This window comes from uncultured Clostridium sp. (assembly GCF_947072515.1).
Taxonomy (GTDB): domain Bacteria; phylum Bacillota; class Clostridia; order Clostridiales; family Clostridiaceae; genus Clostridium.
The window spans coordinates 1-57671 of sequence record NZ_CAMTIG010000013.1 but is presented as its reverse complement, the minus strand read 5'-3'; the positions used below and the strand labels follow the sequence as shown (position 1 = coordinate 57671).

Genomic DNA, 57671 nt, shown 5'->3' with positions numbered 1-57671 from the left:
TTATTTTTTTTGATTCTTTAGATCCAAGGAAAACCCTAGCAGAATTTAGCTGAACTGATGCCATTCCATCCCCTATAAATGTAAAAATATATTTAGGCTTTTTATATTCCTTATTTTGATTACTAGTTACTGCTACATCTTTCCCCCCATTTTCTTGTGAAGTAGCCAATCCACATCCTACAAAACTTCCTAAAGTAGCTCCTACGACTAAAATTATTGCGATTATTTTTTTAAATTTCATTTAAAAATCCCCTTACCCTTTTTATATTTACAAGTCAAAGTTTAATACTTTAATATTAAACTTATATTAACTATAATTTGGGTTTTATTTAAAATATTGTTAAATAATTTTAATAAAAATGAAATTAGATGCTTTATTATGTTTCTATTTAATCTAAAATTATATATATATATAATTTTAGCTAGAGGCTTCACGCGGACAAATAACTTTTTTAATCTCTAAAACTTTAGTAAAATCACTAACTATACGCTTTTGTAGAACATAATATTATATATTTCCTATACATTAAAAAAGAAGAGGTCTAAACTAGACACTCTTCTCCCTCTAAACACCTGTTGCCATTTCTCCTGGATGTAAATCAAACTTACTTAACCATGGATACTCTTTGATTATTTTATAATAGTCACTTACACATGAACTCCAAATTATCTCTAAAACATTTAAATTTATTTCTTTTTCCTTATATTGATCTAATGCTGTTCCTATAGTCCTCACTACCTCTTCTAAGGCCTCTAAGGCTTCTTTCTTTTCTTCTGACTCTTTATACTCTATAAAAGCACTATTATGGATTAATACACATCGCTCCATTATATTCGTAGCTCTTTTTATTACTGCATGCTTATGTCCTAACAAAATACTTCACCTTCTTTACTAAAATGCCCAAGTTACATTTACAAAATTATTATTATCACTAATCATCTTCTTAAAGCACAGGATATTCTGGCTTATAGCCATCATATAAATTAAATTTATTTATCCATAAATACTCTTGAAATATTTCTTCATATTCTTGCTTATAAGTAAGATACTTTTCTTTCATTTCTTCCGTAGTAATATTATTTATTTTATATTCTTCAAGAGATATATCTAATATTTTTACTATAACTTCTAATTTCTCTAAAGCCTCTTGTTTCTCTTCACCTTCATACTCTAAAAATACTCTATTATAAATAAATACAGCTTGTTCTGCTATTCCTTTTGCTTTAGTTATCAATCCATGCTTATATCCTATAAAATGCATATCTACCACTCCTTAAAACTTTTTATTTATAAGTTTTCCTTTAATAATATTAGGAATTATTAAAATACCTGCAAATATAGTTAGTCCCAAATAGGTATATCCAAAAATACTTATTCCCATTTTACTAACCATATATCCTGTAAATAAATTTAAAATACTTGATAATACAGTTGGAATTATTACTAACTGAAATAAAAATGCTGTTGATTGCTGCTTTTTAGGTACAAGAATACTAATAAGTTTATTCTGTGTTGGTAAAACCATTCCTATAATACATCCATGAAAAAGCATTAAAGCTATAAGTATATAGTAATTAGTTTCATTAGCCATTATAGTCCATCTTACCACCGCTAAAATTAAACATATTACTATAATTAAATAACTCTTATCTGCTATTTTAAATTTATGGAAATTAAATAAAAATACAATTTCCATTAATACCATTATAAATGGCAACATAACAACAAACTCATTTGGTGCATGAAGATGTAATAATATAATTGGCATAGCAAAGCTTCCTGTAATGTTTGAAGTTGAAACTAATATAGTTAGTGCTATAAGTTCTAAAATAAATTTCTTATTTTTAAATAAGTTTAATACTGTAAAGAAATCTATTTTTTCTTTCTTTTCTTTTTCAGATACATAAACTTCTGGCAACTTACTTAAAAATACTAAAGTTACTAATATTATAATTCCACCTACAACAAAAGCTCCTTTAACTCCAAAAAAATAAATACTAATTGGTGCTAAAATTCCTGATAATCCAAATCCTATTGCTCCAAAAACTCTAATTTTTCCATAAGGATATCCAGTCTTCTTTACAATATGCATAATATACTCATCATTAATTCCACCTGATGGCTGCGTTAAAAAACTTCCAATTAAATTTATTATAAAAAATATACCAAAACTATTTAACAACACTAGAAGAAAAATCTTAATAGTATTTGCAACAGTTATAAGCTTATTTGTTAATATAAGTTTCTTGTGCTTGTCCATTATCCATCCCCATAAAAATGAAGTTGGTAAAAGTACTATAGGTGTTATACCCACAATTAAAGTTATTTCATTATAAGAATATTTTTTTACAGTACTTAGAAAAATTACAAAGCTGCTAGATATAAATCCTCCACCTAATAATGCTATAAGCATATAACTTGAAAAAATTTTTATTGTCTTTTTATCTTTTGTTTCCATTTTTCACTACCTCTGCTTTAATATATCTATATCTTACCATATCTTCCTTCTATTTATTTTTACAAAAAAACATCATTATCTAAAATAATGATGTCTGAATTTATTTTGATTTTTTAAATATATTTTTAATATTTCTTGTTAACACTTGGAAAAAGGTTAGTGATTTAACTATCTTATCTGCTCCTACATATTGTCTTATTGTACGAAGTACTTTTTTAGGATCTTTTGATGTAAATGAAAATGTTCCATTCTTTTTTGTTTTAATTGCATATCTTGGTATCCATTTTCCACCAAACATTATTGATGCAATCACGCAATCTACTTCATCCCAAGGAATTTGAATAAAATTCTTTTTATTTTTTTTGCTATAAAATTCAAAACCTTTATCCCCAATCATTATTTGTCCATAACTAGATACTCCATTACAAGATGTTCCATCTATAACTAGATCTGCTTTTGTATTAAGTGACTGTATCAATTTTTCTTACCTCTTTTCTCGCTATTCTATATTCCTATTATATCAAATAAAAACCTAGATTAAAATTATGTTTAACCTAGGTTTTTAAATATTACATTAATCCAAGTACATGGAAAATAACACCTGCTGCAAATAATGCTAGTATAAGAATAATAGGAGAAACTCCTTTTTTAAGTAACCACATACAGAAAAGTGTTAATAATAATCCTGCAAGACCAGGGATTAATGAATCTAAATTTCCTTGTAAAGTTATAACTTTATCTGGAGTTAATGATAACCCTTGAGATTGTTGAATTAAAGCTTGTTGTATTCCATGTGCTCCACTTGGAAGTGTGCTCCAATCAATAAATGCTCCCTTAGATAAAGGTACTTTTGAAATTATTGGTGTAAACTTAATTGCTACCCATCTATTAACAAGTGCTCCTAGGATAAACATACCTAAAATAGCTGCACCCTTATTAATATCTTTCAATAAACCACCGGACACATCTTCAGTAATCTTACTACCTGCTTTATAAGCAAATTCTTGTAAATACCAAGTAACAACTGCGATGATAATATTCCAACCGAAGAAGAATATTATTGGTCCTAAAACATTCCCTGCCATTGCAAGAGAAGCACCTAAGGCTGCAAGTATTGGTCTAATAGTAAACCAAAATACTGGATCTCCAACCCCTGCTAAAGGTCCCATCATACCAATCTTAACACCTTGAATTGTTCCATCATCAACTTGTGCTCCATTTGCACGATCTTCTTCAAGTGCTAATACAACCCCAACTATAGGAGGTGAAACGAATGGATTTGTGTTATAAAATTCTAAGTGACGTTTAAGAGCTGCTGCTCTATCCTCTTTTGTCTTATATAATTTTTTAATTGCTGGTACTAATGAATATGCCCAACCACCATTTTGCATTCTTTCATAGTTCCAAGAACCTTGTAAAAGCCATGAACGAAGCCAAACCATGATACGATCTTTTTTTGATAGTTTAATTCTTGAATCATCTTTTTTTGCGTTTTCCATATCTCTTTATCTCCTCTCCTAATAATTATCGATAATATCGCCTACTGGATCTCCAGTATTTGAACCTCCATTACCTGGTCCACCACCTACTTTAGTAAGTGCTAGGTAAATAAGAGCTAAAGAAACACCAATTGCTCCAAGACCCATAAGTGTAAGTTGTGAAATAGTTGCAACTACAAATCCAATTGCAAAGAATGGCCATACTTCTTTTGTTGCCATCATATTTATTACCATTGCATAACCTACTGCTACAACCATTCCTCCACTTATTGCTAACCCATCAGTTAACCATGCTGGCATAGCACTAAGTAGATCTTTAATTGGTCCAGCTCCAATTATTAAAATTAATCCTGCTGGAATTAAAATACGAAGTCCTTGTAGTACTATAGCTACAATGTGCCAAAATTCTACTCCTCTTATACTGCCTTTACTTGCTGCTGAATCCATTAAATGTATAAGTCCAGTAGCAACTGTACGAATAATAATTGTTAATAAAAGTCCTGCAACAGCTAGAGGAACTGCTATTGCTATAGCTGAAGAAACCCCTGCTCTTCCTTGACCACTTAAAACTAAAATAATTGCTGATGCTATAGATGCAAGTGCTGCATCTGGAGCTGTTGCTGCTCCAATGTTTGCCCATCCTAAGGCAATCATTTGTAATGTACCTCCTAATATTAAACAAGGTACTAATTGTCCTGTTACTAGTCCAATTAATGTACATGCTACTACTGGTTGATAAACTTCAAATCTATCTAGAATTCCATCTACACCTGCAATAAATGCAATGATAAGAACTAGTATTACTTGAATAATATTTAAATCCATAATTCCTGTTCCTCCTTAGTATAAATCTTAAAAATCTTACTTCATCTTATTTAATTCTTCTTGTGCTTTTCTCATAACTTCATTTAAATTTGCTTTTCCGTCATTTGGAACTTTACGAACATCAAAGCTTATTCCTAAGCTTTCAAGCTTTTTAAATGTATCAATATCATCTTGATTAAAGGCAAGAACTTTACTTGGTTGAACCTTTCCTACTGAATGTGCCATTGATCCAACATTAACAGTTTTTAGTGGAATTCCAGCTTCAACTGCTTTAAGTACATATTGTGGATTTTCAAAAAGAAGCATTGCTCTTTCTCCTCCAAAATGTTGATCATCTTTTGCAATTTTAATCATTTGCTCTAATGGAATAACATGCACTCTAACTCCTGGAGGTGCTGCTTCTTTGATAAGGTTTCTACGTAACTCATCTTTTGTAACTTCATCTGAAACAATGATAATTCTTGTTGGTTTTACAGCTTTTGTCCAAGCTGTTGCCACTTGCCCATGAAGTAAACGTGAATCGATACGTGCTAAAACGTATTCAAAAGACCCTGGAGAACCTGCATTACCATTTATATTGCTACTTACCTTCTTTTCTTCTACAACTTCTAATTCTTCTGGTTTTGCTTTAATTCCTTCTCTTGAAGCACTTAAAATACTTTTTGCAATCTCATGAGCAGATTCCATTGAAAAACGTGATCCATATGCTTCTATAACCATCGGTAAATTCATACCTGTTACAATAGCCCATGTATCTTTGTGGTCTTCAAACAATGTGTTTGTTTGATTAAATGGAGTTCCTCCCCAAAGATCCACTAAAAATAAAACTTGTTCTGCATCTTCTAATGATGCAACTGCTTCTTCTAGTTTTCTTCTAATGTCATCTGGTCCTTCACTTGGCATTAATGTAACGGCTTTAACGTTTTCTTGTTCACCAAAAATCATTGAAGACGATTGCAAAATACCATTAGCAAAATCCCCGTGACTAGCAAGAATAATTCCTACCATATCTCTTCCTCCTATTTTATAATTCAAATTTTTCTTTAATTAAATTAAATTTATAAATTAAATAAAACTTGCATAACTGAATTTTATCACTTCTTTTTCTTTATTCATATAGTTTGCGTCTATATGTTACATATTATTAACTTTTTGATGCAAAAGTTTTTATTTTATCTTTCTTTTTAAACTTAGAAAAAATAATAAATATATTTAATATATTTTTAATTAATATTTTATTAAATATACTTTGTTAATTAATATTTTTTTTGTAATAAATTACGCCTATTGGGTATTATAGAGATAATTAAACTATTATAAATTTAATTTTTATTTATTAAATATCGTTTACATTTGCATATTTTTTCATTGAATAATTTGGATTTATATAAAAAAATGCTTAGGCTAATTTAGAATTTAACTTAAATATTTTTTTAAAATTCTTTGTCTTTTTTTACATATTTATACACTATTAAGCCATTTTTTTACAATATATTCTTCCAGCTTTAAATCAATTAAAATCTTATTATAAAAAAATAAATGATTTTTCTCTCCAAATATAGTTTAAATTATTGCTATACATACAATTTTATTATATCTATTAATCATAATTTTCTAAAACTAATTATCTCTAAAAATTTTCCATTTTGTCTATATTTTTAGACTATTTACCCTTTAATACTGTATTTAATGTATTTTACCTGTTCATTCTTTGTTTTAAATAATTTTGCTTCATTTTTTCGTAACCTTTTCATTTTTACAAGTATTATCATTAATTTATATTATTTATATTTTACCCTATATAAAGAAATAAAAATTTATTTTAAAGGAGTTTATACAAATGAAAAGTAAAAAAATTTCCCTTTTAGTAGTAAGTGCTGCTATTGCATCTTTTGCAGTATCATTTACACCAGGTATAACTGCATTTGCAGACACATTAAATCATCAATCTAAGCAAACTGCTCCAATTGAAATGTTTGCTAAAACAACAGTTAATTCAACTTATTCAAATGTTAAATATGATTATACAATGGCTAAATATGCTGCTGCAGAAATGAAATCATATGGTCTTAATGGAGGTTCTCAAACAAAAGCTACTTTAGATTCTATGCTACAAGCAATAAATCCTCAATATGCAAGTTCAGTATTTGAATTTCTAAGAGTAGATACTTTTAGAAATGTAAATACTAATAAAGTAACTAACTTTTTAAATGGAAAAGGTGTTTTTAGCGGTCAAGCTGATACCTTTATAAACGCAGCTAAAGAATATAATTTAGATCCTGTTTATTTTATATCACAATCCGGATTAGAAACAGGATGGGGAAGCAGTAACTTTGCTAAAGGAATTACTATAGATCAAATTGCAGTTCCTGTTACTAAAGATGGAAAAACAACATATACAACAAAAAAATTAAACAAACCAACTACTGTTTATAATCTTTTTGGAATAGGTGCTGATAATGGTAATCCAACTTTAATGGCTACAACATATGCCTATAATCATGGATGGACAAGTGTATCAAAAGCTATTTACGGAGCTGCTCAATTCTTATCAGAAAATTATGTTCATAACACGGATATTGCCCAAAATACACCTTATGAACTTAGATTTATAGATGCTCCTAGCCAAGATATATGGCATCAATATTCAACTGATATAGAATATGCTTCTAAAATAGGTAGTATTATAAATGATAATAAAGATTTATATGCATCTAACGATTTATTTGATTTTAATATTCCAAAATTTGAAACTTCAACTACAACACCTAATTCTTCATCAACAAATAAATCAACTACCTCAAAAACAACACCCGTTGTTTCACCTATAAGTAAATCAACTACTTCAAAAGAGACACCTACTGTTTCACCTGCAAGTAAATCGACTACTTCAAAAGAGACACCTGCTGTTTCACCTGTAAGTAAGTCGACTACTTCAAAAACAACACCTGCTGTTTCACCTGCAAGTAAGTCGATTACTCCAAAAACAACACCTACTATTTCACCTGCAAGTAAATCGACTACTTCAGATTCAATAATCTCCACTTCACCTACCCTTGGTAATATAGTTCAATATACTGATGCTATGAGTGAACCAACATGGAATAGCTCTGTTATAACTACAATTCCATTTGGACAAAATATAACCCTTACCGGTTATACAACAACCAATTGGAACGGTTGGGTTAGAGCAACTTATAATAATCAAACTGTATGGATTCCAGCTTCAAGAGTTATATCAAAAGGACAAACCGAATATTCATCTATAGGTACTGGTGTAGTCAATTTTAATGATGGTTCTAATGTTCTAACTGAAAATAATTGGAATTCTAGATTTCTAACATTTATCTCTAGTGGCACTCAAGTTAATATAACAGGTGAATCTAATGGCTGGTATAGAATTGATTATTTAAATATGTCTGGGTGGATTCCAATGAACAGAGTTGATAATTCTGCTGCATATAAAGTGACACCTATTAACAAACAGGGTATTATAGAAATGCCTGGAGGCGCATTTACTTATGCTAAAGATATTCCATCTTGGAATGGGTATATTACAGAAAAACTATTTAATGGAACTCACGTAAACATTATAGGTTCTTATAATGGATGGGATAAAATTTCCGTAGATAATCAAATACTATGGGTTCCAAATAATAGAATTCAATCTAATGGTTTAAATACACCTATTGGCTACGGTATTTCTGAATTCCCTAGTGTTGGATATACTGATGTAATGTCTACTCCTACATGGGATACTAGCTTATCTGGAACACTACAAGATGGAAGTTATTTCAAAATTCTTGCTCAAAAAGATGGATGGTATCAAATAGAGACTTTTGGTTATGATGGTTCTCTTCCTCTTCTTGGATGGTTACCTATGAATAGAGTTGTAACCTCTTTAAATAAAGCTTATATAGGCACAGGATTAACTTCGATGTATTCAGATATAATGAGTAGCGGAACTTGGTATTCTAATGTTACTTCAACATTACCTTCGAATACTTATGTAAATATTATTTCTATAAAAGATGGTTGGTGTCAAATATCTTATAATAATGGAACTGCTTGGATACCCTTATCTAGAGTTAGTTTATTAAATTCTTTAAATAAAAAAACTACAGAAACTGGAATTATAAGCTTTAGTCAAAATCCATATACCGATGTTATGTACGAGGACTCTTGGAATAGTAATTTAGCTGGTACTTTAAATAATGGTGCTAAAGTACAAATTGTTGGACAAAAAAATGGTTGGACAGAAATTAATTATCAATCTACAACAGCTTGGATTCCATCAAATAGAATCCAAACTGGAACTATAAAAACTATTAATTTCAGTTTAGGTTATAGTGATGTAATGAGTGAAGATACATGGTATTCTACAATCGAAACATCTTTAAATAATAATACTACTGTAGTAGTTTTATCTACTACAAATGGTTGGTCTAAAATAGCTTTTGATGGTATAACAGGTTGGATTCCATCAAATAGATTATCTTAAACAATAAAAAACTCGCTTAACGCGAGTTTTTTATTAAACTATATCTATTTATCTTCTAATTTTAAAAGTTCCATTAAAGTTGGTTTAAAGTTAAATTCTTTTACTAATTTTTTTACTTCTTCCATAGCCTTTTCTTTCTTTTCTTTAGATACTCCACCTTTAGACGCTCTTATTAATATATTTTTAGGCGAATGAGCTATATCTATAAACTCTAATATCTGCGTTCTATATCCACATACCTCTAAAAGATTTCCTCTTACTGCATCTGTCATAAGAGCTGCCATCCTTTCTTTTATTATGCCGTATTTTGATATTAATGCTAAATCTTCCGTATTCATTTGAGTATTAAATTCATGTTGGCAACATGGAACTGAAAATATCATCTTCGCATTCCATTTTATAGCATTATAAAGAGCATAATCAGTTGCTGTATCGCAAGCATGTAATGTAATTACCATATCCACTTTATTTTCATATTTATATCCATTAATATCTCCAAGTTCAAATTTTAAATCCTTATAGCCATATCCTTCAGCAATTTTATTGCACTTCTCTATAACATCCTTTTTCAAATCAAGACCTATCATTTTAACTTTTATTCCTTTTATTTTAACAAAGTAATAATATAAAACAAATGTTAAATATGATTTTCCACATCCAAAATCTAGTATAGTTAATTCTTCATAATCATTCTTTTTTATTTCATCATCCACTATTTCAACAAATCTATTTATCTGCTTGTATTTATCATACTTTGAATTTATTACTTTTCCATCCTTAGTAAATACTCCAAGATCTATAAGTGGTTCAATTATCATCCCCTCTTTTAAAATATAATTTTTTTCTTTGTTATGGCTAGATGCTTTAGATAAAATCTTTTTATTATCTCCACCTATCTTGCCTAAAAATACTTTTCCCTTTTTAGATATCTTTAACTCATATGTAACTTCTTTTGCCCAAGCATTTAAATTTTTAAAATTTCCTTCTACAAGTAAAAGAAGTTTTTCTTCTAATTCCTCTTTATCTAAATTCTCATGAAATACTTGCTTATCCGTAAACTTTTCAATTTGGTAGAATACTTTTCCCTTAATCTCTTTTAAAGAAATATTTATTTTATTATATTCAAAATCTTTTTTCATTTTATTACTAATAACTATTTTACCTATATCATCACTTAAAATTTCACTTATAGCTTTTTTTAACTCTTCCATTCTTCCTCCAGTGTTTTATTCCTAAAATTCTATTTTTAAATTCATTTTACTATTAATTATATCATCTTTATCTTTATTTTAAACTCTCTACTTTTAAATTCTACTGGCATTACCGTTGCTTTACCTTAAATAATATATTAAATTATAAAAAAATAGGCTGCTTTAAGCAGTCTATTTTCATCTAAGCACCTTTATATTGAACCCAATCTGTTTCATCTAAAGATACCTTTCTCACTGAAACAACATCTCCATTTTCTCTTACAATAGCTATTGAAGGTTTTAAATAATTTCCATAAAGTATTGTAGATAAATTATTTTGTTCATCACAATAATTTGCAGAATAAGTATACGTATTTCCACCTGAAACATATTTAACATCATTTCCACTGACAATTAATTTATTTCCTTCACTGCAAACCCAAGTTCCTTCAATATGATCCAATACATTTTCATATCTAGTTTCTGGTCCTCCAAAATAAATTATTTTTTCTACCACTTGATTATCATCTCTGTAAGTAATAGATAATAAATTATCATTTACCCATGTTAATTTCATTCTAGTATTAAAGGCTACCTCACCTTCATTGTACATAACTTCTTTTAACTCTGAAAAAATCAAATACTTTCTCTCATATACATATATTTCAGATCCTACTCCTTGATTTACTATTTCTATAATTACATCATCTTTTATATTTTTAGAATTCATAAAAATTCTTTCTGTATTTTTTGCTAAGTTAGCTATACTTAAACCATTTAATATCACTAAAATTATAATTGCTATATAAGAAATATTTCTTATCTTTTTATCTTCATATATAAATATAAGAGGACTTAATATTATCCCAAAGTCTACAAATCCATATATATATGGATTTATTAAAACTAATCCTTTTGTATTATTTAAATAATATAAAAGCATTCTTAATAATATAAATACTACAGCTACCACTATACCTAGTAAATTTCTCTTTTTAATACTAGCCATCTATATAACTCCTTGTCTTACTTTTTGTATTTAAAATATACCACCTATAAAAGAGTATATTCTTGCTTTTATATTACATTATTGTAACTTAATATTTATTTAATATTTCATTTAAATAATGCTACCAACTCTATTTCCATTTTTTTCTTTTTTCAATAATAAAAACCAGTAAAATCTAGAAATATTTTACTGGCTTTTTATTATCTAAATAACTCTATTAATTTTTTTCTATTTCTGTATACAATAAATACAATAACTACTATAGCAATTCCGCCAACTGCTAAACTATATTGATGAAGAATTGTATCAATTAATGCAGTATTATTTCCTAATATAAATCCAAGACCTATTAATAGTGAATTCCATAACACTATTCCTACTGTTGAAAAAAGAATAAATGGTACTGGTTTCATTTTAACAACCCCTGCTATTATTGATATAAATGTTCTTGCTACAGGAACAAGTCTTGATACAAACGTTGCTCCCTTATCATATTTTTCTATCCACTTATATCCTGCTTCTATAGCTTTCCTTGTTCTAGGAATTTTATTTCCTACCCAGTTTAAAACCTTCATTCCAAATATGTATCCTATAATATAAGTAATTATAGAACCTACTAATCCTGCAATTAAGGATACAAATAGTATCTCAAAAAAGCTTATTCCATGCATTGCTCCAATAATTCCTATAAATGGCAATACAATTTCACTTGGAAGTGGAACACTTGCGTATTCTAATAAAACTAATACAAATACACTAATCATTCCATAATTCATAATAAATGTTTTTATTGTTTCTTGTAAATCCATAAACTTTCCTTCGCTTTCAAGTCATTATTATTTATTTTGTGTTGTAGCATTACTTACACTACTTGTTTTCTCCCCAGTTTTGCTTGCTAAAGTACTAGCAGTTCCACTATTTGTTTTAGTTGTTGTATCTGTAGCCTTTGGTGTTTCAGTCGTATTGCTTTGCTTATCTTTAGTAGTGTTATTATCATTAGTAGTTGCACTACCATCAGTTGAAGACCCTGTACCAGGTGTTACTGTACTACCTGTACTTCCTGTTCCTCCTGTATTTCCTGTACTACCACCAGTATTCCCTGTATTATTTGTATCACCTTTATCCCCTGTAGTTCCTTGGTTGCCACTTCCATTATTTGTATTTGTATCCTTAGGAGGTGTTGTTGTTGTATTTCCTTGATTACTATTACTTGAACTTCCTGTATTAGAATCTGTTTTATTATCAGTTCCAGGACTAGGAGGTGTTGTTGTATTATTTTCTTTATGCTCTGTTTCCTTATGTGAATCATTATTTTGAGAAGTATTGTTGTTATTTTCTGGTTTTATAGTTTCATTTACTTCTCCTTGCTTATCTTTTGTATTGGTTTTATCAGAATTTTTATCACTATTATTTATAATATCTTGTGTTTTATTTATTCCTTTATCAATATTATCCTTAACTGCACTTTTATGATTCTTTACAACACTATACCCAATTAAAATTATACCTATTATAATAACTAAAATAATTACTTTTTTTATAATCTTTCCTGGTTTTAAAAAACTTACTGATTTTTTCCCTCTTTTATTCTTTTTAGCGCTTTTTAATTCTTTTGATTTATCTTTGTTCTTCTTGTCTACTACTTCATCTAATTCTTTTGGTCTAACATCAAAAAGTGTATCATCTACTTGCCTATCTTTTAATGATGGTTTTACTTTTTCTGATTCATCATCTTCATCAAATATATGAAAAATATCCATCTTCTTTACGACAGCATCAGTTTTTTCCTCTATGTTCTTTTTTACTTTTTCCTTTTTATCTGATACATCGATTTTTTTTGTTTTATTAGAGTCATCTTTATTTGTGTTATTTTTTTTAGATTTATTTTTTTCACTTCTTTTTGGTAATTTAAATAATGATACTTCTTCTACTTTTTCATTATTCTTTTTTATATCATTACTTTCTTTTATATTATTATCTTCTGTATAGGATTTTTTTCCATCCTCATAAGGTTTTTTTTCATCTTCTAAAGCTTCATTATCTAAAATTTCGCTAATATCTTCTTCATTAGGTTCTTCTATAGGTTCCTCTATTTCTTTTAGAACCTCATCTAAATGCTCTCTACTCATAAGCATTGTTCTTTCTTCTAATGCTTTTTTCTTACATTCATCACAGACTCTCTCTGCTGTATTCCCCATATCTTTTCCACATTCATTACAAAACATCTTTTACCTCACTAAGCGCAATTAAATTGCTAAATTTTATCTACTAATCTTTTGTAAAATTTCATTTCAAATCTATAATACCCTTTTTTTATATTCAAGTCCCTAAGAAAAACTTACAATTGCCTTTTGTTTACAAAAAAATAACATTTTAAAAAGGACAATTAAATCTACATTTAATTGTCCTTCTCTATTTTTATTAATTTTTTTATTTAACTACTGTATATCCGTCTCCATTTTTAGCATTTATTATAAATTGAAAATCATTTAATGTTAAATCATTGAATTTTACATTTTTTAATTGATCCATATGTATATCGTCAGTAGTTACAATATATCTAAAATAACTATTAACACTTTGTCCTGGCTCTAATACAGGCTTATTATTTTCCATTTTTAAACCTTTATCAAATAATCCAACAAAATAATATTGATCATCTTTATCTGTATTTCCTTTTATTATTGCTTTTGTCTCTATGCACATAAGCTTTAATTGATCTTGATATGGATTATAATTACTATCTATAGTTAATGCATTTAAAAGATCTAATGGTTGTATAGCTGCTTTCCCATTATTAGTAAGTTTTAATGGTATTGTTACTTCTATATACGCCTTTCCTCCATTATCAGTTTTATGAGATAATTCTGGATTCCCTATAAATAGAGTTCCATATGCCATATTCCCTTCTTTTCCAATAGTATAAGTTTTATTAAATACATTTTCTAGAGTACCTTTTGTTCCATCATCATTTACCATTCCTTGCTTTTGTGTTGTATCTGGTGTTGGCGTAGGTGTAGGTGATGTTTTATCCTTTCCACAGCCTGTAAGGGCTACTGCTAGTACTCCTGCTACTATAAATAGCTTTAAATATTTTTTCATATAAAATACCTCCGTAAACTTATTAAATAATTTAGTTATCTCTTTTATTATTTTCATTTTTCAAATTAATATTACTATTTATAGATTTTATAACTTACTATTTTTAAAATTTCATATTTTTAAAAATAGTACTTCTATTTGATTTATATATTTAATAATCTTTATCTATACACTAAATTACTAGTAGACATTTTCAACAACAAAACTAACGTTCTCATTTTTATTGACATTTTAATATATATATTTGATAATATTATTTATTAAACTTAATATTATAAGGAGAACAAATGACAAAGCCAACTCATACATCTGGGGGATTTTTATTTTCTCTTATCTTTTTAAATATTTTCATTTCAAAATGTTTAATACGATATGAATTACCCTTTCAGATTCTTTTGATTTTTTTATTTTTTCATTTTTCAAACCTTGGTTCTGTCTTTCCAGATATAGATATGAAAGGTTCTTATATCTCCAAGCGGTATCCATTACTTGCAAGAGCATTTAAGAAAGCCAGACATAGAGGTATTACCCATAGCTTAATTTTTATAGCTATACTTTATATAATATCTTTAACATTAGTTTCTATAAGTCATAAGAATATAGTAGTTTTTACTATTTGTAGTGGTTTTATATTAGGATATACCTCCCACCTTGCTTTAGATCTTTTAACAAGAGAAGGTATAGAACTTTTATTTCCATTTCGATTTAATATTAAACTTTTTCATATTAAGACAGGCTCTAAAGGAGAAGTAGCTTTTCATAAATTTTTAAAACTAATAATCTTTTTATTTTTGATTTATAATATTTATCTACTATCATTAAGATATTTTAATATCAATTTATTGAATATAGTTTTAGATATAGTAAAAAGCTTTAAACATTAAAGAACTATGCTTTTAAAAGCATAGTTCTTTAATATTTTTATTTAAATATATTGTACAATAAATGGTATTAATATACTTCCCAAAATTAAGAGAACTATTCCAATATAAATAATCATCCCAATTTTATTTCCAGCATTTATAGTAACTCCAATCCCCATTCTTTTTTCTACAAAAAGGCTTGGATTATTTTTATTATAATAAATGATTCCCCATTTCCAGCAATCATCATCATCTTTAAATGTTACATTCTTATCTTTTATAGTATAATTATTTCTCTCTTTAATTACCATAATAGTACTTCCAATTGCACCTATTAGCGTAACTATTTGAATAAACCAAATTAATTTAAAAATATCTGTACTAAGTATTTGTAATACTATAAAGTTCATTAATGTAGTAGTTACCATGATTGGAATCATAGTACATCCTAGCATTATACTCAACATCTTTTTACTTTTTAAATTTGCTTTATAAGAATCTTCCTTATTCTTAGGATCTATCTTAAACATTACTTTATATAGAAGAACATCTGCAAAAATATAAGTCAAAATTAATATAATAGTTATAGATAATAATAGAATTATAGTTCCTATACTTTTATTACTAAATCCTATTGCTACTCCTTCAAGATTAAATTTTGTTGGAATTTTTTCTGGTAATTTACTATAATTTATCGAAAATCCTAAAATATTAATTCCTATAAATATTATTCCTATAAAAATATAATATACTTTTCTACAACTATTTATTTTATAATTCTCAAGTGGAATGATTGATACCGGTTTCCTATCTACAACATATGTCTTTTTTATTTCTTTAACTTGCTTGTTAAATCTAGCAACAATAATAAAGTTAACAATTAAATATCCTATTATTCCTATAGTTTGTATAAGTTCATTATTTAAAATTCCACTCACTACTGTAATACTTAAAAATATAATCCATGAAATCAAATTACTTATTCTATAGCTTTTTATCAACCCACTAAAAGGTTCTTTATCTTTATTATCTTCCTCAACTACTGCACCAAATAGTAATCCCTTTTTCCCAGCTCTCGGTAAATAATCATTTAAGAATAGCAAAATAATCATAGTTCCTATTATCACCAATATTTCATAATTCATTTCTATTCACCAACTTTAAATTTATTAAAATTTTTCTCTATTATTTTTAAAACTTTCTTTTTCTCTATTCCCATTAAAAAAGCTTCTGCTAAAAGAAGTTCCATCTTTTCTTCTAAATCTGCCTCATACTCTTCTTTAGGTTTTACATCTATAACTACTCCTGTACGTCTATCTACCCTTACATAGCCTTCTGCTTTTAATAAATTGTATGCTTTATTAATAGTATGTAGGTTTACTTCAATCATAGAAGACATTTGCCTTACTGAAGGAAGACTATCTCCATTTTTAAGCTGTCCTATTGAAATACCTTTTATTATTTCATTCCTTATCTGCATATATATTGGTATTTCACTATCAAATTTAATTTCTATAAACAATGCCTTCACCTCCTAAACTCTTGTTATATAAAGTATATAACAAAAAAAATTGTGATTCAATCTATTTACTTCATAAAAAAATAAAGTTAATCACTTAAGATTAACTTTATTTTATAAATTTTAATATACAATTCCATGTTTTTTAATTATTTTTTACCTTTAGCAAAGTCTATTCTTTCAATCGCTCTATTTAAGGCAAGTTTTGTTCTCATATCTTCTATTTTACTAGCATTTTCTTCATCTAGTTTCTTTTCTGTTTTTTCCTTTGAAGCTTCCGCTCTTTTTACATCTATTTCTTCTCTAGATTCAACAGTATCTGCACAAAGAACTACATTTCCATCTTTAATTTCAAGCATACCACCTGAAGTAAAAAATTCAATTTCTCCACCTTCTGATTTAGTAATAGTTAATTTGCAAGGAACAGTTGGTGTTAGCATATTTTCATGCTCTGCAAGTATTGAAAATTCACCAACTGAGTTTTTTAGACTTAGCATTTCTGCTTTATCTTGATATATTTTCTTATGTGGTGTTATAACTAATAGATCGAATCCGTCCATTTTAAATCACCTACTCTGCCATACTTTTAGCTTTTTCTATAGCTTCATCTATTGTACCAACAAATAAGAATGCTGATTCTGGAAGGTCATCATGTTTACCTTCTAATATTTCTTTAAATCCTCTGATTGTTTCCTTAACAGGAACATATCTTCCTTTCATACCAGTAAACTGTTCTGCAACTGTGAAAGGTTGTGATAAGAATTTTTCAATTTTTCTTGCTCTAGAAACAACTAATTTATCTTCATCAGATAATTCATCAACCCCTAAGATTGCTATGATATCTTGAAGTTCTTTATATCTTTCTAGAATAAATTTAACTTGTGATGCTACATCATAGTGATCTTGCCCAACTATTCTTGGATCAAGTAATCTTGATGAAGAATCTAGTGGATCAACTGCTGGGTATATACCTTTTTCAGAAACTGCTCTTGATAAAACTGTTTTAGCATCAAGATGACTGAAAGTTGTAGCTGGAGCTGGGTCAGTTAAATCATCGGCAGGTACATATACTGCTTGAACTGATGTAATAGATCCATGCTTAGTTGATGTTATTCTTTCTTGAAGAGCTCCCATTTCAGTTGCTAGTGTTGGTTGGTAACCAACGGCTGATGGTATTCTTCCAAGTAATGCTGAAACTTCTGATCCAGCTTGTGAATATCTAAATATATTATCTATAAATAATAGCACGTCTTGTCCTTTATCTCTGAAAGATTCTGCTATTGTAAGTCCTGTTAAAGCAACTCTCATTCTTGCTCCAGGTGGTTCATTCATTTGTCCAAATACTAGAGCAGTTTTTGCAATAACTCCTGATTCAGTCATTTCACCTAAAAGGTCATTACCTTCTCTTGATCTTTCTCCAACACCTGTGAAAACTGATAATCCGCCATGTTCTTTAGCGATATTATTTATAAGTTCTTGAATAAGAACTGTTTTACCAACTCCGGCACCACCAAATAAACCAGTTTTACCACCTCTTTGGTATGGAGCTATAAGATCAATAACTTTAATTCCTGTCTCAAACATTTCAGGAACAACTGATTGTTCTTCAAATGTTGGGGCAGATCTATGAATTGGGTAATATTGTTCTGCATTTACAGGTCCTTTATTATCCATTGCATTTCCTAATACATTAAATAATCTTCCTAAAACTGCTTCTCCTACAGGAACTGTTATTGCTTTTCCTGTATCTTCTGCATCCATTCCTCTTCTTAATCCTTCTGTTGCTTCTAGAGCAATTGTTCTAACTATATCATCTCCAACGTGTTGTTCAACTTCACACACAACAACTTCTTCTCCATTTTTAATACGTATAGCATTATACATATTAGGAAGATTGTTAGATTCAAATTTTATATCTACTACGGGTCCAATAACTTGAACTACTTTTCCTATATTATTAGCCATAAGGTTTCCCTCCAATCTATTTTTGTGCTTCAGCACCACCAACAATTTCTGATATTTCTTGTGTAATAGCACCTTGTCTTATTCTATTGTATCTCATATTTAATTCTTCTAAGATATCATCCGCATTTTTACTAGCTCCATCCATCGCTTGCATTCTTGCATTTTGTTCACTAGTTTGTGAATGATAAATAACATTAATTATTTTACCTTCCATATATCTATAAACAAAACTTTGAATAAGTTCATCCGATGAAACTTCTACATCAAATAATAATTCCATTCCGTCTGGTTCTTTTTCATCTTCTATTTCAGCATTAAATGGAAGAAGTCTTTCTTCAACTACTTCTTGTTGAATTGGTGAAACATATTTAGTATATACAAACGATACTTCTTTATATTCACCCTTTAAATATGATTCCATTAAATCTAATGCAATATGTCTTGCATCTTTAAGTTCTATTCCATCTTTAATTCCTGTAATTTTATCTACTATTTCAAAATTATATTTTTTTGCATAAGATACACCTTTTTCTCCAATTATAAGAGTTTTAATATTTCCTCTTTGGTCTCTTGGGTACTTATCATTTAAATATAATGCTCCGCTACCATTAAATCCACCGCAAAGTCCTGAGTTAGAAGCAAATATTACATATAACTTATTTTCAGCATCATTTTCATGTACATATTCATTTTCTGAAAACTCTTCTGCTACCTTTAGCATATCTTGTTTTATATTTTCTAAACTACTAAAGTATAGGTTATTATTCTCAAGGTTTGCTCTTGCTCTTCTAAGCTTTGATGTAGATACAAGTGCCATCGCTTTTGTTATTTTTTGTGTACTTTGAACACTTTTAATTCTTCTTTTTATATCTAATAATCCTGCAGCTGGCATACCTTCACCTCCTACTCACTAAAAGATTGGGCTGTATCAATAACTTGATACATCCCATTTTAACTTTAGTTTACTATGCTTTAAATGTTGCTTTAAATCCTTTTATCGCATTTTCAAGCTCTTTTGTTATTTCATCAGTAAATTTCTTTTGTTCTTTTATAGAACTAATTAAGTTATATTCTTTTTCATCTAAATATTCTAAGAATTCTTTCTCAAATCTCTTGATTTGATCTAAAGGTACATCAGCTAAATGATCATGAACTGCTGCATAAAATACACATACTTGATGTTCAACTGCCATTGGCTTATATTGATTTTGTTTTAAAATCTCTATAAATCTTTTACCTTTTTCAAGTCTTCTTTGAGTATCACGATCAAGATCAGAACCAAACTGAGAGAATGCTGCAAGTTCTCTGAATTGTGCAAGTTCAAGTCTTAAAGTACCTGTTACTTGTTTCATAGCTTTAATTTGCGCACTACCACCAACTCTGGATACTGATATACCAGCATTAACGGCTGGTCTTTGTCCTGCGTTGAATAATTCTGATTCTAAGAAAATTTGTCCATCAGTAATTGAAATAACATTTGTTGGGATATATGCTGTAACATCCCCAGCCAATGTTTCAATTATTGGAAGAGCTGTTATTGACCCTTCTCCTAATTCTTTAGATAGTTTTGCTGCTCTTTCTAGAAGTCTTGAGTGAATGTAGAATACATCCCCTGGGTAAGCTTCTCTTCCTGGAGCTCTTCTAAGTAAAAGTGCCATTGTTCTGTATGCAACAGCATGCTTAGATAAATCATCATATATTATTAAAACATCTTTTCCTTTTAGCATAAAATATTCAGCCATTGAACATCCTGCATAAGGAGCAATATATTGAAGTGGAGCACTATCAGCTGCTGTAGCTGCTACAACTATACTATAATCCATAGCTCCTTCTTCAGTTAAAGTATTAACTATATTTGCAACTGTTGATTGTTTTTGTCCGATTGCAACATATACACAAATAACATCTTTACCTTTTTGATTTAATATTGTATCAATTGCTATAGCAGTTTTACCTGTTTGTCTATCTCCAATGATTAATTCCCTTTGACCTTTACCAATTGGAATCATTGAGTCAATTGATTTAATCCCTGTTTGAAGTGGTTCATTAACTGAACTTCTGTCTATGATAGAAGGAGCTGGCATTTCTACTGCTCTAAATCCATCATTTGCTATTGGACCTTTTCCATCTATAGGTTCTCCTAAAGCTGTTACAACTCTTCCTATTAAGGCATCCCCTACTGGAACTTCAACGACTTTACCTGTTCTTGATACAATGTCTCCTTCTTTAATTCCATCTTCTGATCCTAGAAGAACACATCCTACGCTATCAAGTTCTAAGTTAAGCGCCATTCCGTATATTTCATTAGGGAATTTTAATAATTCACCTTCAACACAGTTATCTAATCCATATACAGTAGCAACACCATCACCAATTTGCACAATTGTTCCTGAGTCTACTGTTTCTAAATTCTTCTCATATTTACTAACTTCTTCTTCTATAATAGAAGTTATTTCTTCTGGTCTAATATGCATGGGCTCACCACCTTATTTATTTATTTTTGATTCATCATTAAGAATCGCATATCTTCATACTTTGTTTTAATAGATCCGTCGATTACCTCATTTTCAACTTTTACATAAAGTCCACCTATAAGGCTTTCATCTATTTGTCTGTCTAAAAGTATGTGTTTTTTAAATTTCTTTTCTAACTTTTCTAATAATCTGTCATATTCATCATCTGTTAATGGTACGACACTTTTCACTACGCCTTCAACAGTATTTAACTTGTTTAAACGTATTTTCTTCATTTGATTTAATTTTTCTCTTAAGTAAAGGATTCTTCCTTTTTCTATAAGAAGCTTTAAGAAAGATAATATTTCATCATCTACTTTGCCTTTAAATATTTTTTCAAATATTTTTTTCTTTTCCGATGTACTGATTTGTGGATGCTCTACAATTTGATGTAACCCTTTGTCATTATCAATAATGTCACAGATTTGTTCAATTACTTGGATATATTCATCTACTTTGCCTTTTTCCTCTGCAATCTTATATAAAGCAAGAGCATATCTTCTGTCTAAAAATTCATACATACCTATACAACCTCATCTATGAAAGTATTGATAAGTTTTCTGTGCTCTTCTTCGTTTAAAGATTCGTTTAAAGCTTTTTTAGAAACAGCTATAGCTAGACTAATTACCTGTTCTTTTATTTCAAATTCTGCTTTTTCTTTTTCTCTAACTATTTCTAGAGAAGCTTTATTTTTTATTGTATCTGACTCAGTTTTTGCATTTTGTACAATCTCATTGTAGATTTTTTCTGCTTGTTTCTTTCTTGCTTCAGTAATTTTTTTACCTTCTGTATCTGCAGATTTTAATAATTCCTCATTTTTAAATCTTAACTCTTCAGCCTCTTGTAAGTTAGCTTTTGTAGAGTTTATTTTATCTAAGATTCCATTTCTTCTCTCGTCCATAATAACCTTAAACTTTTCCCAAAAGAAATGTTTTAAAATTAAAAGTAAAACTATAAAGTTAATTATTGTCATAATAACTTGACTTAAATGAATTTCCATACAATCTCTAACCTCCTTCCAAAGGTTATATAAATTTCTTTATATATTTTATATTAGTGTACAAAGTATAATAAGATCGCTACGATAAGTCCATATATAGCAGTTGCTTCTGCAAGACCTGCACCTAATATAAACATACCTTGTATTTTCCCATACATTTCTGGTTTTCTAGCTATACCTTCAACTGCCCCTTTAGCTGCTATACCGATTCCGATACCTGCTCCAAGCGCTGTTACAGCTGCTAAACCTACACCTATTAATCCGATTCCCATAATCATATCCTCCTTATTATAAGAATATACTTTCTTCTTTTATAGTATTTTTCTTATTGCTATTTTTTATTTAACGAACATTAATATCATTGAAATAATAAATCCATATATTGCTGTAGCTCCACAGAACCCTGCTGCTAATATGAATATCCCTTGAATTTTACCTGCTGCTTTAGGTTGTTTTACTGTTGCTTTAATTGCAGCTGATGTTGCGATACCAGTACCGATACCTCCACCAATACCTGCTAATACGGCAATACCTGCTCCTAACATTGCTAATTGACTCATTTCATTTTCCTCCTTCTTGTGCTGTAGTTTTTAATTTTCTACTTTTAATGTGATTCTGTTGTTGCTTCTAACTTAATAGTTATTATAGTAAGCATTACGAATATAATTGTTTGAACTACACCATCAAATAAATCGAAATATGCGTGTGGTATAATTGGAATTCCGAATTGAGCAATCATACTTATATGACCAAGTCCACTGTAGATAAGTCCCATAACTATAGCTGCTGTTAACATATTCCCAAATAAACGTAGTGCCAATGATAATGGAAAAGATACCTTTTCTATTATATTTATTGGAAGCATTGCAACATATGGTTGCCCATAACCTTTGAAGTATCCTCCAAGACCTTTCTTTCTAATAGCATTGTAATGTACTAAAATGAAAGTAATTGCTGTAAATCCAATAACAACACTTAAGTTTCTTGTTGGAGGTCCAAATCCTATCAGACCACAAAGATCTAAAATTAAAAGATAAATAAAAAGTGTACCTACAAAAGGAACATATCCTGTATACTCATCCCCCATATTTTCATCTACTAAGTTAGCTATCATTTCATATATCATTTCGACAGTAACTTGTATCTTGCCTGGATTTTCGACACTTAAGTTTCTACTTAATAAGAACCCTACTACAATTAATACAAGCATAACTCCCCATTGGGTAACTATATCTCCATTAACTGTGTATCCAAAAATGTTCCAAGTATATAAAGGTGCAAATACATTCATTTCCCTCACCTCCTTATAAAACGTTAAAATCATTGCATTTTTAGACATTAATAACTAAAAAAACCAACTTATATTTTCGTTAAAATACTGAATACTTATACAGATTTTAATTAATAATTATGTAAATTAACTTGTTTAATTATCATTTGATTTGTCTCGAAGACTTTCAAGAAATTTATTTTTTTCTTTCTGTCCTTGCATTCATTATATAACTATTGTTTTTAAAACTTAAAAGTTCATTTTAGCTATTTTTACTCTATTTTTAATCAAATTATATTATTTAATTAAAATATATCACTTTTACTTCATTTTTCTACCTATATTACTCTTTTATTCACGCTAAAAAATTTTTTTGAAGTAGTATAATTTTACATATTCTTTTTTCTGAATATTCCGAATATTTTATAAACGCATTGTTTTATGCCCTTAGTTTTCCATTTTCTTATCTTTTTCTTGATATAAATCATGTTTTTTGAATTATTTAACTAATAACTGTAAATTATTTTTTACTTATTTTTGAATAAGTGGATTTTATCTATTGCATATCTATACTATTTTTTCAGTTATGTATTTTTTGTAAATCTGTTTAGTATACCTTTACATAAGGCCTTTCAGCATTTCTCATCCTTTCATTTTTCTTCCTTTTCACTCTTATTTCATTTTGCATAATTTTATTTTTAAATTTCATTTTTCTAAAATATTTATTTAAAGACAATTTTTCATTTAGATATAACTTACTTTTCTTTATTCATTCAATAATTTTCTATACAAACTAAAATATCCCACAAGTTTTCTATCTCTGAAATAGAAACTTAATAAATCCCAGAAAAATTTTAACCTTTCTGGGATTTATCATATTATTTATTTACTTCTAATTAAAAATCGATTTATGAATAATATTCTTTGCATCAAACTTTTTTATTTTAAATACTAATTGCAAACAATATCCAAGCCCTATAGCACTTATTAATGTTCCAAGTCCAACTATTCCTCCAAGAACATATCCTAAAACTAATACTATTATCTCTATAATTGATCTAATATATTTAATTTCAATATTTAACTTTTCATTTAATGCTAACATTAACCCATCTCTTGGACCACATCCTAAGCCACATCCTATGTATAAATAACAGCCAACTCCCATAGTAAACATTCCTATTATCATCATTACTATACCCATAGTAACATTTTCAGCAACTGGAATAATTTTGATGTATATAATAAAATCAATAATCGGTCCTACTATTATCATATTTAATATAGTTCCTATTCCTAGTTTCTGTCCAAGAATGACTCCTCCTACAAGACAAATTATTCCTGCAATAACACTTGCCCATCCAATTGTTAAAAAAGTATGCTTTTCAATTCCTTGATGTAATACATCCCAAGGTGATAATCCTAAATTAGAATTAAGCATAAATACAGTTGAACTTGCACAAAGTATAAAGCCTCCCATAAGTCTAAAAAATTTTTCTTTCAATTCTCCCATAATATCCTCCCCTATTATCATATACCTACTTATATTTTAAGTAATCTAAATACATTATATTATTATATTTAAACTACGCCTCTTTTTCTATCTATTTTTATAAAATCTCCTCTTATTTTATAAATTGTTTTTTACACCTACTTAGTATTATAATTAAATGTATTTATAATTTAAGGAGGAAAATTTTTATGGGATTTTTTTTAAAATGCCTTCCTATAGCAATAGGTGCTGGGATTGGTTTTTGCTATCACCAAAATAATAGTTTTAAAACTACTAAGATATGTCTTAATGCCGATGTGAAAAATCTTTTGAATTTTATACAAATATCTGATTTGCACAGCAAAGAATTTGGTAAGGATAATAATAAATTAAAAGAAAAAGTTCTTTCTTTTCACCCTGACATTATTTTTGCTACTGGTGATATTATTGATTCTAATTTAAAAAATTTTGATAAAACTCTAAATTTTTTAATAGACTTAAATAAAAAATGTCCTGTAGTTTATATTCCCGGAAATAACGAAAATAGAATTAAAGAGTTATCTTTAATTTTAAAGACACTAAAAGAGAATAATGTAATTACACTACAAAATGAATTTGCTAAAATTACAGTTAAAAACCAAGAAATAAATATTTTAGGATTGTCTGAACTTCTAGATGCTCATAACAAGTTTGGCCTTAACCGATTAAAAGCTACATATCACCTTACCGGATATGAAAAACTTCTAAAAGAACTTGAATCAAAGACAGGTTTTAAAATACTTTTAAGTCATTATCCTGAAAAGGTTTCACTTAAAGGAGATTATTCAACTTATAATTTTCATATCATGCTTTCAGGTCATGCTCATGGAGGTCAATTTATTCTTCCTTTTTTAGGTGGTTTATTTGCGCCAGGTCAAGGTATTCTTCCAAAATTTTATGGTGGACTTTATCCTGGAACTAAAGGACATCTAATTGTTAGTCGTGGACTGGGAAATAGTGGATTTCCATTACGTTTATTTAATAGACCTGATATAGTAAATATTAAAATCGAACCAAAATCCATATAAAAATAATATAAAAGTTGAAACTATTCAATAATTTCAACTTTTATACCTTCTATAAAATTCTTAATACTCTTATTTAAAATACTGAACTAAGAATTCCTTAAAATCTACTAACTCTTCTGATAACTCTTTTCTTTCATTCCATGAAACTCCAATTACTCTATTAGAATAAATATTCTCAATCTCAATTTTCATAGGTAAGTTTTTTCTTTCCTCATCCCACCAATACTCTGGCATAATTGCTATACCAAAATCATCTAATACTAACTTAAATAAAACTTCAATATCATTACTTTCAAACATAATATTTGGTGTAAACCCATTAGCAATACACATTTCTTCAATATTTTTTTGGAATGTATACTCTGTTGATAATGCAATAAATATTTCTGTTTCTAGTTCTTCAATATTTATCCTCTTCCTTTTTGCTAGTGGATGCTTTTTTGATGTTGCTAAGAAGAATTTCTCTTTTTTTAACTCTTTAGAGATTACTCCATCTTTCTCTATTAAAGGTGTTGATATAGCAAAATCAATCTTTCCTTCTTCTAATTCCTTTTCAATTTCTTTTGTTGACAATTGAAATAATTTAAATCTAATATTAGGTCTTTCTCTTAAAAATTCTTGGAATACATCCGGTAATAATCTTGTTATTGTTGCACCTACGACAATAGTTTTCTTTTCTATTCCCTTTAGCTTATCTATTTCTCTCTTACCTTGCTCAATTTCATAAAATGCATTTTCAACTCTTTTTAAAAAAGCTTCTCCACATTCATTTAATTTAATTCTTCGTCCATCCCTTTTGAATAATTCTGTTCCTAGATCTTCTTCTAATCTACTTATAGTTCTACTTAAAGATGATTGTGATATGTATAATTCATTTGCAGCCTTAGTCATATGCTGTACTTGTGCTACTTTCATAAAATATTTTAATTGTAATAACTCCATTCCTTCCTCCTTATTTCTTCTAATACATATAATTATATCAAATTATGTATTAGAATTTATATTTTTTTCTATATATAATATACCCATAGACATTAATTTATAAATTTTAATTACTTAGGAGGTTTTATTTATGAAACGAATTTTATTTGTTATTTGCATAATGGCAGCTAGTGCTAATCTGCCTGCTCCATTATTCCCAATATATCAATTACACTTTTATTTAAACAATTTTGATTTAACTTTACTTTTTGCTATTTATACAGCTTGTATGATTCCAAGCCTTTTAATATCAACTTCTTTAGTTAAACGAAATGGAACAAAATCAGTTGTTTGCACAGGAATTGTTTTAGCAATTCTTTCATCCTTAATATTTATCTTTACTAAAGATGCTTTTATGCTTTATTTAGCAAGAGCTGTTGAAGGTATTGCACTTGGAAACTTTATGGGAACAAGTAATGGACTTCTTATTAAAAATAGTCCTAATATGGCTAAAGCATTAGCTTTATCTGGTGCTATGACACTTTTTGGATTTGGACTTGGACCTTTTTTAAGTGGATTAATCGCTGAATACTCACCATTAATTCCATATGTACTTCCATACATAGTTTTATTTTTACTTTTACTTATTGCTACAGTTCTTTTACTTTCTGTACCAAATGAAAAAGAACCTGTAAATAAGAAAGAGAAAATTAGATTTAGTTTAGGTATACCTACAAATTCTAAAACACTTTTCTTATTATTTATTTGTCCAACTGTATTTATTATGCTTGCATTAAACGGAGTAGTTATATCATTAATTCCAATTTTTGTTCATACTGTTTTAAAATCAAGTAACTTATCTTACTCTGGAATTCTACTTCTTATATTCCTAGGTGGTGGTTTTACAGCTCAATTTATAAGAGTTCCACGTAATAATATAAGACGAATTCAAATAGGAATGTTACTTCTTATAATTGGAACATGGCTTGTTATTCAATCTGGAAATAAAGTAAGCATGATGCTTTTATTCCTTGGTATGATAATTTTAGCTATCGGTAACGGACTAACTTTTCAATCTAGTATACAACTTGCAGGTATGCTTTCTACACCAGAAGAATCATCAAGTGTTATCTCCACTTATTATTTAGCTGGATATACTGGAATGGCTGTACCAACTATAGGAATAGGTATTCTTTCCGTAGTACTTTCTCTTATGTGGTCTTTAGTTATTTTCGGTATTCTAATAACAATACTTGGAGTAGTCTTAATTTTCTTACCAAGATTTATTAATAAAAAGCATCCAATTAAAATACTTTTATAAAAAAAGCTGCCATAAGCAGCTTTTTTTATTTTATTCATATTCATATTTCATTTGCAATACATCGTAATATTTATCATTAAGTTTTAATCCTTTATCAATAACACGTACTCTTTCAAAACCCAATTTACTATAAAGTGCTATTGCTCTTGTGTTTTCTAATCGAACATCTATCTCTAATGTTTTATATCCATATTCTTTTCCCTTCTTCATAAGTTCCTTTAACAACATTAATCCATATCCCTTTTCCCGATAACCTTTAATTATTCCCATACTAATATATCCAATCTCTTTACATCTAAAATCTGCCTCTGCAAATCCAATTATTTTTTCATTTTCAATTAACCATAATGATGGCATTTTCAAATCAACAAACATTCTAATCCACTCTTTAATTATTTCAAAAGGATATGCCTTTGTTGTTGCAAAATACTCTTCTTCTCTTGCAATACTATCGAAAGCTTCCCAATAAGACTTTATATACTTCATATCAGCATTAATTATCTTTATATTTTCCATAAAAGACTCCTAATAATTTCATATAATAAATTATATTCATCCGCCTTTAAAATCTCACCTATTATTTTCAAAAAAATAGAAACAATAAAGTATTTTCCTCATTGTTTCTGCTATCTTACTATTTATTTAATTTATATACTCTAATTTCTGTTCCATAATCTTGTCCCCACTCTGGCTGATCATTTAAGGCTTCCATTATTAGAATATCATTATTTATATAATCAGTTGATCCTTTTACATATGGTATTTCATCAATTATAGTTTCTATTTTATTTCCTTTAAGTTTTCCTATCATCTTTTGTGCTCTTACTCCTGGCTCTATATAAAGTGATATATACCCATCTTTCATATCAATTCCATCCATAGTTTTAAATTCACTTTCATAAACTACTGAAAATTTTTGTTCCTTTATATTATATGCAGTAAGTGAATCTATAGGTAAATAATTTCTAAAATATACATATTCATCTATCATTCCTATCATATGAAATTCTCCCTGATTTTTTTTACGTATTTCATTTTCACTTAACTCTTTCATTACTACGTTATCTTTATCTATATTGAATTCAAATATGTTTCCAAATCTATCTGCTCCTAAAATTCTATCTTCATAAGAAAACATACTCTTTAATTGAATTTTAAAATTTTCATTTTCAATAAGATATTCTTTATTTTCTTTTCTGTCTCCTAAGATATAAACTGGTTCTATTTTTTTATTGTATCCTATAACTAAGTAGTACCTATTATCAGAGTTAAACACTTCTATATGCTCTACTTCTGCTATATTATATTTTTCTTTCATAAGTTTAACTGCTTTAATTTTTTCTTCTTCAACAGTTTCCTTATTTTTATCCTTATATTCTTTCACTTCACTTGAATAAAATTTCCCATACTCTTTATTTTCTTTTTCATTTAAATACTCTTCAAAAGTCTTTTTTTCTCTTCCAATTTCTTTAAGTTTTCCATCTTTTTCATCAAGTTTAAATTCTACTAAAAAAGCATTTAATTTTGTTTCTTTTCCTGTTCTATTACTTATTATTTTATTTTTTTCAACTTCTATATCACCTTTTTCAAGTTCTGATACTACTCCATAAAACTTTTTATCAATTTCCATTACCCATGAAAGTTTATCACCTTCAAACTGAATGTTTAAGCCATCATTAAATTTCATTTCTTCCGTAATATCAAATAAATAACTTTTAAAATATAAAGTTCCATCTTCATAGTTTATATCACTATATTCCATATCTCTTTCATATCTAAATCTTTTTATAAGTTCAGATTTATCTGCTTCTTTATTTTCTATATTTTTTAATTCTGTAGCTTGAATCTTTTTTCTACTTTGAACATATCGTGTTTCTTCTTCAAATAAGTCTTTACTTGTAACTACACCCATAAGAATTCCTATGCAAATACCACTAATTCCCCATGCTAAAATATTCTTCTTTTTCATAAAAATCTTCCTCCTTTAGAGTAACTATATTTTAACATTTTTAGGTATATATTAAAAGTTTTCCTTTTAATATAATGAGCGATTCAAACGTAAATTTTTACAAACATTTTTGTTTGTAACTTTGTAATCTTTTTATTTGTATTTTTGTAAACATAATTATTTGTATTTTATTTTTATTTAATATAATTATAAAGGAGCATGTACAAAATTTAATTATTCTATACTGCTCCTTCATTAATATTATTTAGTTTAATATATAATCATCTATACATTCTGCTACTGAATCAACTATATAACTTGTATTTTTCTTTAAGTTCTCTTCTACTTCATGGAATGTAAAAGAATTTTTTGTTATATTAAACATAGTTAAATCATTCCATGAATCTCCTATAGTAAAAATATTTTTACTATCAATTTCTTTTTTTCTTGCTATATATTTTACAGCATTTCCTTTTGAACAACCTTTAGGTACTACATCTATATATTGTGAATTTCTATATGCTACAACAGTATCATATTTTTTATTTATTTCTTCTTTTATACTCTCTATTTTTTCTATTGAATAATCTCTGCAATAAATCGAAATAAGACTTATATCTTCCTTTATTTCTTCTAATCCTTTAACTTTTATCAAATTCGGATAAGGTAGTTCTGCTTCTTCTGTTAAAAGATAGGTTATATATCCTGTTTCAACTGATACTAACATATTCTCTAAAATATAATTTTGCAATATTGTATTAACTACCTCTTTATTTATTTTTTCATGTTTAATCACTTTTCTATTTTTATTTAATATTAATGCTCCATTCAGTAATACATAGTAATCAACTTTAATATCAAATTTACTTTCTATAAACTCTACTCCATTTAATGGTCTTCCTGTTGATACTACAAATATTTCACTATTTTCATTTAACCTTTTTACTGCTTGTTCATTTTTTTCTGTAATTTCATTATTTAATACTAATGTTCCATCTAAATCAGACGCTAATAATTTTTTCATCTGTTCTCCCCCTTTTTATATCAATTTTACACTAACTTACCATTTTTATAAACTGCTAATATTTCTCCTATAGTTTCTAGTTTATTAAATGGATTTTCATTTAACACCAAAAAGTCTGCTATCTTATTTTCCGCAATAACTCCATACTTATCATTTATATCTAAAAGTTCTGCTGAATTTATAGTTGCTATTTTTAAAATATCTTTAACTGCTACATTGCATTTTTGTAATAGCAAAAGTTCTTGATAGGTTGTTCCAAAAATACATCCTGGAACTCCTGAATCTGTACCTAATGCTATTTTAACACCTGCTTTATATGCTTTTTCTAAATTTTTACCGTGATTCTTATACATTCCTTTCTCTTTTTTATATTCTTCTTCACCAACTATTTTTTCTCCGTTTTCATATCCATTTACTATACTATATCCAACCTTTAATGTTGGTACTAAATAAGTTTTATTTTTCACCATAAGTTCTATACACTCATCATCAATAAGTGATCCATGTTCTATGCTATCAACTCCTGCTAATATTGAATTCTTTATTGCTTGTACACTATGAGCATGAGTTGCTACTTTTTTATTTGCTTTATGACCTTCAATTACAGCTACTCGTAATTCATCTTCATTGAATTGGTATGCATTAACATCACTTCTTGGAGTTATAACCCCTCCAGATGCAGCTAATTTAATTATATCTGCTCCCATTTTTATAGACTCTCTAGTAGCTTTTCTTACTTCCTCTATTCCATCTGCTTCTCTACCTATCATATTCATATGTCCACCAGTCATTGTTATAAATTGGCCACAACATTTTATATTAGGTCCTTTTATAATTCCCAAGCTTACACACTCTTTTAAACTTATATCGAATCCTCTTGCTGATCCCAAATCTCTTATATAAGTTACTCCTGATTTTAATAATGTCTCTAAATTATTTATCGCCACTGCTGTTGCTAATACCGGATCTATATTTTCCTTAAATAAGTTTATTTTTCCACTTCCATCTGAAAAAACATGCACATGACAATCTATAAGACCCGGCATTATATATTTACTCTTCAAGTCAATTATTTCTTCAAATTTTCCCTCTATAATTTCATCTTTATCTAGTATTTTTTTTATTTCTCCATCTTCAATAATTAACGATTTCCCTTCTAAAATCTTTGAATTAATAACATCTACAATATTTGCATTTTTAAAATAGCTTTTCATATAAGTCGATACACTAGGTATCTTCCCTCCTTTTCTTTATGTACTTACCTTCTCATAATTTAATTATGTCTTTTTTAATTTATCATATAAATATCTCTTCAATCTATCCTATTCTCTTTCTTCTTTAATTGTTTATAAAACTTTTTATTTTTCTATTTTTATTAAATTAATTTGTGAAAACAGCTAAATTATCTTAAGCTTTAACTCTTTTATCTCATAGCGGGGCAAAATAGCTGTAAGATAATTTATTTGTTTTCTATAAATTAAAAAACAAACTTAATTTATAGTATTACAGCCCCGCCTAACCTATACTTTTAAGTTTCATCTTTAATTTTTTTATTTATTTTATTTCATTTACGAGGATTTTATTTAAGTATAAATATCTATATGATATAATAAATAAAAAAACTATTTAAGGGGGATTTCTTTTTATGAAAAAAATTAAATTTGGAATAATTGGTACAAGTTCTATTACTGAAAACTTTCTAAATGCAGCTAAATCTATTGTAGATTTTGAGTTAGTTTCTATCTATTCTCGTGATCTAGAGAAAGCAAAATCCTTTGGTGCAAAATTTGGTGCAACTTTATTCTTTGATGATTTAAATTCCTTTGCAAATTCATCTGCTTTTGATGCAGTATATATTGCATCACCAAATTTTCTTCATAAAAAACAAAGTATTGCTATGTTAAACGGTGGTAAGCATGTTCTTTGTGAAAAAGCTATTGGCTCTAATGAAAAAGAAGTTTTAGAAATGATATCTACAGCTAAAGAAAAAAATTTAGTTCTTATGGAAGCTATGCGAATAACTTGTTTACCAAATTTTTTAGAAGTGAAAAAAGCATTAAGTAAAATTGGAATTGTAAGAAAAGTTTTCTTTTCTTATTGTCAATATTCTTCTAGGTACGATAATTTTAAAAAAGGTATTATAGAAAATGCTTTCAAACGTGAAATTTCCACTGGTGCTCTATCCGATATTGGAATCTATTGCGTGCATCCATTAGTAAACCTTTTCGGGGTTCCTCATTCAATTCATGCTACTGGAGAAGTACTTCATACTGGAACTGATGGTTCTGGAGTTGCTATTTTCAAATATGATAATATGGATGCTACTATTATTTATTCAAAAATTTCAAACTCCTATCTTCCTTGTGAAATACAAGGTGAAAATGGAACGATTTTAATTGATTCTATTCGCTTCAATAATATTAAAATTATATATAGAGATGGCTCTACAGAGGATATCACTATCCCTCAAATAGAAAATGATATGTGTTATGAAATCGAGTCTTTTATTCAAACTATTCTAAGTAAAAGTACTGAATCTTCTTTAAATCCTTTATCCCAATCTTTAGAGTCAATAAAAATCATAGATACTATCAGAAAATCTCTTGGTATTGTATACGATTCCGACTTATAATAAAAAGCCTAGTAAAAAATATTTACTAGGCTTTTCAGCAATATACTCTATAAATTTAAGAATCGATTCTTTCCCCATTTTGATAAAATAGACATACAAGCTATAATTCCAACTAAAGCTAAAATACCAATTATCATAATATATAGAATTAAGTCTATTTTAATCTTTACATAAATAAATCCTATTATAAATGTAAGTCCCATACCTCCAAAAGTCATAATCATTGTTGCCGTACTTCTCTTTACTACAGCAATTTCTGATGTCCAATTTAATACTGGGAATAATAAATTTATTATTAATCCTAAGGCAGGCATTAGTATTGCTACAATTAAAAGTAATATTAATGTTAGTATTATATCTATAATACTTAATTTCAATCCAATTCCTGATAAAATTGTACCAATCAATACTGAAGGGATAGTTATCATTAAATTTGTTGCTATTTTTGCTTTAAATATTTTCATAACATCTACAGGCATTACTTTTAAAAACCATAATTTATTTCCTTCTAGTGATATACTTGTTGCTGTTGTAGTTGTCAACATTAAACAAAGTACACCTACTATACATACGCCTGCAAGTTCTAAATTTTGTATACCTAAAGAAGCAAATTCCTCTAATATATTTTTTCCGGCAAAAATTGTTGCAGCTCCAAATATAATATACATTATTGCTCCAATAATTACATTTAAGGTTACCATAGGCATAGAGAAAAGTTTTTTAATTTCATTGATTACAAGTGACTTTATTACACTACTTTCTTTTAATTCACCCATTTTGTAATTATTTTTCATAGTTGTTTCTTGTAATCTACTATTTACTCTATTAAATACTTTACTTACAAATAAAACAAATACTATAAATATTATTAATGATAAAGAAATAAAAATTATAAAGTCCTTAAAGCTTCCATTTACTAATGCTCCTATATAGAAACGTGTTGGTGGATATACTGCATATACTATTTCATTTACTGATTTTGCATACTTTTCAACATTTTCAGTTATATTTTGGATCATTATTTGAGGAAGAAATATAGCTCCTATAGTTATCACTAAGAAAATAATAACTGTAAAAAAGTTTTTTCCTTTCATCTTAGATGTTACATATAAAATAATTGTTCCTATAAATGTAGCTATAGATACTGGTATCATAGGAATTACTAAAAGCATTATTATTGCATAAACTAAGAAAAATGGTGATGTTTGTACATTCATACTATATATAATAAATGATGGCAACATACAAATTAACATAATTAAATAAGTTGGCAATATTACTGTTATTATTTTTATAATAATTATTTTAAAACTACTTATTGGCATTGCACAAAGAGTATTGTAATCTTTATTTCCAAAAATATATCCAGCCATTTTATATATAGATGTAAACCCAATAAGTCCTATAGATAAAAGTATTCCTTGAAGTAATATTATATCTCCAAGCCCTAATTGAATTGCAGGTTTTGCTACCATATCTGTAAAAACTATCACTAATCCTATCAAATATATAAACAAAACTCCTATTCCTATAGTCTTCAGTATCTCTTTTTTATTTTTCTTTTGAAAAACTCTATTTATTCCATATGTGTTTATAATATTATATTTTAATAAAGATATAATACTATTCATCTTCTTCTAGCTCCATAAATAAATCTTCTAATGAATTATCACCTATAATCTCTTTTGTATTTCCTTGTGCAACAATTTGTCCATTCTTTATTATTGCTACTTTATTACAAAGTTTTTCTGCTACCTCTAATACATGTGTTGAAAAGAATACACTTAATCCTTTCTCACATTCTTCTTTCATTATTTCCTTTACTTTATGTGATGCTAATGGATCTAATCCTACAAAAGGTTCATCTAATATAAGTAATTTAGGTTTATGAATTAATGCTGAAATCAATACAAGCTTCTGCTTCATTCCATGAGAATATGAACTTATCAAATCTCCTAATGCACTTGTTATTGAAAATTCATCGCCATATTTTTTTATTCTTTCTCTTCTATCTTCCTTTGATATTCCATATATATCTGATATTAATGTAAGATACTGTATTCCTGTTAAATTTTCATATATATCCGGATTATCTGGAACATATGCTATTATTTTTTTACATTCCATCGGTTTATCTTTAATTGACATTCCATCTATTAAAATATTACCTTCTTCTATTTCTAAAATTCCAACTATAGCTTTTATAGTAGTTGTTTTTCCTGCTCCATTATGACCTATAAATCCAAATATATCCCCTTTTTTGATTTCTAGGCTTAAATTATCCACTGCCTTTTTATTTCCTTTATATGTTTTAGAGAAATTTTTTATACTTAACATCTACTTTCCCCACCTTCATTTTTTGTTATATATAATATATAACACTTGTATCACATTGTCAATATTTTCAAATGAATTTTTATTTTGAATTTTATTCATATTCAACTTTATATTAATAATAATTCAATCTAATCTTTATAACTGTGATATAATAGATATAGAATATCTTATTTCAATAAATTATTTTATTTATTAAATTAATTTTATAAATATGACAAGAGAAAATATCAAAATTTTTTATTCTCCTATTTATCTAATAATCTATTCTAAAAAAATTATTATAAGGAGAGTGTTTTTATGTTTACTATTAATGATTACATAATTTATAGCACAAGTGGAGTTTGCAAAGTAGCTGATATTGTTAGTGAAAAAAATAGGGATGGGGATATGATAGAATATTATGTTTTAAATTCTATTTCGGAAAATAACACTAAAATTAAAATCCCTACTAATACTACACTATTTATGAGACCTCTAATCAATGTAGATGAAGCTACTGCTATTGTTAATAACAATGATTTATGCTCACTATGGGTTGAAAATGAAAGAGAAAGACATACTTATTTCACTAAACTTCTAAAAGAGGGTAGTTTTGAGATTTGGATGAATATTGCAAATAGTATCCATGCTAAAAAGCTTGAAAAAATTAAAGCTTCAAAAAAATTAAATCAATCAGATGAAAGAACTTTAAAAACTGCTGAAAAACTTCTTACAGAAGAGTTATCAATAATTTTAGATAAGTCTCCATCTGAAATAATACTATATAAATAAATTATAAATTTATAATTTGCAATTCTTCATTCTGAGAATTGTTACATAATAAAAAAACTGCGTTAAAGAAATTTTTCTTTAACGCAGTTTTTTTATTATGTTTATTTATGAACTTTTTTTCTTTTATTTTAGTTATTATTCGTATATTATCTTGATTTTTTTCTTTTTTCCCTTTATTATATAAAATATAATGAAATTTTAAAATAAAATACGAATTTTGATTCTATATAAGTTTCTAATATGGAGAAATGTTTCTACAGAGCACCTTTAAATGCTCTTTCTATAGGTCATCATATTTAAGGAGGATTTTTTATGAAATATGATGTTATTATAGTAGGTGCTGGTCCTGGTGGAATTTTTACAGCTTTAGAACTTAATAGAAAAAATAAAAATAAAAATATACTTTTAATAGAGGCAGGTAGAAGTATTGATAAACGATCTTGCCCTAAAGTTAAAACAAATAAATGCGTTAACTGTAAACCTTATTGTCATATTACAACAGGATTTTCTGGTGCTGGTGCCTTTTCTGATGGAAAACTTTCTCTAAACTATGAAGTTGGTGGTGATTTACCTCTTCTATTAGGTGGAAAAAAAGTACAAGATTATATAGATTATACTGATAAAATCTATTTAGAATTTGGTGCTGATGAAAGAGTTGAAGGTATTGATAACCCTGAAGCTGTAAAGGAAATTAGAAAAAAGGCTATTGAAGGAAACTTAAAGCTTGTTGATTGTCCTATTAGACATTTAGGTACAGAAAAAGCACAAGAAATATACTTGAAATTACAAAATTATCTTTTAGATAATGGTGTTACTATTCTTTTTGATACAACAGTTAACGATTTAATTATTGAAGATAATAAAATTACTGGTATCTCTGTAGTAAACTCTCTTAAAAAAGATAATGAAAGAACTTTACTTTCTGATAATGTAGTTGTTGCTACTGGTCGAAAAGGTGCTGATTGGCTTAAAGATATGTGCTTAAAGCATGATATTAATCATAAAGCTGGTACAGTTGATATTGGGGTTAGAGTTGAAGTAAGAAATGAAGTTATGGAAAGTGTAAACAATGTTTTATATGAATCAAAACTTATTGGCTATCCTGCTCCATTTAAAGATAAAGTAAGAACTTTTTGTCAAAATCCTGGTGGTTTTGTATCACAAGAAAATTATGATAATAATTTAGCTATTGTTAATGGACATTCCTATAAAGAATTAAAATCAAATAATACTAATTTAGCTATATTAAGCTCCCATGATTTTGTTGAACCATTTAATAAACCTATTGAATATGGTAAAAAAGTTGCTGAACTTGTTAATATGCTTGGAAATGGAAGTATATTGGTTCAAAGATATGGTGATATTTTATCTGGTAAAAGAACATGGCAAAAAGAATTAGATAGATCTAACGTTAGATATACCTTACCTGATGCCGTAGCTGGAGATTTAACATCTGCAATGCCTTATAGAACTATGACTAATATAATAAACTTTATAGAGTCAATGAATAAGGTTGTTCCAGGATTTGCTAGTGATGAAACACTACTTTATGGTCCTGAAATAAAATTCTATAGTAATAAAGTTATAGTTGATGATAATTTTGAGACAAATATAAAAGGTCTTCACTGCCTTGGTGATTCTAGTGGATGGACTAGAGGTCTTATGATGGCTTCCGCCATGGGCGTTATGATGGGAGAAAAATTATCTTAATATATAAAGAGAGACTACACTAAGTAGCCTCTCTGTTTTTTAATCTAACTAAATTTATTTATTAATTCTGCTTTTAAATCCCATAGTTTTTGTGAAAGATCTACATAATATTGATGCGGATTTTCAAATCTTTTTATTTCATCCCAAAGACTCTCTACGCCTTCTTCTCTTCTCTTTTGTATTTCATCTATAGTTGGTAATTTATATACTAGTTCTCCTTGCTTATAAATAGGAACTTGTAATTTTACTGGTGTAAAATTCCTCACTATCTTCTTCTTCCATGTATGCACTGGATCAAATATTCTATATGATTTACTATTTTCTATTACTTCACCTTCTATAGTTAATACATCTGCTATAGCTTTATTTGTTTCATTATCCATAAGTCTCCAAACTTCTTTACATCCTGGATTTGTTACTTTCTCTACATTTTCTGAAAGTTTTATTCTAGGCTTCATTTCACCATTTTCTTCAACAGCCATAAGTTTATATACTCCACCAAAAACAGGCTCTGATTTAGCTGTTATAAGTCTTTCACCAACTCCATATATGTCAATAGCTGCACCTTGTCTTATTAAATCTCTAATTATATATTCATCTAAACTATTAGACGCTACTATTTGACAGTCGCTTAGTCCTTCTCTATCTAATATTTTTCTTACTTTCTTAGAAAGATAAGCTAAATCTCCACTATCTAATCTTATTCCTTTTAATCTTTTTCCCATCGGTTCTAAAACTTCTTTTGCAACCTTTATAGCATTAGGAATTCCTGAACCTAAAACATTATAAGTATCTACTAAAAGTACACAATTGTCTGGATAAGTCTTTGCATATAATTCAAAAGCTTCATATTCACTCTCAAAAAATTGAATCCATGAATGTGCCATAGTTCCAACAACACCAACTCCAAAATTTTGTCCTGTAATTGTAGTTGCAGTTTTATCTATTCCTCCAATTATAGCAGCTCTTGCTCCTAATATAGCTGCATCACTTCCTTGTCCTCTTCTAGCTCCTAAATCAAAAACTTGCTTTCCATTTGCAGCTCTAACAATTCTATTAGCTTTCGTTGCTAATAATGTTTGGTGATTTATTGAAAGTAATAACATTGTCTCTATTAATTGGGCATCTATTATTCTTGCTTTTACAGTAACTAATGGTTCATTTGGAAAAACTGGTGTTCCTTCCTCTATTGCATGTATATCACCTTTAAACTTAAAGTTTAATAGATATTCTAAAAATTCCTCTGAAAATATATTCATACTTCTTAGATAATTAATATCATCTTCTATAAATTCAAGCCCTTCTATATACTCTATAAGCTGTTCAAGCCCTGCTGCTATAGCAAATCCTCCACCATCTGGTATCTTCCTAAAAAACATATCACAAGTTACTATTTTATCTTTATATCCATTGTTGAAATATCCGTTTGCCATAGTAAATTCATAAAAATCTACTAACATACTTAAATTCCTTTTATTTTTCAAATCTATTTTATTCATTAATTATCCTCCGACTTATTCTTTTTCAGAATAGGTATTATTTTCTTTAAATTAGAATTCATGAGTCCATTCTCTATTAAATTTGTATAGTTTAGGTGGTCTATATCCACCTTCATTCCACTTTTTCTCCGTTTCTATTACCATAGATGCTATTTTCTTTCTAAAATTGGATTTTCTTAATTCTTTTCCTAGAATCACTTCATAAACTTTCTGTAATTCTGTTAATGTAAAGTATTCATCTACTAATGTAAAAGCTATAGGTGTATACTCTATTTTATTTCTCATTCTTTCAAGAGCCATATTTATTATCTTAATATGATCAAATGCAATTTGAGTATCTAAATCCTCATAAACTGGGTTTATAATTATTTTCTTTCTATTTAAGATTCCTTTTTCTTCAAAAACTGTTTTAATAGTATAACTTAAAACAGTTTTCTCATCATCACCTTGAAGAATCAATAATTGTTTCCCTTCTTCTTCATTTTCTATTTGCACTGTAAACCACATTACATCTTCAGCATCATCTCCTGCTATAGGATTTAAATTTCTATGACTTACTAATGCCATATATGAAGATGATACTACTCTCATTCTTGGATCCCTATCTACATCTCCAAAAAGATATAACTGTTCTAAATATACATTTTCTATATTTGTTTCTTCCTTTAGTTCTCTATATACAGCTTCTTCTACAGATTCATTAATATCAACAAATCCACCTGGTATAGCCCATTGTCCTATGAATGGATGGTTTTTTCTTTTAACTAACATAATCTTTAGTTCTTTGCTTGGAACCTTTTTTTTATTCTCATTAAATTTATCTACTACGGTAAATAAAAGCATATCTACAGTTAAAGATGGCTTTTCATAATTACCTGGTTTATAACTCTCTAAAAATTCTTCTAAGGTTTGCCCTTTTTTATTTTTTCTTTTTGTTTCCATAGGCTTATCCCCCTATTACTTATTCTCTTTTTTGAAATAAGTTGTAATTAAATCTTATTCTCTTTTAGAGAATAAGTCAATATTTTCTTTTATATAAGATTTTCAATTCTATGTTTTTCTAATTATGAATGTTGCTATACCAACTATAATGAAAGAATTACATATAAGTGTATCTATAGCTCAATAGCATAGCACTAGATACATGCTATGAATGAAATAATAATTCTCTTCATAGCATTTTTAATTGATAAATTTAAAACTAAAATATTATTTTTACAATAGGAACAATCAATGTTAGAACTTAGAGTATCTAAAAGTAGTATATTTATATATAAAAAAAAAGAGCCTTAAATTAGACTCTTTTTTTATACTATATTTAATTTTGAAATTCTAACTCATAATCACTGACATTATACTTATAACAATAGCTAACATTGTTATAATAAACATATCCGATACAACACTTTGTACATAGTTAGCTTTTAAACTTCTTACATATGCTTTTTCGTTTAAGCCCATCTTTGAATCTAACTCCATAACAGCTATATGATTGTCTATTTGATCTAAATAATTATCTCTCAATTTCAAATCTTCTCCTAATTCCTAAATTTACTATATCTTTATTTTATCACAAATTCCATTTTTGTCTACAATTTCATAACTTTATTTGTTAACTTTTTTCACATTTTTTTAATATTTCTAAATTTATCCTATAAATTTTAAATTTTATTATGGAATTTCTTAACTATAATCTATATAAATTTTATAATGTAACTAATGTACATGCCTCTATATAATTGATATTTCTACTCTCACATAGCTTTTTTATATCTTCACTTCTTGCCCCAGGTTGTGCTATAACACATTTAATATTATGTCTATTATCATTATTTAAAATTTCATATCCAACTTTTGGATTTATACAAAGATTTACGCCTTCAATATTATAATCAATTTCCTCTAAACTTTTATATACTTCTCCACTTTTACTATATGGCGATACGCCTACAACTTTTTGCCCTTTATTTTTAAAGTTTTCTAAAATCTTATAAGCATATTTTTTCTCATTTAATACATCTCCAATTACAACCCATTTAAGTCCTTCATTATAGTAATCTTGTATATTCATAGTATTCCTCCTTAAAATTTAATATTTCTTATTAGTATATACCAAAAAGATCTTTAAATTTCCCTTTATGAATACTACTTTATAATTTGCTTACATTTTATTTAGTTTTATTTTTCCAATTTATTATTTTTCTTCTTATATTACATCATTTTTGCTAATTAAATGTCCATTTTATTGATTATTTTTTAATTCTATTTACTTTTTTTAAACAATTCTATATACTTATACTAATTGAATAAAGTGCTTTCCTACAAAACTTAATATTCAAAACATAAACAAAGGAGAAATTTAAATGAGCAACAATAAACTAAAAAAAACTATTACTCTTGGAGCTGCTCTTTCTACAGTAATTGGACTTGTTATAGGTTCTGGTGTGTTCTTTAAGCCACAACAAATCTTTCAAGCTACTGGCGGAGCTCCTGGACTAGGTATATTTGCTTGGATATTGGGAGGCATAATAACCATTGCTGCTGGACTTACAGCTACAGAAATCTCTGCTGCTTTTCCAGAAACTGGCGGTATGATGGTTTATATGAGAGAAATTTATGGAAAAAAACTATCTTATTTAACGGCATGGATGCAAACAATCCTTTATTTCCCAAGTGTTATTGCCGCCCTTGCAATTATTTTTGCAGAGCAGGCTTGTGAAATAATAGGAATGCCCCATTTAAGAGTACCTATCGCTGTTGGAATTATCCTTATTATTTTATTACTTAATCTTTTTGGTTCAAAAACAGGAGGATTTATACAAATAGTTTCAACAGTTGGAAAACTTATCCCTGTAATTCTTATAATTTTATTTGGATTCATTGAAAATCCGCATACTCATAATGTAGTTCATCCCTTTATAGGACATAACTTAAACTTTACTTCTGTTCTAGGACAGGTTTTAGTTGCAGCTTTATTTGCATATGATGGATGGATTTACGTAGGGAACATTGCTGGTGAAATGAAAAATCCAAAAAAAGATTTACCAAAAGCAATTATCGGTGGACTTTTAATTACAATGGCTATATATTTAGCAATTAACGTAGCTTTCGTACTTATAGTACCAGCAAATGAACTTGCTGCATCAGCTACACCAGCCTCACTAGTTGCACAAAAATTATTTGGTGATGTAGGTGCTCAAATAATTAATGTTGGAATTTTAGTTTCAATCCTTGGAACATTAAATGGATATATTCTTACTGCACCTAGAGTTCCTTTTGCACTTGCAGAAACTGGTCTTTTACCATTTAGTAAAAGATTCTCTAAATTAAATAAAAATAATGTCCCTGCAAATGCAACTTGGCTTATTGCTATCTTAGGAATTTTATATGCATTAAGTGGTCAATTCAATCTTTTAAGTAATCTTTCAATATTTACTATTTGGATTTTCTATTCACTAATATTTATTGGAGTATTTAAATTAAGAAAACAAAAGCCCGATTTACATAGACCTTATAGAGTAATCGGATATCCAGTTGTTCCTATTATTGCAATATTAGGTGGTTTATTCGTAGTTATAAATCAACTATTCATGTCAGGACTTCAATCAAGTCTTATTGCTATATCAGGGCTTATTATAACTCTTATCGGATTACCAATTCATAGTTATATGTTAAAGAAAAGCAAAAGGAAAATTTAAAAAGAAAGCTCTCAATAACGGTTATTGAGAGCTTTCTTTTTTATTCAATTCATAATTTCCTTTTTCCATTGCTAATTTATACATATTAAATATCGTTATTGCACCTAAACAAATTAATACTAAATAAATAAATGGCAATGAATTCATATGGTAGTCACTATTTATATTCTGTAACAATCTAGATTCATTATCTATCTTTATAATATAGAAGAAACAAATTGTTGTAATTACTGAAAGAATTATATTAATCACATAGCCGCCCCTTATTTTCATTTTTCCTCCTTCCTTTATTTATTATTCCTCTTTAATTTTACCATATATTGGAATTATTTTACACATAAATATTATTCAACAATATTCTACTATTACTTATTTTGTCAGCAAAAAAACTTAAAAATAGGCTACTCTTCTTATAATAATAAAAGAGATTTACAAAACTTTTGCAAATCCCTTTTTAGCATACTCTATTTATATTTTACTCTCTTTCTACTTTTAATCCTTTAAAGAATATATCCATATCTTTTTCACTATGAAATGCATCCACAGGTATCATAAGCATTGGTGAATAATCCTTTTTAAGCATATAGATATACTTTTCTTTTCTTATTACTTTAGATATATTATCTATTTTAAATGTTATAGTTTTTTTCTTATCCTCTAAATTCTGAACAAAAAATTCTTTTTCACGTCTTGTTACTGCCTTCTTTTGTATATATGCAGGATTCTTTTCCACCATTTTAGTAAGATTTTTCTTAAAGGTCTTTCTTTTGAATATAGTTACTCTAAACCAAAGAAATACATTACAAACTATAAGTATAAATAATAATAAGTTATTAGTAGCTTGAAGTCCTCCAAACTTCATAATAAGAACTCCACCTACACATAGTGTAAGAATTGTATATATAATAGGTAAAATATGATTTAATATCCATCTTTTTATCGATACACTACCCACAAATATATTTAAATCTATCAAATCTTCTATGCTGTTTTTATATTTTACAACCAAATCCATCCCTCATTTTCACTTTTTATTTAATTCAATTATATCATATATTTATATAAAATTCATTCCTTACTTTATATAAAGTTATTTGTAAACCCTTTATATATTTTTATAAACTCTTTAATATTATGAATTTATTTCATTACGCCTTTTCTCAAAATTAAAAGTTTTTTACATCTTACTTTAGTCCTCTTATAAAAACTAATAGTTTTATTTAAATACTCTATCTTATATAATTTATCTAACTTAAATCATTTATCTAGTTTAAATTCTAAATACTCATTTTCTATAACTGTATTTCTATAATATTTCAACTTATACTTTTTATCTCTTTTTATCTTTTTAAATGTTGCTGTTGCTATATTTTTCTCTATAAGACTTTGATCAAATGCTCCATATTCATCTCCTATTTCAAAGCTTATAAGTAATGGATTTTTTGCTTTATAGTAAATTATTGATATATCATCTTTATCTTCTATTCTTAATATTTCAAACTCCTCTTCTTTATCTAATTTACTATGCTTTACTTCTCCACTTCCATCTATTTTTATAGTTCCTTTTCTTTCAATATTTTCACCCATCTTATATAACTTTATCTTACTTAGATCTTTAAAGTTATTCTTATATTCGTACTGCATATCCGCATTTTTTCCATCAGAAGTTCCTCCACCTACGTGCCATACATCTTTAATTCCCGTATTATCTTCTAAGATATACATAGGTAAATTATTTAAAAGCTTCTCATCCCCTTGTCCATAAACTCTTATATTCATTGGCGTTACTACTATATTTTCTATTATTCCATTTTCTATTTTCCTATTAACATTATAAGTTTTAGTTTCATTTTTAGTTTTTATATCTTTTACATTCATTTTAAACTTAAACTCTCTCTTTTCATCCCATACCTTAAATTCTAAATCCAAATTTTCTAAAGGTACCAGTTCTTCACTATTTTCATATTCTAATAGCTTTAACTTCCAACTATATACACCTTCTATAGTAGTATCATCTATAACTTGACTTCTATTCTCTTGATGTCCATTACTACTTTTACTATCTAATCTTCTACATTCAAATTCTAAATTCTCTTTTAATTTTTTTATATCTTCTTTTTCACTTTCTATTTTATAAGTGAATTTCACTGTATATCCATCATAGATTGCTTCTTTAACTGTTACTTTAACATTCTTATTTTCTATAACATTTAAAACTTCTATCTTATATTTTTCTTCATCTTTATTAAAACCAAGCATTCTATTAATAACTTCCTTTACTGTTATACCTTTTTCAACCGCTACAGCATTTATTCCACCAATTCCAACACAAATAGTTATTCCTGCTGCTATAGCTATATTTCTAAATATTTTCTTATATTTACTTTGCTTAGGTTCATCCTTCTCTAAATTTTCTAAAACCTCATCTACTCTCTTATTAAATGAATTTGGTAACTTTGTGTTATCCTTTTTTAATATTTCCTTATCTAGCTTATCCATATTTCATTCCCCCCTATTTTAAAATCTCAGAAAGCTTTTTTCTAGCCCTGTGTAATCTAGTTTTTACTGTTCCTTCATTTACTTTTAGAACCTCACTAATCTCCTTCATTGTGAATTCTTGAAAATAATAAAGTACAGTTACTTCTCTAAATTCTTTTCTTAAACTATTTATAGCTTGTATTAAATCAATTTCTTCATAGGTATCTAAATATGATTCTTCTACTTCCTTTTCTTTAAATAATATAAATTTTTTATCCTTTTTTAAAATTAAATTACATTCATTTATAAGAATTCTTGTAAGCCAAGTCTTAAAATATTGTCCATTCCTTAGCCTATTTATATTTTTAAAACTTTTTAAAACTGCATTTGCGACGGCATCCTCAGCTTTAAATTCATCTCTTAAAATTCCTTTTGCTATTTTATATAAAATTACTCTATTATCATTTATAAGCTCAACAAAGGCTTCTTTTTCCCCTCTTATTGCCCTTTCTTCTTTAGATAAAAAAATATCTTTTTCTAAATAAATCTCACTCAAAATCCTCTCACCCCACAAGTTATTATACTATTTAGATAATCTTTATGTATTTAAGGTTCCCAAATTTTATAATATTTTTTGTAAAATTTTTGTATTATGGATTACTAACCTTTGATATATAAAAAATAGACCTAAGCTCTTTTAAGCTTAGATCTATTTTTCATTTTTTAGATTATTACTTTTACTATTAACTATTGCTCGCTGACAATTGTTTTCTATTCTAGTTTTGTTCTACAATTTCTAATTCTTCTTCGACTGTTTTATTATTATGAATATATATTACTATTGCTCCTGCAATAATTAATGCATATCCTATATATTGAATTGGATGAGGAAGTTGTCCCCATATTAAGAATGAAAATACCGCTGAGAATATTGCATCTGAGTAACTGAATACTGAAATCTCTCTAGCTGGTGAACATTTATATGCCCATACTCCTAGTACTTCCGCTGCTGAATAAGTACATCCTGCTAACAATAATAATATTAAATCATGCATTGTTAAAGGCTTGTAGTTTATTAACATACTTGGTACTGTAAATAGAAGTGATGTTATTGCCATAAAGAATATTATTGTTTCTGGTGCCTCTTTATGACCTAAATGTCTTACTAGCACATAAGAAAGTCCAGCACATAGTGCTCCGATAAGTCCTATAACTGCTGGGAATATTGCCATTTTTCCACCTGGGTTTATTATAAAAAACATTCCACTGAATGCTACAATAACCGCAACTATCTGCATTGGTTTTAATTTTTCTCTTAAGAACACTGCTGATAATATTATTATGAAAAACGGACAAAGATTACTTATTATAACCGCATTTGGTAATATCATATGAGTTATTGCATAATAACTTGCTATTGCTCCTAATGTCCCAAAAGCTCCTCTTCCAAATAATGCTAATCTATGTCCCTTCTTCCCTAGAAGTGGTGATCTTGTTTTAAACATTACTAATATTGTTGTTACAAATAACATAATGTTTCTATAAAATACTTCTTCTTCTTGTGGTATCCCATGGACTCCCTTTATAAGTGCACTTGTCAGCGAAAAGCAAAATGCCATTAATAGTATTAGAATAATACCTTTGGTCTTTCTTTTATTCATCCTTAGTCTCCTTTGAAGCTATCTTTAGTTATCTAAAAAAGGGCAAAAAAAATTTATCTATGATAAATTTTTTCCGTTGTTCCTTAGGAGATTATAGACTATAACCTTCTTCTATACAAGTTCATTATTATATTTATAATAATCATTTTTTATTACACAACGTTTTCATTTGAAATATTATTTTAAAATTATATTTTATTTATTTTTTTCTTATAATTCAACATTATAATTTAACAAATAAATAAATTTGTAGCATAAGAAATACACCTATTTACATAGGTGTATTTATACAAATTTATCCTTAAATAAGTTCTAATTATATCATATCTATATTTTTTTGCAATAATATTCATTCTTTTTTTACATTTCATTCTAGCGCCGCTTTAAAAGTTTTTCCTCTGGGTAATACTACCTTAGATTTTAATTCTACTGTCGACGGATCTATCTTTTCAATAAAATTTAAATTCACTATATAACTTTTATGAATTCTAACTAATATTTTTCTATTAATCTTTTCTACTATATTTGAAATCTTCTCCCTTATCTTATATTCCCCTGACGTCGTATGAATAATTAGATAGTGTCCATAAGATTCTATATATATTATAGCTTTTAAATTTAACCTTAATTGCATACTTCCAGCTTTTAATTTGATGACTGTATCTTTTTTTTCTAAATATTCATTTATATTTTCCTGAAGTTTGCACATGTCTTCTGTCAATTTATTTATTCTTATAAAACATACTGGCTGAAGATTTAAAACTTCAAACACTAATTCTTCTTTTTCGCTACAAATTATCAATCCTACATTTTCAAAATACTCTTTTAACTTCTGTAAGCTTTTCACTTCTTCTTCATCTTTAATTTCAAATATGATAAAATTTATCTCATCTGTATTAGGTTTTAACTTTTTCTCAGTAGTTACAATTATCTCTCTCTCCTTAAACCATTCATTTAAATCATTTTCTAACTTTTCCTTTAATCCATCAGTTTGAACTAATATATTAAACTTTATCATATTTTTTTCCATCCCTTATACCCATAATATAATCATTGATATTAAGTTTTGGATTTCTTAAGGCATCTATTAAATTATATTTATCATCTATTTTTACACCTTTACTTTTTAAATAATCAAATGCTTCATAAAAATCTTCTTTCTTATTTAAAAGAGCATCAGTGTCTAATACAGAACCATCCTTTAAAACTATCTTCATTCGTATTGGAAAATACATTACTGAATATACACCAAATGCTATAACCCAATATAATTTTATACTTTGAATTTGACTTAATCTTATTTTAACTACTGCTCGCTCTTCTCTATCTAATAAGACATCTATAACATATTTGACTCCTTCCATATGATTATTAAAATATCTATACTCAAAATACTTATCTGTTAAGTCCCAATGCTCATTCATTGTTGATATTATAGGTACCCACCATAGCATAAGTCCACATATACCAATAATATTTCCCATAACTAAATTAAGATCAATTAAATTTTTTAACATTAATCCTATAAGGCTTCCCCCAACAACACTAATAATAATAGCTATTATTATTCTCTTCTTTGTTGTTGGCTTTGCTCCAACTATATACCTTATTTTATTCATTTTCTCCACCCCTTTATGAACTTTAAGGTTAACCTCTATACTTAAATTATATGTTAATATTTTACTTTTTCAATATATCTGTCATAAACTCCTTCTCTTTGGCACAAACGTTATCTTTTCATTGTATTTTCCGCTATCCATCTATATAAACTTTTATCTTCAAAGATTTTAGTACATAACTCATGTCCACTATTCGCAACTATATTTAATTTGACCTTTCCTCCAATGGATATAAGTTCTTCTGCTATTTCCATACTTTCCCTAATATCCACTTCACAGTCCTCTTCACCATGTGCAATATATACAGGTATTTCTTTTATTAAATTCGCATACTTAGGAATCATTGCGCCTCCTGCTATAGATACTACACTTTTAAACATATTTGGTCTTTCCATAGCAAAATTCCATGCTCCATAAGCTCCTAAACTAACTCCAACTAAACATATCCTCTCTAAATCTATCCTATACTTCTCCTTGATATTTTCTAATAGTTCCTCAATATCTGAAAAATGCCTGTCCCAAAAATTATTTTCCTTACATTGAGGTGATACAACTACAAATGGAATATTTATATCTTTTATATATCTATGTATTCCATATTTTTTAACCTTTCTAATATCCGCTCCTCTTTCTCCTATTCCATGTAAAAACAATATTACCGGAAATTTTTCTTCAGTTTTTCCATACTCATCTGGTAAATTTATTATATAATTTAACTTTTCTTCTTTACTTTCATTTAAAACTTCTATCATTTTTTTCCTCCTGTTATTAGGTTTTCTTTTCATTCTACTCTTATTTTTTTCTTATTCACAATTTAATATTTGCTTAAACTCTTTCAAATTATCTAAAAATAAAAAGATATAGAAAATTATCTTTTTATTTGATAACTATTCTATATCTTTCCCTATACTACTTTACTAAATCTATAGTTTCTATGATTTCTAAATTTGAAGAATCTCCACAACTTATCCTATATTCTCCATCTTTAATATCTTTAACTATTAATTGTCCTGTTTCCTTATCTATTGCACTATTTTTACTCTTTTCATAAAAATCAATTTTCTCCATATTTTTATCTATGAAGTCTTCAATATAAATTCTCTCTATCAAAGGATTTTTTATTTTATATTTTATTTTCAAATTATTTTTTTCTTTTTTACTTTCTAAAATTTTTATATTCCCACCAATATTTATTTCTACTTTATCTCCATTTATTTTTAAAATTCCTTCATAAGTTTTATTTTCTTTTTCATTATCTATTTTAGCAAATTTAATTTTACTTAAATCCTTAAAGTTATTTTCAAATTGAAGCATAAAAGTCGGTTTTGCTACTAAAAAATTACTTGATACTGGTGTACTTATAATCCCTTTAGCATCTTCTATAATATATTCATTATATATATCTACAGGATTTATATAACTTCTATCGCTTTCTTTTCCTTCACCGTTATCTCTATTCTCATTATTCTCTTTATATTTTTCACCCTTTATATATACCTTAAATGGAGTTACTATAACTTCTTTTATAATTCCTTCTTCAATCTCTTCATTTACTTTATAAACTTTTATATCATCCTTAACATTTTCAGCATCTGCTTTTATTTTAAATTTCAACCCTTCCTTAAATTTTTGCGTTTTTTGAATATATTGCCCTAATATAAATTCTATATCTATATTATCTTTATATCCTAAAGCAGTTCTATCTCCTACATTCACATCGCTTAAGTCTACATCATAGGTTCCTATTACAGTACCATCATTTTGTTTTTCCATTCTATAACTTGCCTCATATCCTCTCTCCTCTTCACCTTTTATCTTAATTTGAGGTAGTGTATTCTCTTTTACTTCATCTACATTCTCCCCTTCTATCCTAAAATTTATAGTCATTTTATATCCATCATGAACAGCACTTGTTACTGTTGCCTTTACTCCATAAGCTTCTATAGATTGGTTAATTTCTGTTGCATACTTCTTATAATCATCATCAAATCCCAATATATCAAATATTGCATCCTTAACAGGTGTCCCTTTAGCTACAGCTGTAGTTGTTATTCCTGCTGCTCCTAAACATACTGCTACTCCAGCTACAATACATACTTTTTTTAAATTTTCTCTCTTCTTTTTAGTTCCCAAAGAAGTTAAAGCCTCATCTATCCTCTTATTAACTCCTTCTGGAACAGTATTTATATTTTCATCTATATCTTTTTTAACTTTTTTATCTAATTTCTCAAAATTCATAGCTATTCCCCCATTAATATTCCATATAATTTTTTCTTACTTCTATAAAGTCTAGTTCTCACAGTATTATGATTTATATTTAGACACTTACCTATCTCTTCACTCTTCATATCTTGGAAATAATAAAGTATAACTACCTCTTTTAAATCTTTTTCTAAACTATCAATGGCTTTTATTAAATCTAAATCTTTATAATTATCCTCGTACCCTTCTTCATTATGTTCTAAATAAATAGTCTTTTTGTTTTTTCTAATAATTAAATTACATTCATTTATAAGAATTCTTATAAGCCATGTTTTAAAGTATTCAGGATTTTTCAAAGTCCCTATCTTTTCAAAACTTTTCATTACAGTATTTCCTATAGCATCCTCAATGTCTTTTTCCTCTCTTAAAATCCCCTTTGCAACTTTATATAAGTTAAGTCTATTTTCATTTATAAGCTCTACAAATGCCTCTTTATCCCCCATCTTTGCAAGCTCTTCCTTTGTTTTTTCTTTTTTAAAATTAAGTAATTTTAAAGTTAGAACACTCACCCTTGTCCACCTCATTTTTTAAATTCTTAGCTAAGTCTTTTGCTTATTAGATACCCCACTTTATATAAATGTTCTCGCAAATTATTTATTTTTTTACTTTACATCCATTTATTGTACATTTATTTATATCATAATTATGGTAATAATTACAAAGAAGGTGCTTTTATGCATAAAAAAGATTATAAAGAAAAAATTTTTAGAAAAGCTACTGCTCTTTATGAGTATTTTAAATTTATGAAAGGAAGTGTAGATTTGAAATATCCTATTTTAGAACCTTCCGATATAAATGAAAAAAAGATTGTTTTAGAGAAATTAGATATGCTTATTAAAGATTTTAAAGCTATTGCAACTTCTTATTTAAATGAAGAACTCACTCTTACAGATTTAAATAATTCTATAGATACTTTTAAATATAGATATGAAAGGCTGACTTACTCTTATCCAGCTCTTGAGGGAATAGCAAGAAGTAATAACTATTCTCTAGGTGCTGTCCCTTCTGGACTTCCTGGTATGAGTAATCTTCCTAGTTCTATAAATAACCTTCTTAATCCATAATTTTTTTGATTTTAATTCTCCATATTTTTCTTCATATTAAAAAGGGCTGTATCAAAACAACCCTTTTTAAATTATGCCATATCTATTTTAAAATATTTTCTTAACTTCTAGGAACTTTTATTTTACAGATATTTCTTTTCCAAACTCCAGTATAGGTCTATCATAATGAGTAAACTTATATTCTTTTCCTTCTTCTAATATTCCATTTATCAAAACTAATTCTCTAATTTCCCTATCTATAAAATTTTCTTTCATTTCAAAATATGGATGCTCCTCTGAGGATATTTCAAAACATCTCATATTTATATCTTCTCCTTTATATTTTATAATCGTCTGTCCCTCTTTTGTACTTATATCTAAAATTTCTATTCCATAATTACCTATTTGCTTAAATCCATCCCTTTCTATCTTTAATATTACTTCTTTTTCTTCAGCCATATCATTTATTTCTTTTAATTCTACTATGCTTAAATTTTCTATTTTATTAAATTTACTTTCAAATTCCCAATAAAAACTTTTTTTATTTTCATGATTTCCGCCTACAACAGGGGATAAAATATTCCCTTTTTCATCTTTTAAATAAAGATTACAACCTTCTCCTACTCCTTCTAAATAAATATTAAGTGGAGTAACTATAAGTTTAGTTGCTATTCCCGATTTAAATTCTGCATTGAAATCATAAATTTTTATTTTGTCCTTCATTTCTTCATTTGAAATATCAAACTTAAAATCCCACTTTATATTTTTATACATATTTTCATTGCTAAATTTTATTTTTAAATCTAATGTTCCTTTTTCTATGGGTTCCCCTAGTTCCCCTCTATTCCCATTATCTGATAACCGTATTTGCTTTATTCCACTTAACTTATTTCCTTTTCTATTTTGATAAATTAATCCTTCATCTTTTAATCTTTTTCCATTTATTTTTCCATTAAAATCTAATGAAATATAATCAAATTTAAATTTTTCATCTATTTCACTTACTTCGTAACTTATATATGCTCTATATCCATCTGTAACAACATCCGTTATCTTAATTCCTACACCCTCTTTTATAATTTCTTCATTTAATTTTGTGTTATATTTTTTAAAAGAATCTTCAAAGCCCCATTTCTCATATAAAGGTTCTTTCTCTCCATTACTTATTGCTATTGCTCCTGTACCACCCATTCCTAGTGCTAACACTATTCCTGCTACCATAGCTATTTTTTTATAGCCTTTCTTTTTTCTCTGATATGCTTTTTTATCTATATTTTTTAATAAATCATCTATTTTCTTATCCATATCTTTAGGAATTTTATTTATTTTACCTTTTTTAAGTCTATTTTCTAAATCTTCTCTTCTCATAAATCCACCTCTATTTTAAAATCTCATAAAGCTTATTTTTTGCACGATGAAGTCTAGTTCTTACTGTATTTTCTTTTATATTTAAAACTTTTGCGATTTCTTCCCCTTTTAAATCTTCAAAATAATATAAAATAATTACTTCTCTAAATTCTTCTTCTAAAGAATTTATCCCATTTATTAAATCAAAATCTTCATATGAATCTTTATATTCTTTTTCTATAGCTTTGTCAGTATAGACTATCTTTTTATCTTCTTTTAATATATCTCTACATTCATTAATCAAGATTTTTATAAGCCATGTTTTAAAATATTCTGTTTTTCTAAGTTTTTTTATATTTATATATGCTTTAACTATAGTATTGCTTATTGCATCAAAACATTTATCCTCATCTTTTAATATTCCTTTTGCTACTCTATATAAAGAGAGTTTTTCTTCTTCTATAATTTCTGAAAAAGCCTCTTTGTCCCCTTCCTTTGCTCTAGTCACTCTATCTTTAGGTATTTTTAAAATACCCTGTATTACAATCCCCATATTCTCCCCCTAAAATCCCATTTTACCCATTAGACAAGTTTTTCTTTATAAACGTTCCCCAATTTTTTTATTATTTTGTATTTTTATAATTCATATGTTAAATTATGTAATATATTTTCATTTATTGCAACTTAAAGGAGGCACTTTAAAAGCGCCTCCTTCTCTATTGTAACTTTAACTAATAATTGAAAACTTATTTATCTTTAATTTGCCATTTCTGCTGCATGTTCTTGTTCAACTGCTGCTTCTTGGACTTCTTTATCTCTATTAGATGCAACTAATACAAATGGGATGTATATTAGTATATCCATTACTAATAATATTACTGCTAATATACCTCCAGTGAATGAACGAGTTGCTACTATTGAACTTAATATTGGTGGTACTGTCCAGAAAACTTCAACAGTTGGATATGGAACAAGACCTGCCAACATTACAAAATACGTAATAATACAATTTAGCAATGGTGTAATAACAAATGGTACTACATATATTGGATCTAAGCAGATTGGTAATCCAAATATAATAGGTTCATTTATATTAAATATACCAGGAGCTAGTGCAAGTTTTGAAATAGTTCTTTGTTGTTCACTACTCTTCTTCCTAGTTATTAAGAAAATTGCAATTATCAAGCACAAGGTGTTTCCGGCTCCTCCAAAATAACAGAAGGAATTCAAAAATTGGTCATTGATAATATATTTAGCTTTTTCACCATGTTCTATAGCTTGCATGTTTGCTATTGTTAATGGGAATAATACAGCTTGAACTACTGGTAACATCATGTTTGAACCATGTAATCCAAAGAACCAAAGTATGTGAATTACTAAAATTAAGATTAGTACTCCCCATAATGAACTAACAACACCTTGAAGTGGAGTTTGAATCCATTTATTAAATAACGCTGGTAAAATCATTCCTGTATGACATTTTAAATAAAGTTCTTGAAGTATACCTGCTCCTCCAACAACTATCATAGTTGGGAATAATGAAGCAAATGATCTTGCAACTGCTGGTGGTACACCATCTGGCATTTTAATAAGTAATCTTGGATTACCCATTAGCAGACACATTATATGTGAAGCTACAAGTGCTACTACTATTCCTAATAACAATCCATCAGTTCCTAAGAACCCAACGTTTTGAGCTGAACCAATGTTTACTATGAATAGTACTAGAACCCCAACTGATACAACTGCTGCTGCTAAACCATCTTTACCTTTACTTCTAGCAAAATGATAAGCAATTGTGAAACAAACTAGAAGACTCATAATTCCATATGAAGCATTCCATACGTTTCCTCCCCAACCTTTCCAACCTGGGCCAAACACCCCACTCATGAAATTAACATAAACATGCCAATTTGTAATGTTATTAATAAGTATTCCAAATGCTCCAATCATAATAATTGGAATGATAGTTACAAAACCATCACGGATAGCTGCTAAATGTGGTTCTGCCCCAATCTTCGCTGCTACTGGAACTACATACTTTTCCATGAAAGCAATAAATTTTTTCATCTGTACTTCCTCCTATTTATTTTTCTTTCCACTAAGGCAACTTTATCAATAATTCCTGTAAATTAATAACTCTTATGTGAAAAGTTTGTTTTGTTTTTACACTTATTACTAAAGCATTTCTTATGCCAAATTTATAATTAAATTAAAAATTCTTCCAAATGAGTCCATTGCTTAACTCTGGCTCTTTCACACTATGTAAACATTATCATTGAACACTTTTATTTTTTGTGTAACTTTTACTTTTGCTTTATTCACTTCTAGTTTATTATTTAGAAATCTTTTTTTCTCTTTATTCTTTTTTAAAAATGAATTTTTTAATATATATGTTTTTCTTATATATATTTCTGCACATATATATATTTTTTTTGAATACATCTTCATATTTAAATATCTGCACACTATTTTTAATCATCTTTTCCTGACTATTTTTCTTCTTTTATTTTTTAATTTATTGCATAAAAAAAGACAAACCTTAATTGGTTTGTCTTTTTAATTAAATGGCTAATTCTTAATTTGCCATTTCTGCTGCATGTTCTTGTTCTATTGCAGCTTCTTGTAATTCTTTGTCTCTATTAGATGCAACTATTACAAATGGGATGTAGATTAGTATATCTATTATAAATAAGATTAATGCCAATATACCTCCAGTGAATGAACGAGTTGCTACTATTGAACTTAATATTGGTGGTACTGTCCAGAAAACTTCAACAGTTGGATATGGAACAAGCCCTGCCAACATTACAAAATACGTAACTATACAATTCAGCAATGGTGTAATAACAAATGGTACTACATATATTGGATCTAAACAAATTGGTAATCCAAATATAATAGGTTCATTTATATTGAATAAACCTGGTGCTAATGCAAGTTTTGAAATAGTTCTTTGCTGTTCACTATTTTTCTTCCTAGTAATCAAGAATATGGCTATTATTAAACACAAGGTGTTTCCGGCTCCCCCAAAATAACAGAAGGAGTTCAAGAACTGGTCATTGATAATGTATTTAGCTTTTTCACCATGTTCTATAGCTTGCATGTTTGCTATTGTTAATGGGA

At 27.6% G+C, this 57671-nt stretch carries 59 protein-coding genes and 1 riboswitch (1 of these 60 running past the window's edge); of the genes, 9 read left to right on the top strand and 50 right to left on the bottom strand.

Features of this window, described 5'->3' with window-relative positions:
* From Q0W06_RS06960 to Q0W06_RS06925, 8 genes are all read right to left on the bottom strand, one after another.
* Positions 1-241: the 5' end (the start) of an alkaline phosphatase gene (locus Q0W06_RS06960; RefSeq protein ID WP_297633246.1), read on the bottom strand. 1295 nt of this gene lie to the left of the window's left edge; 241 of the gene's 1536 nt are visible here — the first part of the coding sequence; it begins with the start codon at positions 239-241; its stop codon lies off the left edge, out of view.
* Positions 242-565: 324 nt separating this feature from the next.
* A complete protein-coding gene (locus Q0W06_RS06955; RefSeq protein WP_297633244.1) occupies positions 566-874 on the bottom strand; it encodes a hypothetical protein in 309 nt (102 codons plus the stop codon).
* Positions 875-944: 70 nt separating this feature from the next.
* Entirely contained in the window at positions 945-1262 is a 318-nt protein-coding gene (locus tag Q0W06_RS06950) for a hypothetical protein (RefSeq protein WP_297633242.1), read from the bottom strand.
* A gap of 12 nt (positions 1263-1274) precedes the next feature.
* Positions 1275-2459 (bottom strand): MFS transporter, encoded by a 1185-nt coding sequence (locus Q0W06_RS06945; protein WP_297633240.1) that lies wholly within the window; start codon positions 2457-2459, stop codon positions 1275-1277.
* A 100-nt stretch (positions 2460-2559) separates the two neighbouring features.
* Positions 2560-2937, bottom strand: a complete 378-nt coding sequence (locus Q0W06_RS06940; RefSeq protein ID WP_297633238.1) for a DUF956 family protein — start codon at positions 2935-2937, stop codon at positions 2560-2562.
* 91 nt (positions 2938-3028) lie between these two features.
* Positions 3029-3958, bottom strand: a complete 930-nt coding sequence (locus Q0W06_RS06935; protein ID WP_297633236.1) for a PTS system mannose/fructose/sorbose family transporter subunit IID — start codon at positions 3956-3958, stop codon at positions 3029-3031.
* 18 nt (positions 3959-3976) lie between these two features.
* The gene (locus tag Q0W06_RS06930; protein ID WP_297633234.1) at positions 3977-4783 is read right to left on the bottom strand and encodes a PTS mannose/fructose/sorbose transporter subunit IIC; all 807 of its coding nucleotides are present in this window, start codon (positions 4781-4783) and stop codon (positions 3977-3979) included.
* A gap of 36 nt (positions 4784-4819) precedes the next feature.
* Positions 4820-5791 (bottom strand): mannose/fructose/sorbose PTS transporter subunit IIA, encoded by a 972-nt coding sequence (locus Q0W06_RS06925; protein ID WP_297633232.1) that lies wholly within the window; start codon positions 5789-5791, stop codon positions 4820-4822.
* An 832-nt stretch (positions 5792-6623) separates the two neighbouring features.
* On the opposite strand from Q0W06_RS06925, the gene Q0W06_RS06920 reads away from it, so the two are divergent.
* Entirely contained in the window at positions 6624-9284 is a 2661-nt protein-coding gene (locus tag Q0W06_RS06920) for an SH3 domain-containing protein (protein ID WP_297633230.1), read from the top strand.
* A gap of 44 nt (positions 9285-9328) precedes the next feature.
* Here Q0W06_RS06920 and Q0W06_RS06915 read toward each other — a convergent pair whose 3' ends face one another.
* The 5 genes from Q0W06_RS06915 to Q0W06_RS06895 form a co-directional block, all read right to left on the bottom strand.
* The gene (locus Q0W06_RS06915; RefSeq protein ID WP_297633228.1) at positions 9329-10495 is read right to left on the bottom strand and encodes an SAM-dependent methyltransferase; all 1167 of its coding nucleotides are present in this window, start codon (positions 10493-10495) and stop codon (positions 9329-9331) included.
* Between the two features lie 181 nt (positions 10496-10676).
* Entirely contained in the window at positions 10677-11483 is an 807-nt protein-coding gene (locus Q0W06_RS06910) for a hypothetical protein (protein WP_297633226.1), read from the bottom strand.
* 200 nt (positions 11484-11683) lie between these two features.
* On the bottom strand, positions 11684-12292 hold the full coding sequence (locus Q0W06_RS06905; protein WP_297633224.1) for a DedA family protein: 609 nt from the start codon (positions 12290-12292) through the stop codon (positions 11684-11686).
* A 27-nt stretch (positions 12293-12319) separates the two neighbouring features.
* Complete coding sequence (locus Q0W06_RS06900; RefSeq protein ID WP_297633222.1) at positions 12320-13708, bottom strand: hypothetical protein; 1389 nt, start codon at positions 13706-13708, stop codon at positions 12320-12322.
* 205 nt (positions 13709-13913) lie between these two features.
* Entirely contained in the window at positions 13914-14585 is a 672-nt protein-coding gene (locus Q0W06_RS06895) for a hypothetical protein (protein ID WP_297633220.1), read from the bottom strand.
* Positions 14586-14872: 287 nt separating this feature from the next.
* Here Q0W06_RS06895 and Q0W06_RS19640 point away from each other — a divergent pair, with 287 nt between their 5' ends.
* Positions 14873-15469 carry a metal-dependent hydrolase gene (locus Q0W06_RS19640; RefSeq protein ID WP_366516759.1) on the top strand — a complete coding sequence of 199 codons (597 nt, stop codon included), beginning with the start codon at positions 14873-14875 and terminating at the stop codon, positions 15467-15469.
* 41 nt (positions 15470-15510) lie between these two features.
* Here Q0W06_RS19640 and Q0W06_RS06890 read toward each other — a convergent pair whose 3' ends face one another.
* From Q0W06_RS06890 to Q0W06_RS06835, 12 genes are all read right to left on the bottom strand, one after another.
* Positions 15511-16593 carry a DUF5808 domain-containing protein gene (locus Q0W06_RS06890; protein WP_297633218.1) on the bottom strand — a complete coding sequence of 361 codons (1083 nt, stop codon included), beginning with the start codon at positions 16591-16593 and terminating at the stop codon, positions 15511-15513.
* A 2-nt stretch (positions 16594-16595) separates the two neighbouring features.
* A complete protein-coding gene (locus Q0W06_RS06885) occupies positions 16596-16979 on the bottom strand; it encodes a GntR family transcriptional regulator (RefSeq protein WP_297633216.1) in 384 nt (127 codons plus the stop codon).
* A 137-nt stretch (positions 16980-17116) separates the two neighbouring features.
* On the bottom strand, positions 17117-17527 hold the full coding sequence (gene atpC, locus Q0W06_RS06880) for an ATP synthase F1 subunit epsilon (protein WP_297633214.1): 411 nt from the start codon (positions 17525-17527) through the stop codon (positions 17117-17119).
* A gap of 10 nt (positions 17528-17537) precedes the next feature.
* Positions 17538-18932 carry a F0F1 ATP synthase subunit beta gene (atpD, locus tag Q0W06_RS06875; protein ID WP_297633212.1) on the bottom strand — a complete coding sequence of 465 codons (1395 nt, stop codon included), beginning with the start codon at positions 18930-18932 and terminating at the stop codon, positions 17538-17540.
* 16 nt (positions 18933-18948) lie between these two features.
* Positions 18949-19824, bottom strand: coding sequence for an ATP synthase F1 subunit gamma (gene atpG, locus Q0W06_RS06870; RefSeq protein WP_297633210.1), 876 nt, complete (start codon positions 19822-19824; stop codon positions 18949-18951).
* 73 nt (positions 19825-19897) lie between these two features.
* Positions 19898-21406, bottom strand: coding sequence for a F0F1 ATP synthase subunit alpha (gene atpA, locus Q0W06_RS06865; protein WP_297633208.1), 1509 nt, complete (start codon positions 21404-21406; stop codon positions 19898-19900).
* A 20-nt stretch (positions 21407-21426) separates the two neighbouring features.
* Positions 21427-21966 (bottom strand): F0F1 ATP synthase subunit delta, encoded by a 540-nt coding sequence (locus Q0W06_RS06860; RefSeq protein WP_297633206.1) that lies wholly within the window; start codon positions 21964-21966, stop codon positions 21427-21429.
* 2 nt (positions 21967-21968) lie between these two features.
* The gene (locus Q0W06_RS06855; RefSeq protein ID WP_297633204.1) at positions 21969-22445 is read right to left on the bottom strand and encodes a F0F1 ATP synthase subunit B; all 477 of its coding nucleotides are present in this window, start codon (positions 22443-22445) and stop codon (positions 21969-21971) included.
* A 53-nt stretch (positions 22446-22498) separates the two neighbouring features.
* Positions 22499-22717 carry an ATP synthase F0 subunit C gene (gene atpE / locus Q0W06_RS06850; RefSeq protein WP_297633202.1) on the bottom strand — a complete coding sequence of 73 codons (219 nt, stop codon included), beginning with the start codon at positions 22715-22717 and terminating at the stop codon, positions 22499-22501.
* Positions 22718-22783: 66 nt separating this feature from the next.
* Complete coding sequence (locus Q0W06_RS06845) at positions 22784-23005, bottom strand: ATP F0F1 synthase subunit C (protein ID WP_297633200.1); 222 nt, start codon at positions 23003-23005, stop codon at positions 22784-22786.
* A 44-nt stretch (positions 23006-23049) separates the two neighbouring features.
* Positions 23050-23736 (bottom strand): F0F1 ATP synthase subunit A, encoded by a 687-nt coding sequence (locus tag Q0W06_RS06840; protein ID WP_297633198.1) that lies wholly within the window; start codon positions 23734-23736, stop codon positions 23050-23052.
* An 871-nt stretch (positions 23737-24607) separates the two neighbouring features.
* Positions 24608-25228, bottom strand: coding sequence for a hypothetical protein (locus tag Q0W06_RS06835; protein ID WP_297633196.1), 621 nt, complete (start codon positions 25226-25228; stop codon positions 24608-24610).
* 188 nt (positions 25229-25416) lie between these two features.
* Between Q0W06_RS06835 and Q0W06_RS06830 the strand changes: the two genes are divergently transcribed.
* Complete coding sequence (locus Q0W06_RS06830; protein WP_297633194.1) at positions 25417-26274, top strand: metallophosphoesterase; 858 nt, start codon at positions 25417-25419, stop codon at positions 26272-26274.
* A 69-nt stretch (positions 26275-26343) separates the two neighbouring features.
* Here the strand turns inward: Q0W06_RS06830 and Q0W06_RS06825 are convergent, their stop codons facing one another.
* Positions 26344-27216, bottom strand: coding sequence for a LysR family transcriptional regulator (locus Q0W06_RS06825; RefSeq protein ID WP_297633192.1), 873 nt, complete (start codon positions 27214-27216; stop codon positions 26344-26346).
* 130 nt (positions 27217-27346) lie between these two features.
* On the opposite strand from Q0W06_RS06825, the gene Q0W06_RS06820 reads away from it, so the two are divergent.
* On the top strand, positions 27347-28516 hold the full coding sequence (locus Q0W06_RS06820; RefSeq protein ID WP_297633190.1) for an MFS transporter: 1170 nt from the start codon (positions 27347-27349) through the stop codon (positions 28514-28516).
* 30 nt (positions 28517-28546) lie between these two features.
* On the opposite strand, the gene Q0W06_RS06815 is transcribed toward Q0W06_RS06820, so the two are convergent.
* The 4 genes from Q0W06_RS06815 to Q0W06_RS06800 all read right to left on the bottom strand — a co-directional run bounded on the left by Q0W06_RS06815 (position 28547) and on the right by Q0W06_RS06800 (position 32702).
* Entirely contained in the window at positions 28547-29032 is a 486-nt protein-coding gene (locus tag Q0W06_RS06815; RefSeq protein ID WP_297633188.1) for a GNAT family N-acetyltransferase, read from the bottom strand.
* 118 nt (positions 29033-29150) lie between these two features.
* Positions 29151-30485, bottom strand: coding sequence for a DUF5590 domain-containing protein (locus Q0W06_RS06810; RefSeq protein ID WP_297633186.1), 1335 nt, complete (start codon positions 30483-30485; stop codon positions 29151-29153).
* A 244-nt stretch (positions 30486-30729) separates the two neighbouring features.
* Entirely contained in the window at positions 30730-31488 is a 759-nt protein-coding gene (locus Q0W06_RS06805; protein WP_297633184.1) for a Cof-type HAD-IIB family hydrolase, read from the bottom strand.
* Positions 31489-31514: 26 nt separating this feature from the next.
* A complete protein-coding gene (locus Q0W06_RS06800) occupies positions 31515-32702 on the bottom strand; it encodes an amidohydrolase family protein (RefSeq protein WP_297633183.1) in 1188 nt (395 codons plus the stop codon).
* A 431-nt stretch (positions 32703-33133) separates the two neighbouring features.
* Between Q0W06_RS06800 and Q0W06_RS06795 the strand changes: the two genes are divergently transcribed.
* Positions 33134-34120: a Gfo/Idh/MocA family oxidoreductase gene (locus tag Q0W06_RS06795; protein ID WP_297633181.1), complete on the top strand. Its 987-nt coding sequence runs from the start codon at positions 33134-33136 to the stop codon at positions 34118-34120.
* Positions 34121-34167: 47 nt separating this feature from the next.
* Here Q0W06_RS06795 and Q0W06_RS06790 read toward each other — a convergent pair whose 3' ends face one another.
* Both Q0W06_RS06790 and Q0W06_RS06785 read right to left on the bottom strand, forming a co-directional pair.
* A complete protein-coding gene (locus tag Q0W06_RS06790; protein WP_297633179.1) occupies positions 34168-35751 on the bottom strand; it encodes a hypothetical protein in 1584 nt (527 codons plus the stop codon).
* Positions 35744-36457 carry an ABC transporter ATP-binding protein gene (locus Q0W06_RS06785; RefSeq protein ID WP_297633177.1) on the bottom strand — a complete coding sequence of 238 codons (714 nt, stop codon included), beginning with the start codon at positions 36455-36457 and terminating at the stop codon, positions 35744-35746. The genes Q0W06_RS06790 and Q0W06_RS06785 overlap by 8 nt, the downstream gene beginning before the upstream one ends.
* 297 nt (positions 36458-36754) lie before the next feature.
* Here Q0W06_RS06785 and Q0W06_RS06780 point away from each other — a divergent pair, with 297 nt between their 5' ends.
* Complete coding sequence (locus tag Q0W06_RS06780; RefSeq protein WP_297633175.1) at positions 36755-37228, top strand: CarD family transcriptional regulator; 474 nt, start codon at positions 36755-36757, stop codon at positions 37226-37228.
* Positions 37229-37431: 203 nt separating this feature from the next.
* A riboswitch (purine riboswitch) is annotated at positions 37432-37531 on the top strand.
* Between the two features lie 9 nt (positions 37532-37540).
* On the top strand, positions 37541-38938 hold the full coding sequence (locus Q0W06_RS06775; RefSeq protein ID WP_297633173.1) for an FAD-dependent protein: 1398 nt from the start codon (positions 37541-37543) through the stop codon (positions 38936-38938).
* Between the two features lie 44 nt (positions 38939-38982).
* On the opposite strand, the gene Q0W06_RS06770 is transcribed toward Q0W06_RS06775, so the two are convergent.
* The 4 genes from Q0W06_RS06770 to Q0W06_RS06755 all read right to left on the bottom strand — a co-directional run bounded on the left by Q0W06_RS06770 (position 38983) and on the right by Q0W06_RS06755 (position 42508).
* Positions 38983-40437, bottom strand: coding sequence for a nicotinate phosphoribosyltransferase (locus Q0W06_RS06770; RefSeq protein WP_297633171.1), 1455 nt, complete (start codon positions 40435-40437; stop codon positions 38983-38985).
* A gap of 51 nt (positions 40438-40488) precedes the next feature.
* Positions 40489-41379, bottom strand: coding sequence for an NUDIX domain-containing protein (locus tag Q0W06_RS06765; RefSeq protein WP_297633169.1), 891 nt, complete (start codon positions 41377-41379; stop codon positions 40489-40491).
* 390 nt (positions 41380-41769) lie between these two features.
* The gene (locus Q0W06_RS06760; protein ID WP_297633167.1) at positions 41770-41967 is read right to left on the bottom strand and encodes a hypothetical protein; all 198 of its coding nucleotides are present in this window, start codon (positions 41965-41967) and stop codon (positions 41770-41772) included.
* A gap of 175 nt (positions 41968-42142) precedes the next feature.
* Positions 42143-42508, bottom strand: a complete 366-nt coding sequence (locus tag Q0W06_RS06755; protein WP_297633165.1) for a CoA-binding protein — start codon at positions 42506-42508, stop codon at positions 42143-42145.
* Between the two features lie 292 nt (positions 42509-42800).
* On the opposite strand from Q0W06_RS06755, the gene Q0W06_RS06750 reads away from it, so the two are divergent.
* Positions 42801-44135, top strand: coding sequence for an amino acid permease (locus Q0W06_RS06750; protein WP_297633163.1), 1335 nt, complete (start codon positions 42801-42803; stop codon positions 44133-44135).
* Between the two features lie 21 nt (positions 44136-44156).
* On the opposite strand, the gene Q0W06_RS06745 is transcribed toward Q0W06_RS06750, so the two are convergent.
* The 10 genes from Q0W06_RS06745 to Q0W06_RS06700 form a co-directional block, all read right to left on the bottom strand.
* On the bottom strand, positions 44157-44408 hold the full coding sequence (locus tag Q0W06_RS06745; RefSeq protein ID WP_297633159.1) for a hypothetical protein: 252 nt from the start codon (positions 44406-44408) through the stop codon (positions 44157-44159).
* Positions 44409-44610: 202 nt separating this feature from the next.
* Positions 44611-45144, bottom strand: coding sequence for a hypothetical protein (locus Q0W06_RS06740; RefSeq protein WP_297633156.1), 534 nt, complete (start codon positions 45142-45144; stop codon positions 44611-44613).
* A gap of 248 nt (positions 45145-45392) precedes the next feature.
* Positions 45393-46634 carry a DUF4179 domain-containing protein gene (locus Q0W06_RS06735; protein ID WP_297633153.1) on the bottom strand — a complete coding sequence of 414 codons (1242 nt, stop codon included), beginning with the start codon at positions 46632-46634 and terminating at the stop codon, positions 45393-45395.
* Between the two features lie 13 nt (positions 46635-46647).
* Positions 46648-47169: a sigma-70 family RNA polymerase sigma factor gene (locus tag Q0W06_RS06730; protein WP_297633150.1), complete on the bottom strand. Its 522-nt coding sequence runs from the start codon at positions 47167-47169 to the stop codon at positions 46648-46650.
* A gap of 220 nt (positions 47170-47389) precedes the next feature.
* On the bottom strand, positions 47390-48274 hold the full coding sequence (locus tag Q0W06_RS06725; protein ID WP_297633147.1) for a DMT family transporter: 885 nt from the start codon (positions 48272-48274) through the stop codon (positions 47390-47392).
* A gap of 367 nt (positions 48275-48641) precedes the next feature.
* A complete protein-coding gene (locus Q0W06_RS06720; protein WP_297633144.1) occupies positions 48642-49292 on the bottom strand; it encodes a LytTR family DNA-binding domain-containing protein in 651 nt (216 codons plus the stop codon).
* Positions 49279-49893, bottom strand: coding sequence for a hypothetical protein (locus Q0W06_RS06715; protein ID WP_297633141.1), 615 nt, complete (start codon positions 49891-49893; stop codon positions 49279-49281). The genes Q0W06_RS06720 and Q0W06_RS06715 overlap by 14 nt, the downstream gene beginning before the upstream one ends.
* A gap of 110 nt (positions 49894-50003) precedes the next feature.
* Positions 50004-50645: an alpha/beta hydrolase-fold protein gene (locus Q0W06_RS06710; protein ID WP_297633138.1), complete on the bottom strand. Its 642-nt coding sequence runs from the start codon at positions 50643-50645 to the stop codon at positions 50004-50006.
* 157 nt (positions 50646-50802) lie between these two features.
* Positions 50803-52131, bottom strand: coding sequence for a DUF4179 domain-containing protein (locus tag Q0W06_RS06705; RefSeq protein WP_297633135.1), 1329 nt, complete (start codon positions 52129-52131; stop codon positions 50803-50805).
* 2 nt (positions 52132-52133) lie between these two features.
* Positions 52134-52664, bottom strand: a complete 531-nt coding sequence (locus tag Q0W06_RS06700; protein ID WP_297633132.1) for a sigma-70 family RNA polymerase sigma factor — start codon at positions 52662-52664, stop codon at positions 52134-52136.
* Between the two features lie 165 nt (positions 52665-52829).
* On the opposite strand from Q0W06_RS06700, the gene Q0W06_RS06695 reads away from it, so the two are divergent.
* On the top strand, positions 52830-53219 hold the full coding sequence (locus tag Q0W06_RS06695; protein WP_297633129.1) for a hypothetical protein: 390 nt from the start codon (positions 52830-52832) through the stop codon (positions 53217-53219).
* A 117-nt stretch (positions 53220-53336) separates the two neighbouring features.
* Here the strand turns inward: Q0W06_RS06695 and Q0W06_RS06690 are convergent, their stop codons facing one another.
* From Q0W06_RS06690 to Q0W06_RS06675, 4 genes are all read right to left on the bottom strand, one after another.
* The gene (locus Q0W06_RS06690; protein ID WP_297633126.1) at positions 53337-54566 is read right to left on the bottom strand and encodes a DUF4179 domain-containing protein; all 1230 of its coding nucleotides are present in this window, start codon (positions 54564-54566) and stop codon (positions 53337-53339) included.
* Between the two features lie 10 nt (positions 54567-54576).
* Positions 54577-55098, bottom strand: coding sequence for a sigma-70 family RNA polymerase sigma factor (locus Q0W06_RS06685; RefSeq protein ID WP_297633123.1), 522 nt, complete (start codon positions 55096-55098; stop codon positions 54577-54579).
* Positions 55099-55301: 203 nt separating this feature from the next.
* The gene (locus Q0W06_RS06680; RefSeq protein WP_297633121.1) at positions 55302-56615 is read right to left on the bottom strand and encodes a PTS transporter subunit EIIC; all 1314 of its coding nucleotides are present in this window, start codon (positions 56613-56615) and stop codon (positions 55302-55304) included.
* Positions 56616-57123: 508 nt separating this feature from the next.
* Positions 57124-57671: PTS transporter subunit EIIC (locus Q0W06_RS06675; RefSeq protein WP_297633118.1), on the bottom strand; the 548-nt coding region annotated here is incomplete at its 5' end.

Excerpts from the sequence above, each read along its gene's own strand:
- Q0W06_RS06950 (WP_297633242.1), bottom strand. The coding sequence starts at position 1,262 with ATGCATTTTATAGGATATAAGCATGGATTGATAACTAAAGCAAAAGGA.
- Q0W06_RS06945 (WP_297633240.1), bottom strand. The coding sequence starts at position 2,459 with ATGGAAACAAAAGATAAAAAGACAATAAAAATTTTTTCAAGTTATATG.
- Q0W06_RS06935 (WP_297633236.1), bottom strand. The coding sequence starts at position 3,958 with ATGGAAAACGCAAAAAAAGATGATTCAAGAATTAAACTATCAAAAAAA.
- Q0W06_RS06930 (WP_297633234.1), bottom strand. The coding sequence starts at position 4,783 with ATGGATTTAAATATTATTCAAGTAATACTAGTTCTTATCATTGCATTT.
- Q0W06_RS06925 (WP_297633232.1), bottom strand. The coding sequence starts at position 5,791 with ATGGTAGGAATTATTCTTGCTAGTCACGGGGATTTTGCTAATGGTATT.
- Q0W06_RS06920 (WP_297633230.1), top strand. The coding sequence starts at position 6,624 with ATGAAAAGTAAAAAAATTTCCCTTTTAGTAGTAAGTGCTGCTATTGCA.
- Q0W06_RS06915 (WP_297633228.1), bottom strand. The coding sequence starts at position 10,495 with ATGGAAGAGTTAAAAAAAGCTATAAGTGAAATTTTAAGTGATGATATA.
- Q0W06_RS06910 (WP_297633226.1), bottom strand. The coding sequence starts at position 11,483 with ATGGCTAGTATTAAAAAGAGAAATTTACTAGGTATAGTGGTAGCTGTA.
- Q0W06_RS06905 (WP_297633224.1), bottom strand. The coding sequence starts at position 12,292 with ATGGATTTACAAGAAACAATAAAAACATTTATTATGAATTATGGAATG.
- Q0W06_RS06900 (WP_297633222.1), bottom strand. The coding sequence starts at position 13,708 with ATGTTTTGTAATGAATGTGGAAAAGATATGGGGAATACAGCAGAGAGA.
- Q0W06_RS06895 (WP_297633220.1), bottom strand. The coding sequence starts at position 14,585 with ATGAAAAAATATTTAAAGCTATTTATAGTAGCAGGAGTACTAGCAGTA.
- Q0W06_RS19640 (WP_366516759.1), top strand. The coding sequence starts at position 14,873 with ATGACAAAGCCAACTCATACATCTGGGGGATTTTTATTTTCTCTTATC.
- Q0W06_RS06890 (WP_297633218.1), bottom strand. The coding sequence starts at position 16,593 with ATGAATTATGAAATATTGGTGATAATAGGAACTATGATTATTTTGCTA.
- atpC (WP_297633214.1), bottom strand. The coding sequence starts at position 17,527 with ATGGACGGATTCGATCTATTAGTTATAACACCACATAAGAAAATATAT.
- atpD (WP_297633212.1), bottom strand. The coding sequence starts at position 18,932 with ATGGCTAATAATATAGGAAAAGTAGTTCAAGTTATTGGACCCGTAGTA.
- atpG (WP_297633210.1), bottom strand. The coding sequence starts at position 19,824 with ATGCCAGCTGCAGGATTATTAGATATAAAAAGAAGAATTAAAAGTGTT.
- atpA (WP_297633208.1), bottom strand. The coding sequence starts at position 21,406 with ATGCATATTAGACCAGAAGAAATAACTTCTATTATAGAAGAAGAAGTT.
- Q0W06_RS06860 (WP_297633206.1), bottom strand. The coding sequence starts at position 21,966 with ATGTATGAATTTTTAGACAGAAGATATGCTCTTGCTTTATATAAGATT.
- Q0W06_RS06855 (WP_297633204.1), bottom strand. The coding sequence starts at position 22,445 with ATGGAAATTCATTTAAGTCAAGTTATTATGACAATAATTAACTTTATA.
- atpE (WP_297633202.1), bottom strand. The coding sequence starts at position 22,717 with ATGGGAATCGGATTAATAGGTGTAGGTTTAGCAGCTGTAACAGCGCTT.
- Q0W06_RS06845 (WP_297633200.1), bottom strand. The coding sequence starts at position 23,005 with ATGAGTCAATTAGCAATGTTAGGAGCAGGTATTGCCGTATTAGCAGGT.
- Q0W06_RS06840 (WP_297633198.1), bottom strand. The coding sequence starts at position 23,736 with ATGAATGTATTTGCACCTTTATATACTTGGAACATTTTTGGATACACA.
- Q0W06_RS06835 (WP_297633196.1), bottom strand. The coding sequence starts at position 25,228 with ATGGGAGAATTGAAAGAAAAATTTTTTAGACTTATGGGAGGCTTTATA.
- Q0W06_RS06830 (WP_297633194.1), top strand. The coding sequence starts at position 25,417 with ATGGGATTTTTTTTAAAATGCCTTCCTATAGCAATAGGTGCTGGGATT.
- Q0W06_RS06825 (WP_297633192.1), bottom strand. The coding sequence starts at position 27,216 with ATGGAGTTATTACAATTAAAATATTTTATGAAAGTAGCACAAGTACAG.
- Q0W06_RS06820 (WP_297633190.1), top strand. The coding sequence starts at position 27,347 with ATGAAACGAATTTTATTTGTTATTTGCATAATGGCAGCTAGTGCTAAT.
- Q0W06_RS06815 (WP_297633188.1), bottom strand. The coding sequence starts at position 29,032 with ATGGAAAATATAAAGATAATTAATGCTGATATGAAGTATATAAAGTCT.
- Q0W06_RS06810 (WP_297633186.1), bottom strand. The coding sequence starts at position 30,485 with ATGAAAAAGAAGAATATTTTAGCATGGGGAATTAGTGGTATTTGCATA.
- Q0W06_RS06805 (WP_297633184.1), bottom strand. The coding sequence starts at position 31,488 with ATGAAAAAATTATTAGCGTCTGATTTAGATGGAACATTAGTATTAAAT.
- Q0W06_RS06800 (WP_297633183.1), bottom strand. The coding sequence starts at position 32,702 with ATGAAAAGCTATTTTAAAAATGCAAATATTGTAGATGTTATTAATTCA.
- Q0W06_RS06795 (WP_297633181.1), top strand. The coding sequence starts at position 33,134 with ATGAAAAAAATTAAATTTGGAATAATTGGTACAAGTTCTATTACTGAA.
- Q0W06_RS06790 (WP_297633179.1), bottom strand. The coding sequence starts at position 35,751 with ATGAATAGTATTATATCTTTATTAAAATATAATATTATAAACACATAT.
- Q0W06_RS06785 (WP_297633177.1), bottom strand. The coding sequence starts at position 36,457 with ATGTTAAGTATAAAAAATTTCTCTAAAACATATAAAGGAAATAAAAAG.
- Q0W06_RS06780 (WP_297633175.1), top strand. The coding sequence starts at position 36,755 with ATGTTTACTATTAATGATTACATAATTTATAGCACAAGTGGAGTTTGC.
- Q0W06_RS06775 (WP_297633173.1), top strand. The coding sequence starts at position 37,541 with ATGAAATATGATGTTATTATAGTAGGTGCTGGTCCTGGTGGAATTTTT.
- Q0W06_RS06770 (WP_297633171.1), bottom strand. The coding sequence starts at position 40,437 with ATGAATAAAATAGATTTGAAAAATAAAAGGAATTTAAGTATGTTAGTA.
- Q0W06_RS06765 (WP_297633169.1), bottom strand. The coding sequence starts at position 41,379 with ATGGAAACAAAAAGAAAAAATAAAAAAGGGCAAACCTTAGAAGAATTT.
- Q0W06_RS06755 (WP_297633165.1), bottom strand. The coding sequence starts at position 42,508 with ATGAATATACAAGATTACTATAATGAAGGACTTAAATGGGTTGTAATT.
- Q0W06_RS06750 (WP_297633163.1), top strand. The coding sequence starts at position 42,801 with ATGAGCAACAATAAACTAAAAAAAACTATTACTCTTGGAGCTGCTCTT.
- Q0W06_RS06745 (WP_297633159.1), bottom strand. The coding sequence starts at position 44,408 with ATGAAAATAAGGGGCGGCTATGTGATTAATATAATTCTTTCAGTAATT.
- Q0W06_RS06735 (WP_297633153.1), bottom strand. The coding sequence starts at position 46,634 with ATGGATAAGCTAGATAAGGAAATATTAAAAAAGGATAACACAAAGTTA.
- Q0W06_RS06725 (WP_297633147.1), bottom strand. The coding sequence starts at position 48,274 with ATGAATAAAAGAAAGACCAAAGGTATTATTCTAATACTATTAATGGCA.
- Q0W06_RS06720 (WP_297633144.1), bottom strand. The coding sequence starts at position 49,292 with ATGATAAAGTTTAATATATTAGTTCAAACTGATGGATTAAAGGAAAAG.
- Q0W06_RS06715 (WP_297633141.1), bottom strand. The coding sequence starts at position 49,893 with ATGAATAAAATAAGGTATATAGTTGGAGCAAAGCCAACAACAAAGAAG.
- Q0W06_RS06710 (WP_297633138.1), bottom strand. The coding sequence starts at position 50,645 with ATGATAGAAGTTTTAAATGAAAGTAAAGAAGAAAAGTTAAATTATATA.
- Q0W06_RS06705 (WP_297633135.1), bottom strand. The coding sequence starts at position 52,131 with ATGAATTTTGAGAAATTAGATAAAAAAGTTAAAAAAGATATAGATGAA.
- Q0W06_RS06695 (WP_297633129.1), top strand. The coding sequence starts at position 52,830 with ATGCATAAAAAAGATTATAAAGAAAAAATTTTTAGAAAAGCTACTGCT.
- Q0W06_RS06690 (WP_297633126.1), bottom strand. The coding sequence starts at position 54,566 with ATGAGAAGAGAAGATTTAGAAAATAGACTTAAAAAAGGTAAAATAAAT.
- Q0W06_RS06685 (WP_297633123.1), bottom strand. The coding sequence starts at position 55,098 with ATGGGGATTGTAATACAGGGTATTTTAAAAATACCTAAAGATAGAGTG.
- Q0W06_RS06680 (WP_297633121.1), bottom strand. The coding sequence starts at position 56,615 with ATGAAAAAATTTATTGCTTTCATGGAAAAGTATGTAGTTCCAGTAGCA.